50 protein-coding genes and 2 pseudogenes (1 of these 52 cut by a window edge) are annotated in these 57,512 nt (G+C 63.5%); 29 read left to right on the forward strand and 23 right to left on the reverse strand.

Features of this window, described 5'->3' with window-relative positions:
* Window positions 1-4: 4 nt before the first annotated feature.
* The 3 genes and pseudogenes from P9255_RS12325 to P9255_RS12335 form a co-directional block, all read right to left on the reverse strand.
* Window positions 5-373: pseudogene (locus P9255_RS12325) on the reverse strand (Crp/Fnr family transcriptional regulator); the annotation flags it as partial.
* 723 nt (window positions 374-1,096) lie between these two features.
* Window positions 1,097-2,743, reverse strand: a complete 1,647-nt coding sequence (locus tag P9255_RS12330; RefSeq protein WP_309789615.1) for an ABC transporter substrate-binding protein — start codon at window positions 2,741-2,743, stop codon at window positions 1,097-1,099.
* Window positions 2,744-2,913: 170 nt separating this feature from the next.
* A complete protein-coding gene (locus P9255_RS12335; RefSeq protein WP_309789616.1) occupies window positions 2,914-4,107 on the reverse strand; it encodes a porin in 1,194 nt (397 codons plus the stop codon).
* Between the two features lie 272 nt (window positions 4,108-4,379).
* Here P9255_RS12335 and P9255_RS12340 point away from each other — a divergent pair, with 272 nt between their 5' ends.
* Window positions 4,380-5,708, forward strand: a complete 1,329-nt coding sequence (locus tag P9255_RS12340) for an LLM class flavin-dependent oxidoreductase (RefSeq protein WP_309789617.1) — start codon at window positions 4,380-4,382, stop codon at window positions 5,706-5,708.
* Between the two features lie 30 nt (window positions 5,709-5,738).
* Window positions 5,739-6,680 carry an aliphatic sulfonate ABC transporter substrate-binding protein gene (locus P9255_RS12345; RefSeq protein WP_309789618.1) on the forward strand — a complete coding sequence of 314 codons (942 nt, stop codon included), beginning with the start codon at window positions 5,739-5,741 and terminating at the stop codon, window positions 6,678-6,680.
* A 28-nt stretch (window positions 6,681-6,708) separates the two neighbouring features.
* Here P9255_RS12345 and P9255_RS12350 read toward each other — a convergent pair whose 3' ends face one another.
* Complete coding sequence (locus P9255_RS12350) at window positions 6,709-7,548, reverse strand: TauD/TfdA family dioxygenase (protein ID WP_309789619.1); 840 nt, start codon at window positions 7,546-7,548, stop codon at window positions 6,709-6,711.
* 53 nt (window positions 7,549-7,601) lie between these two features.
* Here P9255_RS12350 and P9255_RS12355 point away from each other — a divergent pair, with 53 nt between their 5' ends.
* Window positions 7,602-7,817: a hypothetical protein gene (locus P9255_RS12355; protein ID WP_309789620.1), complete on the forward strand. Its 216-nt coding sequence runs from the start codon at window positions 7,602-7,604 to the stop codon at window positions 7,815-7,817.
* 215 nt (window positions 7,818-8,032) lie between these two features.
* On the opposite strand, the gene P9255_RS12360 is transcribed toward P9255_RS12355, so the two are convergent.
* On the reverse strand, window positions 8,033-9,268 hold the full coding sequence (locus P9255_RS12360) for an acyl-CoA dehydrogenase (RefSeq protein WP_309789621.1): 1,236 nt from the start codon (window positions 9,266-9,268) through the stop codon (window positions 8,033-8,035).
* Window positions 9,269-9,493: 225 nt separating this feature from the next.
* On the opposite strand from P9255_RS12360, the gene P9255_RS12365 reads away from it, so the two are divergent.
* Genes P9255_RS12365 through P9255_RS12375 form a run of 3 tightly spaced genes read left to right on the forward strand, consistent with a single transcriptional unit; the run spans window position 9,494 to window position 12,203 of the window.
* A complete protein-coding gene (locus P9255_RS12365; RefSeq protein WP_309766928.1) occupies window positions 9,494-10,432 on the forward strand; it encodes an ABC transporter permease in 939 nt (312 codons plus the stop codon).
* Entirely contained in the window at window positions 10,419-11,177 is a 759-nt protein-coding gene (locus tag P9255_RS12370) for an ABC transporter ATP-binding protein (protein WP_309766927.1), read from the forward strand. The genes P9255_RS12365 and P9255_RS12370 overlap by 14 nt, the downstream gene beginning before the upstream one ends.
* A gap of 27 nt (window positions 11,178-11,204) precedes the next feature.
* Entirely contained in the window at window positions 11,205-12,203 is a 999-nt protein-coding gene (locus P9255_RS12375; RefSeq protein ID WP_309789622.1) for an ABC transporter substrate-binding protein, read from the forward strand.
* A 27-nt stretch (window positions 12,204-12,230) separates the two neighbouring features.
* Here P9255_RS12375 and P9255_RS12380 read toward each other — a convergent pair whose 3' ends face one another.
* Entirely contained in the window at window positions 12,231-13,598 is a 1,368-nt protein-coding gene (locus P9255_RS12380; RefSeq protein WP_309789623.1) for an LLM class flavin-dependent oxidoreductase, read from the reverse strand.
* Window positions 13,599-13,857: 259 nt separating this feature from the next.
* Here P9255_RS12380 and P9255_RS12385 point away from each other — a divergent pair, with 259 nt between their 5' ends.
* Genes P9255_RS12385 through P9255_RS12420 form a run of 8 tightly spaced genes read left to right on the forward strand, consistent with a single transcriptional unit; the run spans window position 13,858 to window position 22,718 of the window.
* Window positions 13,858-14,724, forward strand: a complete 867-nt coding sequence (locus P9255_RS12385) for an ABC transporter permease (protein WP_309766925.1) — start codon at window positions 13,858-13,860, stop codon at window positions 14,722-14,724.
* Complete coding sequence (locus tag P9255_RS12390; RefSeq protein ID WP_309789624.1) at window positions 14,721-15,440, forward strand: ABC transporter ATP-binding protein; 720 nt, start codon at window positions 14,721-14,723, stop codon at window positions 15,438-15,440. Before P9255_RS12385 ends, P9255_RS12390 begins: the two co-directional genes overlap by 4 nt.
* 24 nt (window positions 15,441-15,464) lie before the next feature.
* Complete coding sequence (locus P9255_RS12395; RefSeq protein WP_309789625.1) at window positions 15,465-16,475, forward strand: ABC transporter substrate-binding protein; 1,011 nt, start codon at window positions 15,465-15,467, stop codon at window positions 16,473-16,475.
* A gap of 18 nt (window positions 16,476-16,493) precedes the next feature.
* On the forward strand, window positions 16,494-17,231 hold the full coding sequence (locus P9255_RS12400) for an SDR family oxidoreductase (RefSeq protein ID WP_309789626.1): 738 nt from the start codon (window positions 16,494-16,496) through the stop codon (window positions 17,229-17,231).
* A 38-nt stretch (window positions 17,232-17,269) separates the two neighbouring features.
* Window positions 17,270-18,943 (forward strand): rhodanese-like domain-containing protein, encoded by a 1,674-nt coding sequence (locus P9255_RS12405; RefSeq protein ID WP_309789628.1) that lies wholly within the window; start codon window positions 17,270-17,272, stop codon window positions 18,941-18,943.
* Window positions 18,940-20,145, forward strand: coding sequence for an LLM class flavin-dependent oxidoreductase (locus tag P9255_RS12410; protein WP_309789629.1), 1,206 nt, complete (start codon window positions 18,940-18,942; stop codon window positions 20,143-20,145). Before P9255_RS12405 ends, P9255_RS12410 begins: the two co-directional genes overlap by 4 nt.
* Window positions 20,142-21,473, forward strand: coding sequence for an LLM class flavin-dependent oxidoreductase (locus P9255_RS12415; protein WP_309789630.1), 1,332 nt, complete (start codon window positions 20,142-20,144; stop codon window positions 21,471-21,473). The genes P9255_RS12410 and P9255_RS12415 overlap by 4 nt, the downstream gene beginning before the upstream one ends.
* Window positions 21,474-21,506: 33 nt before the next feature.
* On the forward strand, window positions 21,507-22,718 hold the full coding sequence (locus tag P9255_RS12420) for an SfnB family sulfur acquisition oxidoreductase (protein ID WP_309789631.1): 1,212 nt from the start codon (window positions 21,507-21,509) through the stop codon (window positions 22,716-22,718).
* Between the two features lie 19 nt (window positions 22,719-22,737).
* On the opposite strand, the gene P9255_RS12425 is transcribed toward P9255_RS12420, so the two are convergent.
* Genes P9255_RS12425 through P9255_RS12445 form a run of 5 tightly spaced genes read right to left on the reverse strand, consistent with a single transcriptional unit; the run spans window position 22,738 to window position 27,061 of the window.
* Window positions 22,738-23,625: a hypothetical protein gene (locus tag P9255_RS12425; protein WP_309789632.1), complete on the reverse strand. Its 888-nt coding sequence runs from the start codon at window positions 23,623-23,625 to the stop codon at window positions 22,738-22,740.
* Window positions 23,531-24,385, reverse strand: coding sequence for a rhodanese-like domain-containing protein (locus P9255_RS12430; protein ID WP_309789633.1), 855 nt, complete (start codon window positions 24,383-24,385; stop codon window positions 23,531-23,533). Before P9255_RS12430 ends, P9255_RS12425 begins: the two co-directional genes overlap by 95 nt.
* Window positions 24,386-24,393: 8 nt before the next feature.
* The gene (gene metC, locus P9255_RS12435) at window positions 24,394-25,584 is read right to left on the reverse strand and encodes a cystathionine beta-lyase (RefSeq protein ID WP_309789634.1); all 1,191 of its coding nucleotides are present in this window, start codon (window positions 25,582-25,584) and stop codon (window positions 24,394-24,396) included.
* Complete coding sequence (locus tag P9255_RS12440) at window positions 25,584-26,144, reverse strand: cysteine dioxygenase (protein ID WP_309789787.1); 561 nt, start codon at window positions 26,142-26,144, stop codon at window positions 25,584-25,586. Before P9255_RS12440 ends, metC begins: the two co-directional genes overlap by 1 nt.
* A 50-nt stretch (window positions 26,145-26,194) precedes the next feature.
* Window positions 26,195-27,061: an amino acid ABC transporter ATP-binding protein gene (locus tag P9255_RS12445; protein ID WP_309789788.1), complete on the reverse strand. Its 867-nt coding sequence runs from the start codon at window positions 27,059-27,061 to the stop codon at window positions 26,195-26,197.
* A gap of 258 nt (window positions 27,062-27,319) precedes the next feature.
* Here P9255_RS12445 and P9255_RS12450 point away from each other — a divergent pair, with 258 nt between their 5' ends.
* The 11 genes from P9255_RS12450 (at window position 27,320) to P9255_RS12500 (ending at window position 41,407) form a co-directional block, all read left to right on the forward strand.
* Window positions 27,320-28,177 (forward strand): transporter substrate-binding domain-containing protein, encoded by an 858-nt coding sequence (locus tag P9255_RS12450; protein ID WP_309789635.1) that lies wholly within the window; start codon window positions 27,320-27,322, stop codon window positions 28,175-28,177.
* A complete protein-coding gene (locus tag P9255_RS12455; RefSeq protein ID WP_309766909.1) occupies window positions 28,174-28,914 on the forward strand; it encodes an ABC transporter permease subunit in 741 nt (246 codons plus the stop codon). Before P9255_RS12450 ends, P9255_RS12455 begins: the two co-directional genes overlap by 4 nt.
* On the forward strand, window positions 28,901-29,695 hold the full coding sequence (locus tag P9255_RS12460; protein WP_309789636.1) for an amino acid ABC transporter permease: 795 nt from the start codon (window positions 28,901-28,903) through the stop codon (window positions 29,693-29,695). Before P9255_RS12455 ends, P9255_RS12460 begins: the two co-directional genes overlap by 14 nt.
* 45 nt (window positions 29,696-29,740) lie before the next feature.
* Entirely contained in the window at window positions 29,741-31,393 is a 1,653-nt protein-coding gene (locus P9255_RS12465) for an ABC transporter substrate-binding protein (RefSeq protein WP_309789637.1), read from the forward strand.
* A 206-nt stretch (window positions 31,394-31,599) separates the two neighbouring features.
* Window positions 31,600-33,222 carry an ABC transporter substrate-binding protein gene (locus P9255_RS12470; protein ID WP_309789638.1) on the forward strand — a complete coding sequence of 541 codons (1,623 nt, stop codon included), beginning with the start codon at window positions 31,600-31,602 and terminating at the stop codon, window positions 33,220-33,222.
* 1 nt (window position 33,223) lies between these two features.
* The gene (locus tag P9255_RS12475) at window positions 33,224-34,162 is read left to right on the forward strand and encodes an ABC transporter permease (protein ID WP_309789639.1); all 939 of its coding nucleotides are present in this window, start codon (window positions 33,224-33,226) and stop codon (window positions 34,160-34,162) included.
* Complete coding sequence (locus tag P9255_RS12480; protein ID WP_309766899.1) at window positions 34,159-35,004, forward strand: ABC transporter permease; 846 nt, start codon at window positions 34,159-34,161, stop codon at window positions 35,002-35,004. Before P9255_RS12475 ends, P9255_RS12480 begins: the two co-directional genes overlap by 4 nt.
* Window positions 35,001-36,752: an ABC transporter ATP-binding protein gene (nikE, locus tag P9255_RS12485; RefSeq protein ID WP_309789640.1), complete on the forward strand. Its 1,752-nt coding sequence runs from the start codon at window positions 35,001-35,003 to the stop codon at window positions 36,750-36,752. Before P9255_RS12480 ends, nikE begins: the two co-directional genes overlap by 4 nt.
* Before the next feature lie 3,096 nt (window positions 36,753-39,848).
* Window positions 39,849-40,289: an antitoxin Xre/MbcA/ParS toxin-binding domain-containing protein gene (locus P9255_RS12490; protein WP_309789641.1), complete on the forward strand. Its 441-nt coding sequence runs from the start codon at window positions 39,849-39,851 to the stop codon at window positions 40,287-40,289.
* A complete protein-coding gene (locus P9255_RS12495; RefSeq protein ID WP_309766894.1) occupies window positions 40,286-40,765 on the forward strand; it encodes an RES family NAD+ phosphorylase in 480 nt (159 codons plus the stop codon). Before P9255_RS12490 ends, P9255_RS12495 begins: the two co-directional genes overlap by 4 nt.
* A gap of 270 nt (window positions 40,766-41,035) precedes the next feature.
* Entirely contained in the window at window positions 41,036-41,407 is a 372-nt protein-coding gene (locus P9255_RS12500; protein ID WP_309789642.1) for a ProQ/FinO family protein, read from the forward strand.
* Between the two features lie 247 nt (window positions 41,408-41,654).
* On the opposite strand, the gene P9255_RS12505 is transcribed toward P9255_RS12500, so the two are convergent.
* Complete coding sequence (locus P9255_RS12505) at window positions 41,655-41,924, reverse strand: type II toxin-antitoxin system RelE/ParE family toxin (RefSeq protein ID WP_309766891.1); 270 nt, start codon at window positions 41,922-41,924, stop codon at window positions 41,655-41,657.
* A complete protein-coding gene (locus tag P9255_RS12510) occupies window positions 41,914-42,108 on the reverse strand; it encodes an antitoxin (RefSeq protein WP_309789643.1) in 195 nt (64 codons plus the stop codon). Before P9255_RS12510 ends, P9255_RS12505 begins: the two co-directional genes overlap by 11 nt.
* Before the next feature lie 618 nt (window positions 42,109-42,726).
* On the opposite strand from P9255_RS12510, the gene P9255_RS12515 reads away from it, so the two are divergent.
* From P9255_RS12515 to P9255_RS12525, 3 genes and pseudogenes are all read left to right on the forward strand, one after another.
* Complete coding sequence (locus P9255_RS12515; RefSeq protein WP_309766887.1) at window positions 42,727-43,893, forward strand: porin; 1,167 nt, start codon at window positions 42,727-42,729, stop codon at window positions 43,891-43,893.
* 269 nt (window positions 43,894-44,162) lie between these two features.
* Window positions 44,163-44,816 carry a response regulator transcription factor gene (locus P9255_RS12520; RefSeq protein WP_309789644.1) on the forward strand — a complete coding sequence of 218 codons (654 nt, stop codon included), beginning with the start codon at window positions 44,163-44,165 and terminating at the stop codon, window positions 44,814-44,816.
* A gap of 455 nt (window positions 44,817-45,271) precedes the next feature.
* Window positions 45,272-45,523, forward strand: a pseudogene (locus P9255_RS12525) (TetR/AcrR family transcriptional regulator); the annotation flags it as partial.
* A gap of 613 nt (window positions 45,524-46,136) precedes the next feature.
* Here the strand turns inward: P9255_RS12525 and P9255_RS12530 are convergent.
* The 9 genes from P9255_RS12530 to P9255_RS12570 all read right to left on the reverse strand — a co-directional run bounded on the left by P9255_RS12530 (window position 46,137) and on the right by P9255_RS12570 (window position 55,079).
* Window positions 46,137-46,874 carry a hypothetical protein gene (locus tag P9255_RS12530; RefSeq protein WP_309789645.1) on the reverse strand — a complete coding sequence of 246 codons (738 nt, stop codon included), beginning with the start codon at window positions 46,872-46,874 and terminating at the stop codon, window positions 46,137-46,139.
* 225 nt (window positions 46,875-47,099) lie between these two features.
* Window positions 47,100-48,641, reverse strand: coding sequence for an IS3 family transposase (locus tag P9255_RS12535; protein ID WP_309789646.1), 1,542 nt, complete (start codon window positions 48,639-48,641; stop codon window positions 47,100-47,102).
* Window positions 48,532-49,272, reverse strand: a complete 741-nt coding sequence (locus P9255_RS12540; protein ID WP_309789647.1) for an SDR family oxidoreductase — start codon at window positions 49,270-49,272, stop codon at window positions 48,532-48,534. Before P9255_RS12540 ends, P9255_RS12535 begins: the two co-directional genes overlap by 110 nt.
* A complete protein-coding gene (locus P9255_RS12545) occupies window positions 49,269-50,426 on the reverse strand; it encodes an alkene reductase (RefSeq protein WP_309789648.1) in 1,158 nt (385 codons plus the stop codon). Before P9255_RS12545 ends, P9255_RS12540 begins: the two co-directional genes overlap by 4 nt.
* 93 nt (window positions 50,427-50,519) lie before the next feature.
* Window positions 50,520-51,209 carry a type 1 glutamine amidotransferase domain-containing protein gene (locus P9255_RS12550; protein ID WP_309789649.1) on the reverse strand — a complete coding sequence of 230 codons (690 nt, stop codon included), beginning with the start codon at window positions 51,207-51,209 and terminating at the stop codon, window positions 50,520-50,522.
* A gap of 92 nt (window positions 51,210-51,301) precedes the next feature.
* Complete coding sequence (locus P9255_RS12555) at window positions 51,302-51,907, reverse strand: TetR/AcrR family transcriptional regulator (protein ID WP_309789650.1); 606 nt, start codon at window positions 51,905-51,907, stop codon at window positions 51,302-51,304.
* 53 nt (window positions 51,908-51,960) lie between these two features.
* Window positions 51,961-52,731 (reverse strand): alpha/beta hydrolase, encoded by a 771-nt coding sequence (locus tag P9255_RS12560; RefSeq protein WP_309789651.1) that lies wholly within the window; start codon window positions 52,729-52,731, stop codon window positions 51,961-51,963.
* 41 nt (window positions 52,732-52,772) lie between these two features.
* The gene (locus P9255_RS12565) at window positions 52,773-54,176 is read right to left on the reverse strand and encodes an NAD-dependent succinate-semialdehyde dehydrogenase (RefSeq protein WP_309789652.1); all 1,404 of its coding nucleotides are present in this window, start codon (window positions 54,174-54,176) and stop codon (window positions 52,773-52,775) included.
* Between the two features lie 96 nt (window positions 54,177-54,272).
* A complete protein-coding gene (locus tag P9255_RS12570) occupies window positions 54,273-55,079 on the reverse strand; it encodes a helix-turn-helix transcriptional regulator (RefSeq protein WP_309789653.1) in 807 nt (268 codons plus the stop codon).
* Window positions 55,080-55,989: 910 nt separating this feature from the next.
* Between P9255_RS12570 and P9255_RS12575 the strand changes: the two genes are divergently transcribed.
* Complete coding sequence (locus P9255_RS12575) at window positions 55,990-56,346, forward strand: hypothetical protein (protein WP_309789654.1); 357 nt, start codon at window positions 55,990-55,992, stop codon at window positions 56,344-56,346.
* 580 nt (window positions 56,347-56,926) lie between these two features.
* On the opposite strand, the gene P9255_RS12580 is transcribed toward P9255_RS12575, so the two are convergent.
* Window positions 56,927-57,512, reverse strand: the 3' portion of a protein-coding gene (locus tag P9255_RS12580; RefSeq protein ID WP_309789655.1) for an amino acid permease. It continues 716 nt past the right edge of the window; the window shows 586 of its 1,302 coding nt (coding positions 717-1,302); the start codon falls outside the window, past its right edge; its stop codon occupies window positions 56,927-56,929.

Genomic DNA, 57,512 nt, shown 5'->3' on the forward strand with positions numbered 1-57,512 from the left:
TCCGTCACGCCAGCGCCTCCGCTTGGCGCATACTCGGCAGCATCCGATCAAACTCACGCTTGACGATGCCGTAGCACTCGCACGCGCTTGCCTCCAGGCCGACGCGATCTAGCACCTTGATGCGACCGTGGCTGTTGTGGATGAGTCCGGCGTCGTGCCATCTCCCCGCAGCCTCGGTAACCCCTTAACGGCGCACGCCGAGCATGTCAGCGATCATTTGCTGCGTTGCTCGCATGTCGTCCGACCGCGTGCAGTCTTGGATAAGCAGCCAACGGCAAAGCTGTTTTCTCAGCGTATGGTGACGGTTGCATGCCGCCGTCTGGGCTACTTGCATCAACAAGGTCTGCATGTAGCGCGGCGTAACGCGACGCAGAAGGGGTTAGATCAATCGTTCGGTAGAAGGCGATTACCCGATCTGACAAGTAACGGAGAATCCAGCGCCGATTGTGCCCTGCGGTGCCGGTCCCGCGGTGATACAAATACAACCGGAAGGTCTTCGCCCCACGAAGTCGGTGATAACGCAACACGGCCGATTTTGCCTAAAATAATTGCCGAATGGTAGGAGGACATCGTCGATGAGATCGACAAAAGTTCAGCTGACTCATTGCTGGAGGGACGCTGGGTGCTTCAACGCGTGCCCCGCTCGGGCACGAGCGTTTTACAGGCGCCTGCTATGGACGCAGCCCATCCGTCCGCTCCTTGCATGACACTCGAGCATTACAGTTGGCCCGGTCGGCTTCTCCCCGGCACACGAGAGCGATCATCGTCCGTCCGATGACCGCCCGGCTAACGATGATCTCATTGAGGTCGTCGCAATCGATGTATCGCACATGAACGGCCGAATCATGGTCCGGTTTCAACCAAACAGATTTACATTGAGTTCCGTGCACGGCGGGCTATCCTGGCAACAAAACAATACGTCAAGAGCGCCGCTGACGGACGCTGGCGCAGCCCCCCCAGAACAGCGCGACGCATCTTGCCCGTAGTAAGCCTCGCCTAGCGCGAAGCGTCGTCCAGCGCGCAGGCTCCTGCTCGTCAGCTACAAGCCGGACATTGCCGACGAGATACCACGACGACGGAAGCTTGCGCTTCCCAGTTATTCAAGCGTAATGCCGTCGAATCGATGTCCGCCCAGCGGACTGATTAAGTATCCGTGCACCCGCTTGGAAATGGGCTGAAACGTGTTCGCGTGGGCGATCGGCGTGTAAGGAACCTGGTCCTTGAAGACGACCTGCGCTTCTTCGTAAAGCTTGGTGCGCGCGTTCTGATCGGTGATAAGCCGGGCTTTCGCGAGCAGATCGTCGAACTGCTTGTTGCACCATTTTGCCATGTTGCTGCCGTGCACGGCGTCGCAGCCGAGCGTCGTGCCGAGCCAGTTGTCGGGATCGCCGTTGTCACCAAGCCAGCCGTACAGGATGGCGTCGTGCTCGCCATTAGTCTTTGCGCGCTTGTTGTACTCAGCCCATTCGTAACTCACGATGCTCGCCATCACGCCGATCTTCGCCCAGTCCGCTTGAATGAGCTGCGCCATTAGCCGCGCATTCGGGTTGTAGCCACGCTGTACGGGCATGGCCCAGAGCGTGATGGCGAAGCCATCGGGGAAGCCGGCCTCTTTCAGTAACGCTCGCGCGCGTGCCGGATCGTATGGGGCGTCCTTGAGCGCCTTGTTATACGACCATTGCGATGGCGGCATCGGATTAGTGGCGACCGTCGCCGCGCCTTCGTACACGGACTTGATGATCGCCTGCTTGTCGATAGCCATGTCGAGCGCGCGACGTACCTGCACGTTGTCGAGCGGCTTGTGCGTCGTGTTGTAACCGACGTAAGCGACATTGAAGCCCACGCCCGACAGCACCGCGAGATTCGGCTTCTTCTTCGCGCTCGCAATATCGGCCGGCCGCGCGAACGACGTGATCTGGCATTCGCCGCTCTCGAGCTTCTGTTCGCGCACGGCAGCGTCCGGCGTGATCGAGAACACGAGCTTGTCGATGTGCACGTCCCTGCGGTTCCAGAAGGTCGGATTCGCGTCGTAGCGAATCGTCGAGTCCTTCTGGTAATCGCGGAAAACAAACGCGCCCGTGCCCACGGGCTTCTGATTGAAGTCCTCGACCTTGCCGGCCTTGAGCAACTGCGCGGCATATTCCGCCGATACGATCGACGCGAACTCCATCGCCACATTGCGCACGAACACGACGTCCGGCGTCTTGAGCGTGAAGCGCACGGTGTAATCGTCCACCTTCTCGACCGACGCGATGTTCTTGTCGTAGCCGAGGTCGGTCAGATACGGAAAGCTGACCGGATGCGCTTTCTGAAAGGGCTCGTTCGGATCGATCATGCGTCTGAACGTGAACACGACATCGTCCGCATTGAAGTCGCGCGTCGGCTCGAAGTAGGACGTCGATTGAAACTTCACGCCATGACGCAGATGGAACGTGAACGTCTTCGCATCCGGTGACGCGTCCCAGGTCTCGGCGAGACCCGGCGTGAGATCCAGCGTGCCGCGCTTGAACTCGACCAGTGTGTCGAAGACGGCGTGCGCGCCGGCGTCGAAGTCCGTGCTAGTCGTGTATTGCGCGGAATCGAATCCGGCGGGGCTGCCTTCGGAGCAGAAGACGAGCGTCTTGCTTGCTGCTTGCGCGGATTGCGGCGCGGCGCTGAATGCAGCAAGGGCGGTAAGCGCGCAGAGGGCGACCGCGCGCATCGGCGCGGCCCATGAACTGCGTGTTGCGGCGATTGTCGGCATTGTCGCTTTGGCACGAGAAGGGTTGTCATCCCGCGTCAGGGCGGGTTCGATCGCGTACTTTACCAACAGAAGAAGTTACGCACATATTCCGTCGCTGCAAAAAAGGTCGATGCATGGCTCCCAATCGATCATCAACGCGGGCATCGATCCTCAACGCGATAACGACTCGCTTAGAACCTCACCCGCACGCCGCCGAACGCCGCCACTTGCCGGTTCGTCGACGACGCAGTTCCCGCGTCGGCGATAGCAGCGATCTTTCGATAGCCGGCGCCGACTCGTGTCGATGCGTCGCCGGCGGCGAGCTGATAGACGCCCGACAGATACAAGTCGGTACGCTTCGACAATGCGTAATCGACGCCCAGCGTGAACTGATGCCAGCGCGGCTTCAGCGTCGCGCCGTTCGTGCCGGGCAGACTGTAAGCGCGGCCGTCCGTGAACGTGTAGACGCCTACGAGCGTCGTCGCCGGAGCCAGGCTGTAACGCCCGTTGACGTCGTAGTTATTGAACTTGCGCGAGGAGCCGTCGTTGTAGTCGAGTTGCGTATGACTCCACGCGAAGCCGATGGTCGCCAGCGATCCGATCGCATAATTTCCGCCCGCCACGGTGATCTGCTGACGCGCGACGCCACCGTTGAGGCCATAGAAGAGCGCGCCGCTGTAGTCATCGCCCGTCGTCGTCGATGCACCGCCGATCGCCCCGCTCGTGTTCGTCGTCGCATTCGGATGATCGAGCCGCACATAGCCCGCGCCGAGCGACAACGGCCCGCGCCCGTAGCTTGCCGATACGCCCCACGCGCGGTTGTTGCCGAAGCCCGCGCCCGCGCCGTTACTCGGCTGATTGCTGAAGGCATATAGTGCATCGACGGTTACGCCCGCGATGGTATCGCTCTTGAACTTCACCGCGTTGTTGATGCGGAACGTCTGGTTCAGATTGTCGTTATCGCCGACATGCGTCGCGGGCGACCAGAACCCCGGCCCCGCGAAAAGCGCGACGAGATCGGTGTTCGGATCGTATTGACGCCCGAGCGTCAGCGTGCCGATGCCTTTCTTTCCCACGCCCGCATACGCTTGCCGGCCGAACTCGCGTCCGCCTTGCGCGAGCGTGCCGTCGTTGACGCGATAACCGTTTTCCAGCGTGAACAGCGCGGTATAGCCGCCGCCCAGGTCTTCGACGCCCTTGATGCCCCAGCGGCTGCCGTTGAGCTTGCCGCTGGTCGCCTGCACGTTCGATGCCCCGCGCTGATTGTTCGTGTAGGCGATGCCGGCATCGATCAACCCGTAGAGCGTAACTGAGCTTTGCGCCTGAGCAATCCCGGGAAGGACGACCATCAAGCCAGCGGCGCTGGCGAGTGCGACTCGTTTCATTTGCTTCCTTTTTGTACGTGTTAACCACGAGTTTTTAGAGGAAGGCGATCTTACGGTCGCGCATACCGATGCCGAACGAACGAATCCTGATTTGTAATGTGCCGGCGAGGCGATTTGCAATGCGAAGCATTTGTCGAAAGCAACCGATGTGCGCAAGCGAAAGCATCGGGTCGGCAATGCGCGTGTGATATCGATATGAAACCTCGTTGGTTAGCGCTTGAAAAACGCTGCACTAGAATGGTCCGCCCATCTTGCCGAACCAACGTCTGCTCATGGCCCGACATCTCCATTTGAATCTCTTCGTTCACGGACGCGGTCATCATGAAGCGGGCTGGCGTCATGCCGGCGCGACGCGTCGGGCGCTCACGGATATCGACTACTTCCGCCATCTCGCTGTAGAAGCCGAGCGAAGCCTCTTCGATTCCGTCTTCTTCGCCGATTCCCTCGCGCTGGGCGATGGCGCGCAGTTCGTCGCGTCCGGCGCGCTAGAACCGCTCACGACGCTCGCGGCGCTCTCACAGGCAACGACCCGCATCGGGCTGATCGCAACCGCATCGACCACGTACACGGAGCCGTTCAACCTCGCGCGGCAGTTCGCATCGCTGGACCACCTATCGCGCGGGCGCATCGGCTGGAACATCGTCACGTCGTGGGTCGGCGGCGCGGGGCCGAACTTCGGCTATGACGAGCAGATCGAGCATGCCGAGCGATACGAACGCGCGAATGAGTTCCTCGAAGTGGTCACGCGACTGTGGGATAGCTGGGCCGACGACGCCATCATCGATGACGTTGCGAGCGGCCGCTTCCTCGATTCGTCGCGCGTGCGGCGCATCGATTACAAGGGCAAATTTCATCGCGTGGCGGGTCCGCTGAATGTGCCGAGGCCGCCGCAAGGGCATCCGGTGCTCGTGCAGGCGGGTTCGTCGGCGACGGGCAAGGCGTTCGCCGCGCGCCATGCTGAAGCCGTGTTCACCGCGCATCTCACGAAGGAATCGGCGATCGACTTCTACGCGGAACTCAAGGCGGGCGCGACGGCGCTCGGGCGGAGAGAGCAGGACATCGTGATCCTGCCCGGCATCAGTGCGGCAATCGGCGCGACCGAAGCGCAAGCAAGCGCGTTGCTCGACGAGCTCGATTCGCTCACCGACGTGAGCGTTGGCCTGGGCCGCCTGTCGAACCGCTTCGGCGGATACGACTTCTCGAAGCTGCCGCTCGATCATCCGCTATCCGTCGATGACTTCCCCGATCCGTCCACCGTTCAGGCCGCGCAAAGCCGCGCGGCGGTCATCACGCAACTGGTCGCGCGCGAGCGCCCGACGTTGCGCGCCCTGTTGAGGCAACTCGCAGCAGCACGCGGACACTACACGCTGTCCGGCACGCCGGAGAAGATCGCCGATGTCATCGCCGACTGGTTCGAGAGCCGCGCCGCCGACGGCTTCAACGTGATGCCACCCGTGCTTCCCGCGCAATTCGACATCTTCACCGAACATGTCGTGCCGATCCTGCAAAAGCGCGGCTTGTTCCGGCGCGAATACGACGCAGCGACCTTGCGCGGCCATTATGGTCTCGCGCGTCCCGCGAACTCTTACTTCGGACATTGATCGATGCCGCTGCTTTCTTTCCGACACATCATGCGCACGCTGACCGTCGCGCTCGGCCTGTTCTCGGCCGCATGCGTCGCGCAAGCCGACGACTGTTATCCGGCGCGTATCCGCATCGGCATCCAGAAGGGCGACGGGCTCGTGGCGTTGCGCGCATCGGGCAAGCTTGAGCAGGCTTTCGCGTCGCATCATGTCGAAGTGACGTGGCACGAGTTCGTGTACGGCGCGCCGCTCGTCGAAGCGATCAACGCGGGCAACGTGGACCTCGGCACGGTCGGTTCGACGCCGCCGATCATGGCGCAGGCCGGCGCGGCGCCATCGGTCGTGTACGTCGCGTATGCGCCGCCGCTCGCCAGAAGCTATGCGATCGTCGTGCCGAAGGACTCGCCCGTGACGAACGTGCGGGATCTCAGTGGCAAGAAGATCGCCTTTGCGAAGGGCTCGCAGGGGCATCTCTTCGTGTTGAAGGCGATGCAGGACGCGCACATGGCCGCCGATTCCGTGCACTTCACGTATCTCTCCTACGGCGATGCGCGCGCGGCCTTCGAGCGCGGTTTCGTCGATGCCTGGGCCGTGCCCGATCCTCGTTACGCCGACACGGAACTGGCTACGGGCGCGCGCACCATTCTGACCATCGGCGAGCTGTCGGTGCCGCAGTACGGCTTCTATATCTCGACGCGCGACTTCGCGACGCGCTATCCGGCGGCGCTGCGATTGCTCTTCGATCAGCTCGCGCAGCAGACGGGCGAGAACCTCGCGCATCCGCAGGAAACCGCGCGCTTTCTGTCGGGCAATACCGGCGTGCCATTCGATGTCTGGAACAGAGCCATCGCGCGTCTGGAGTGGGGCGTGCGCTATCCGGTCACGGACGAAGTGATTCGCGCGCAGCAGGACGCGGCGAACCTTGCGTTCGAAACGAAGGTCATCCCGCGCCGCATCGACGTGCGGCAGGCGGTGCTCCAGATCAAGTGAACGCGTGACGGCCGCGCGACGGCTTTGTTCATCGATAAGGCTTATCTCCATTGATCGTCACGCGATAACCCGACCGCACGTCGGGATAGTAGTCCCACACCGCCAGATGCTGCACGGCGCGGTTGTCCCAGAACGCGACCGAGTGCGGCTCCCATTTGAAACGCACCTGAAATTCCGGCGACGCGAAACGCTCGAACAACAGCCGGAGGATCCCTTCGCTTTCGGCGGCGGGCACATCGTCGATATGGGTCGTGAAATTCGAGTTCACGAAAATGCCCTTGCGGCCCGATTCGGGATGCGTGCGCACCACCGGATGCGATGCCTTCGGAAACGTCTTGCCGGTATCGTCGATGCCGCGCAGACGGTTGCGTTGCCGATAGGTCGGCTCGCCGTCATGCGTCGCGGTCAGTTCTTCCAGATACCGCCGCAAGCCCGGCGATAGCGACTCATACACCGCATAAGCGCTCGAAAAGAGCGTGTCGCCGCCATGCGGCGGCAGCGTGTGAAGATGCAGGATGCTGCCCATCGGCGGGGCTTCGTCGCAGGAGACGTCCGAATGCCAGCGGTCGCCGGCGATGCGGCGCGTGGCGGCATCGCTATGGATCGGCAGGATTTCCGGATAGCCCTCCGGCCCCGGACTGTTCGGATGCACGTGCAGGGTGCCGAAGCGACGGCCGAGCGCGAGATGCTGATCGAGCGTGAGCGGCTGGTCCCGAAAGAAGACCACCTGATGGGCGAGCAGCGCGCGGCGCACGTCGGCCACCTGCTGCTGCGTGAGCGGGCGAGTCAGATCGATCCCGCCGATCAATGCGCCGATGTGACGCGTGAGCGGCTTGACCGCGATGGTTTCGTAGGCGGTATCCAGCATGAACGTTATCCTCTATCGACGGTAGCGGAACATCTTGACGCGCGCGTGTGCCGATGCAAAGCAACGAAAACAGATATCGATTGCGTGCGGATGCTGTTGTCGTTTCCTGCATTGATGCGCGCGGTATTGCGTCGGAATCCGAAGTATTGTCACGCGATGCGAAATCTCTCGCCCCTTCAATACGTGTGCAATCCGGCGGGCTTCGTCAGTTGACACACGAGGCTTACATGAGCGCCGATGCCGCGGCGGATTTCGACGACGCGCTGTAGGCATCGAGCGTTTATCGCGAATGGGACGTCGAATCGGCACAAAGAACGGCCACGCGCCTGTCGTATCGCGATGAATGGACAAGCACGCGCAGCTTCAAAAGAAGCAACGGCGTGCCGTGTTCACGCATCGAGTTTTATCGCGAGCGGATGTCGAATCGACAAACTGACGGGCCGCGCGCCTGCCTGTCGTGACAGAAGAACAGGCGCGCGCAGCTTCAAAAAAATGCCGCCGTAGGCAACGGCGTGCCGTGCAGCGCATGTTCGCCGAGCGCCCGCGCCTTATAGGACACCGGATTATGCGAGGCGATAGTGCGGATGTTGCGCCAGTGCCGGTCGAGCGCCGCGCTCTGCTTCCCCGCCGATGCGCCGCCGACATCGAACAGACGCGTCGCCGCATCGAGCGCGAGTTCGTCGATCAGCACCTTCGAGCGCGCCGAGTGCAGCGCCGCCTCGAGAAAGAGCGCGTGATCCGGCGTGCCCGTCAATGCGGAGTCGAAAGCTCGGCCGAGCACATCGGCGGCGCGCAGCACGCTCGATTCCGCCACATAGGCGGCGGCATCGAGCCGTCCGACGATCTCCTGCAGCAGCGGATCGTCGGCGGGACGGGCCGTCACCGCATGATAGTAGTTGCGCTCGCGCCGCTTCAGAAGCGCCACTGCGTCGCGCAACACCGCGCGCAGAATTCCCGCGACGATGGTCGTCAGCCAGAGTTGCGAGAACGTGGCTTGCCAGGGGACCTTGAATTCGTCGTCGTAGTAGAGCACGTCGTCGCGCTCGACGCTCACGTGGTCATACACCGTGGTGCCGCTCGCGGTCAGGCGCTGGCCGATGCCGTCCCAGTCGTCGCGCACATCCACGCCCGGCTGGCGCACCGCGACGCGGGCGGCCACGAAGCGCCCGTCGTCCGTCTTCGCATTGACGACGATGTAGTCCGCATAGAGATTGCCGGTGCTGTAGTACTTGACGCCGTCGAGCACGAAGCCGCCGTCGCGGGCTTTGAGCGAGGTCGCGCCATCGCCGTCGCCGATGTTCTGATTGCCCAGCTCACTCGCGCCGATTCCGTAAAGCGCGCCGCTGCGCGCCGAATCGAGCCAGCGCGAATAGGGCGATTGCGGCAATGCGCGCCGCGCCCGTTCGACGAACGCGAAATGATTGCGCAGGATGTGCGGAATGTTCGAGTCGGCTTGCGCGAGATCGAGCACGAGCTCGAAGAGTTGCGGCAGCGTCGCGCCGCCCCCGCCATCCTCCACCGGCAGGCGATAAAGACCGAGCCGCGCGGCCCGCACGAGCGCAATGGCGCGATGCGGGTCGGATTCGCCGTTGCCGCGCGCCTCGGCATCCTCGGCGATTGCCGCGATCAGTTCGCGCAACGCCGGTGAACCGGGCGTCACTGCTTCGACGCGAGCGCCATCGGCGGCGGCTGGCGAAACTTCCGCTTCGATCGTGGCCATGAGTGTCCGTCCGTTGAGAGAGTCCGTTGAATGAGTCAGCACACGTTAGGTCAGCACGCCGCATTCGCCAACGAAGCGAATCTGCTAAGCAAAACAAACGGCCGATTGCGCCCAAGCGGGAATCCAAATGAACCGGCGGACGCTTAGCATCGCGAAATCGGTTCGTTGGTCGCGGGCGGACGCGACCGTACCATCGGTGGTTCATCTTCTCTTCGACGAACCTTCATGGCCGTTCCTCGCTTTCCATCCGCTGCGCTCGGACTCGATCCGGGCACGCCGCTCGAACGCCCGGACGCGGGCATCGATGAGCGCCTTCCCGACCATCCTCGCGCCGACGCGGGCCGCGCGCTGATCGATCTTCCGACGCGCGCAGCGTCGCGCCGCAGCGCGCTGTGGTGGTCCGTGCTGCGTTCCCGATTTTTTCGCGTCGGCGTGCCGGTGGCGCTCATCGTGCTGTGGCAGCTCGCGTCCTCGCTGCGACTCGTGGCGCCGGAGACGCTCCCGCCGCCGACCGTCATTCTCGCCGCGCTCAGGGAACTGGTCGCGGATGGCGAACTGCAGGGCGCGATCGGCGTATCGCTCGTGCGGGCGGCGACGGGGCTGGCGATCGGCGGCGGCATCGGCCTGATCGCGGGGCTTTTTGCGGGCCTGTGGCGCGTGGGCGAAGAAATGGTCGATGCGCCGCTGCAAATGCTGCGCACCATTCCGTTCATCGCGCTGATTCCGCTTTTCATCACGTGGTTCGGCATCGGCGAAGGCGCGAAGATCGCCGTGATCCTCGCGGCCACCATTTTCCCGATGTACCTCAACACCTATGCCGGCGTGCGCGGCGTCGATCCGAAGCTGCTCGAAGCGGCGAGCGTGTTCGGCCTCTCGAGCCGCCAGGTCGCGCTGCGCATCATCCTGCCGACCGCGCTGCCGTCTATCCTCGTCGGCGTGCGCTATGCGTCGGCGGTGGCGCTGCTCGCGCTGGTCGTCGCCGAGCAGATCAACGCGCAGAACGGCATCGGCTACATCCTCGTCAACGCGAACCAGAACCAGCGCGCGGACATCATCATCGCGGGCATTCTCGTCTATGCGGCGCTCGGGATCGTCACCGACCTCATCATGCGCACGCTCGAACATCTCGCTCTTCCGTGGAGGCCGCGCTTTGAACTCGCCTGATCGCGCCGCGCCGCAGACCGCGCTCGAACTCGATTCCGTCAGCCGCGTTTTCGCGGGCCGCGCGGTGCTCAAGGACGTATCGCTTCGCATCGGGCGCGGCCAGTTCGTGTCGATGCTCGGCGCGTCGGGCGCGGGCAAGACGACGCTGCTGCGCATTCTCGCCGGACTCGATCAGGCCGACAGCGGCCGCGTGCGCGTAGCCGGCGCGCGCTCGGTCGTGTTTCAGGAGCCGCGGCTCGTGCCCGCCAAGCGCGTGTGGGAGAACGTGGTCATCGGTCATCAGCGGCTTCGCGCGGCGCGCTCGCCGGCTCTCGCCGCGCTCGATGAAGTCGGTCTCGCCCGTCACGCCGATGGCTGGCCGAAGACGCTGTCGGGCGGCGAGGCGCAGCGCGTCGCGCTGGCTCGCGCGCTGGTCCGCGAACCGAAGCTGCTGTTGCTCGACGAACCGTTCGCCGCGCTCGACGCGCTCACGCGCATCCGCATGTACGAGCTGGTCGCGAAGCTGTGGCGGGCGCACACGCCGGCGGTCGTTCTCGTCACGCATGACATCGACGAAGCGATCCTGCTGTCGGACCGCATCGTCGTGTTGTCGCAGGGCGAGATCAGCGCGGACGTGGACGTCGATTTCCCGCGGCCCCGCTCGCGCAGCGACGAAGCCGCGATCGCGCTCAGAACCCGGCTGCTCGCGGAGCTCGGCGTCACGCAGGCCGATGCATCGCAAGCCGCCGCCGCCCAAACCGCATGACCCGATCCAACCTCACATCGAACGACAATGCCCCTCGCAAAACGCCTCACCGCTCTCATCGTTGCAAGCCTGTTCGCGAGTTCTCCGGCGGCCTTCGCCGACGAGCCGGTCACCATCACCATCGGCACGCAGGATGCCGCGTGGCCGCTCATCGTCGAGCAGTCGCGGGTGCTCGAAGGCACGCCGTACAAGGTCAAGTGGGCCGTGCTCACCGGACCCGCCGCGCAGCTCTCGGCGCTTTACTCGAAAAGCCTCGATGTCGGGCTGATGGGCGATACGTCGCTCATCATCGAGCAGGGCAACGCGCGAACGCCGTGGACCGCGGACACCGCGCCGCTGCAGATCATCGCGGGCTGGCGCAATCCGGACAGCAGCTACCCGCCGATCGTCACGGTGGTGCGCAAGAACGCGGACGTCAAGACGCTCGCCGACCTGCGCGGCAAGACCTGGGGCTATAACTTCGGCGGCTTCAACTACCTGCAGTACGTGCTCTCTTACGTGAAGGCCGATCTCAAGCCGAAGGACTTCCAGGGCGTGAAGTTCGGCGACGGCAACGTGTCGGCGTCGGCGTTCAACGCGGGGCAGGTCGCCGTGTATTCGGGCGGCTACGGACCGGTAAAGGAAGCGGTGGACAAGGGCGATGCCCGCGTCATCATCCGAAGCGACGAGCTCGACATTCCCGCGCTCTCGGTGTTCGCCGCGCGCACCGAAGTGCTGCGCGATCCCGCAAAGAGCCAGGCCATCGGCGACTTTCTCGGGCGGCTGAAAAACTCGTGGACGTGGTGGGCGCAGAACGTTCCGGCTGTCGAAAAGATCTACCTCGAGAAGATGAAGCAGAGCCCGGCGCGCGCGAAGTTCTCCGCCGAGAACGGACGCTCGGTGTTCTATCCGCTCGACAAGAAGCTGGTCGCGCGCGAGCAGAAGATCGCGGACACGCTCTACAAGTCGGGCGACATCAAGAACAACGTCAAGGTCGATGTCGAGTTCAATCCCGTGTTCGATGCGCAGGCGGTGGCGGCGCGCTGAACATGGTTCGGCCCGGCGCTCGCCGGGTCAGGGCGTCCGGTAGCGCGCGCCCGGGTGCGTGCCGGCGAGATGCGGGCCGCGCCCGGCGAATAGCTTCTCGCGCAGCGTGCCGTCCGCATACGACGTGCGGTAGCGTCCCCGGTTCTGCAATTCCGGCACGACCAGATCGACGAACGCCTCGAGGCTTTCGGGCATCACGAGCCGGCGCAGGTTGAAGCCGTCCGCGCCGGTTTCGTCGATCCATGCGATGAGCTGATCGGCGACTTCGCGCGGATCGCCGACGATGAACGGTCCTCGCCCGCCAATCTGATCGAAGCGCGTCATGTCGCGCGGCGTGATCGGCCGGCCGGCGCGCCTCGTCAGGTTCTCGACGGTCGATTGCAGCGCGTTGCTCTGCACATAGCGGATCGGCTCGTCGAGGCCGAGCGCCGCCATGTCGATGCCGGTCCAGCCGGAAATCAGCGCGAGCTGACCGGCCGTATCGACGTACTGCGCATACTCGGCATGCAGTTCGCGCGCCTCCTTCGAAGTGCGCGCGACCACCACCGTCGCGCCGAGGTAAAGCAGGATGTCGTCGGGGGCGCGGCCCGCATCGACGGCGTGCTTGCGGATATCGCGCGCGGCGGCGGCGACGATCGCGGGCGTCTGGCCTTCGAGGAAGACGCATTCGGCGTGCTTGCCCGCGAAGGCCTTGCCTCGCCCCGATGCGCCCGCCTGATACAGCACCGGCGTGCGCTGCGGCGAAGGATCGGCGAGATTGAAGCCGTCGACACGGTAGAACGGGCCGTCGTGCGTGATGCGTCGAATGCGCGACGGGTCGGTATACGGCTGGCCGATGCGCCGGTCGCGCACGACCGCGCCTTCCGCCCAACTGCCTTCCCACAGCTTGTAGGCGGCGGCGAGAAAGTCCTCGCCCGCCGCGTAGCGTTGGTCGTGTTCGCACGCCCGGTCGAGCCCCATGCCGCGCGCCGCGCTCTCGAGATAGCCGGTGACGATGTTCCATCCCGCGCGGCCGCCGGTCAGATGATCGAGCGTCGAAAAGCGCCGCGCGAACGCGTACGGATGCTCGTACGTGAGATTCACCGTCACGCCGAAGCCGAGATGCGTCGTGACCAGGGCCATCGCCGGCACGGTCAGCATTGGATCGTGCGAGGGCGACTGGGCCGCGGCAAGAAGCGTGGCGTCGGCGTTGCCGCCGTAGGTTTCATAGATGCCGAAGACATCGGCGAGAAACACGCCGTCGAAGAGACCGCGTTCGGCAGTCGTGGCGAGATCGGTCCAGTAGCCGAGCGTCGCATGCTCGACCGAGCGATCCCGCGGATGCCGCCAGAAGCCGGCCCACGAATGCGCGGGCGCGTTCATGTGAAACGCGTTGAAGTGGATGTGCTGATTCATGGGCGATGGGCGCGGTCTCGATGTGGGGCGGATGCCGGCCAGACAGATTAGAAGACGCGCGAGCGCATCCCAACGAATTTCGCGGGATAAGCAATCCAGACGTTTCGCCGGAAGAGCGCAGGACGAAGCGCGTGACGATGCATCCCGCGCATGTAGCTATGCAAAGCAACGGCCGGTGCAAAAGCATCGCTGAAAAGATCGGTTTGGGATGCCCGCCTGCACGCCGAAGATAGCGCTTCCTCTCCCGCATGACCCGCCCATGTCAGCCCATCCCGTCATCGACGCTTCGCCTGTGCGTCAAGGCCGCGCGAGCTTGCGCGTATTCGCGCCGCGCCGCGCCGGCCGCCGGCCCGCCGTCTCGCGCAAGGAACTGACGCGCCTGATCTTTCCCGCGCTCGTGCTCGCCGCATGGCAGGCAGCTTCGTCGGCCGGATGGATCGATCCGCGCGTGCTCGAAGCGCCGCTCGATGTCGCCGCCGCGCTCGTCGATCTCGCGCGCAGCGGCGTGTTGCTGGACAGCCTGCTCGCGTCGCTGCAACGCGCGGTCATCGGCTTCGTGATCGGCGGCGGCATCGGGCTGCTGCTCGGACTGATCGCGGGGCTGTCGCGCGCGGGCGAGCGCACCTACGACGCGCTCCTGCAAATGTTGCGCATGGTGCCGTTTCTCGCGCTGATCCCGCTGTTCGTGATCTGGTTCGGCGTTGACGAGAAGCCGAAGATTCTGCTGATCGCCGTGGCGTGCATCTTTCCGGTGTATCTCAACACGTTCTCGGGCGTGCGCAACGTTGACGCGAAGCTCGTCGAGGCCGCGCAGGTTTTCGGCATGTCGCGCACGGCCATCGCGATGCGCATCGTGCTGCCGCTCGCGATGCCGTCGATTCTCGTCGGCGTCCGCTATGCAATGGGCACTGCGCTGCTCGCGCTCGTCGCGGCCGAGCAGGTCAACGCGACATCGGGCATCGGCTATCTCGCGCTGAATCCGCGCGCGGCGCTGCGCACCGACATCATTCTCGGCGTGGTGCTCGTGTACTCGCTGCTCGGCCTCACGATCGACGCGCTGCTGCGCGCCGCCGAACGTCTCGCGTTACCCTGGCATCGCACGTTGAATACGGAGCGCAGCCGATGAGCGACGACCTCGCCGTTTCCATCGCCCAAGGCACGAAGCGTTTCGGCGATCGCGTGATCTTCGGGAACCTCGACCTGCTAATCCGCCGCGGGGAGTTCGTCGCGCTGCTCGGCGCGTCCGGTTCCGGCAAGACGACGCTGCTGCGCACCTTGCTCGATCTCGATACGCTCGACAGCGGCGACGGCTTCGTTGCAACGCCGCGCGCCGCCGTGTTTCAGGAGCCGCGCCTCATTCCTTCCCAGCGCGTGTGGCAGAACGTGCTGATGGGCGTGCCGAGAACCGCGCGCGCCCGCGAACTCGCGCTGGCGACGCTGGCCGAAGTGGGCCTCACGCGTCATGCCGATGCGTGGCCGCAGACGCTGTCGGGCGGCGAGGCGCAGCGCGTCGCGCTCGCCCGCGCGCTGATCCGCGATCCGTCGCTGCTGCTGCTCGACGAACCGTTCGCCGCGCTCGATGCGCTCACGCGTCTGCGCATGCAGGACCTCGTACGCCAGCTCGTCGCGCGGCATGGTCCCGGCGTGCTGCTCGTCACGCATGACGTGGACGAAGCGTTGCGGCTCGCCGACCGCATCGTTGTGCTGCGCGAAGGACGCCTGACGCTCGATGTATCCGTGAACGGCGCCGCCGGTCATCGCGAAGCGGCGCACGTCGAAGGCGGCGCGCTGCGAGCGCGTCTCTATGCCGAACTCGGCGTGCCGCACGCCGTCGCCGCCTGATTTCCACTCATCTACTCGCCCGCCATGTCCATGATACGTCTTGGTTTCGCCGCCGCCTTGCTCGGCGCCACGCTCTTCGTTTCGCAGGCTTCGCATGCGGCGGAGACCGTGCTGCGCGTCGGCATCTTCCAAGATGTCACGCGCGAGGCCATCGAGGCCACCGATTTCCTGGAGGGCACCCCATACCGGATCGAATGGGCCCGTCTCAACGGCGCGGGGCCGACGGTGCAGGCGCTCGGCGGCAACGCCATCGACATTAGCTGGGGCCTGAGCGACACGGCCGCGCCCAAGGCGTCGTCCGAAGATCGCCGCAACTGGAGCGCGGGCAACGCGCCGATCAAGCTGATCGGGCTGCTCGCGCCGGTCGACAGCACGCACTATTCGCCGAGTCTCGTGATCGCGAGCAAAGCGTCGGGCGTGACGAAGCTCGCGGACTTGCGCGGCAAGACCTACGCGTTCAACGAAGGCGGCAATGCGAACGCGGTCGGCCTGCTCGCGCTCGACAAGGCGGGCATGAGCCTGAAGGACGTGAAGCTGCGCCTGCTCACCTACGATGCAACCGCGCCCGCTGTCGTCGCAGGCGCGGTCGATGCGGCCCCCGCCACGCGTTCGCGCGTCGCCGATGCGCTCGCGACCGGCGCCGTGCGCGAACTGGCAACCGAGAACGAAGTGGGCTTTACGGGCTTCGTGTCGGTGACGGCGCGCACGGCGGCGCTGAAGGATCCTCAACTGGATGCCGCCATCGGCGACTTCATGACCCGTCTCGCGCGCTATCTCAACTGGGCCGCTACGCACGACGCCGAGACAGCCGCCGCCTATGTCAAAACGCAGCAACTCACGCAGGAGCAGGCGCTTTTTGCCGCGAAGAGCGGGGCGTACCGGCTCGTGCCCGTCAACGCCGATGGCGCGCCCTTCAAGGCCGAAGTCGCGGCCACGCGCAAGCTCGGCGATATCGGGTTCTATCCGCGCCCGGTGGACTTTTCCACCGTCGTCGATGACCGGTACACCGCGCGGATCGAAGCGGGCAATCGCTGACAAGCCACGGAGCACATCATGAGCGCAGGATTCGACAATCGCGTGTTCTGGGTAACGGGCGCGTTTGGCGCGCTGGGCGCGGCCACGGTGACACGGCTCGCGGATGCGGGAGCGCGCGTCGTCGCCTCGTCGCGCCATGTCGATGCCGCGCGTTTCGCCGATTGGCCCCTCGTTACGCCGATCGCCGTCGATGTTGCCGACGAACGCAGCGTGCGCTCGGCTCTCGCGCAGATCGAATCGCGCTTCGAGCATATCGACGGCCTCGTGACGAGCACGAACGTCGCCGCGTTCGGCGACTTCCTCGAACTCACGGACGAGGACTGGCAGCGCGTGATCGACGCCAAGCTGCTCGGCACCGTGCGGCCGATCCGCGCCGTGCTGCCCCGCCTGATCGCGCAACGACGCGGCGCGGTCGTCGTGATATCGGGGCGCAGCGGCATTGCGCCGCCACCGAACCATTTTCCGGGCGCGAGCGTGAATGCCGCGCTCGACCTGCTCGTGCAGGGCCTCGGCCGCCAGTACGGGCCGCAGGGCGTGCGCTTCAATGCGGTCGCGCCGGGGCCGATCCGCTCGCCGCGTTTTGCCGCGATGGCGGCCGCTCAGGACGACGCCGAGCCCACGCGCCTTACCGCGCTCGACGGTCCCGGCACGCCGGACGACGTCGCGGCGGCGGTGGCCTATCTGCTGTCGGACGACGCGCGTTTCGTCACCGGCACGCGGCTCTATGTGGACGGCGGCGGACCGCCCTACGCGTGAGCCGTCTCTTTCATTCCAAATTCGAGGATCGATCGCCCATGTCCCGCTTCGTGTCTCCCGCGCAGTTGCGCACGCTGATTGCCCAACGCACCGAACTCGCCGTGCTCGATGTGCGCGAGGAGGGCGTCTCGGCGCGCCGCCGCCTGTTCTATTCGTCGGTCGCGCCGGTCGGACGGCTGGGCGTGCTGATCGGGCGGCTCGTGCCGCGTCGCGGTACGCCCGTCGTGCTCGTCGATACCCACGGCGAGCACGCGCCGCGCGCCGCCGCGCTGCTCGCGCGTTGGGGATACACGGTTGTCTCGATCCTCGCCGGCGGTATCGACGGATGGGCCGAAGCCGGCTTCGAAGTGTTCAGCGGCACCAACGTGCCGGGCAAGGCGTTCGGCGAACTGATCGAGCACCGGCTGCAAACGCCCAACATCGACGCGGAGACGCTTAAGGCGCGTCAGGATGCGGGCGACGATCTCGTCGTGCTCGACTCGCGGCCCTTCGGCGAATATCACACGATGAGCATTCCGGGCGGCGTCGATTGCGCGGGCGCCGAACTGGTGTATCGCGCGCTCACGGCGGCGCCGTCGCCGGATACGCTGATCGTCGTGAATTGCGCGGGCCGCACGCGCAGCATTCTCGGCGCGCAGTCGCTGATCAATGCGGGCGTGCCTAATCCGGTCGCCGCGCTGACGGGCGGATCGATGTCCTGGCTGCTCGCGGGCCTCGAACTCGACCACGGCGAATTGCGCACCGCGCCGCGTCCCGATGCCGCCGCGCTCGCCGCCGCGCGCGAACTCGCGGCGGCGGCGGCGCGCAAGGCGGACGTTTCCGTGATCGACGGCCAGACGCTCGCGGCGCTCGAGCGCGAAAGCGGCGAGCGCACGCTCTACCGGTTCGACGTGCGGGATCCGTTGGAATACGAGGCGGGGCATCCGGCGGGCTGGCGTTCGGCGCCCGGCGGCCAGCTCGTGCAGGCGACCGACGAATACATCGGCACGCTGCATGCCCGCGTCGTGCTGCGCGACGACGACGGCGTGCGTGCGCGCATGACGGCGTCGTGGCTAAGGCAACTCGGCTATCTGGATGTCCGCGTGCTCGACGATGCCGCGAGCGCCGCGCTCGTGCAGGACGCCTATGAAGCCGGTCCGGAGCCGCTGCGCGTGCGGCCGCACGGCGCGCGCACGGAATGGATCGAAGCCGACCGGCTCGCGAGCGCGCTCGAAGCAGGGCAGGCCGAGGTCGTCGATATCGACAGCAGTCTTGCATTCCGGCGCGCGCATATCGCAGGCGCGCGCTTCATCGCGGCAAGCGAGCTGCATGCAAAGCTCGCCGACCTCGCCGACCTCGCGCCGGACCGGCAACTCGTGCTCGCCTCCGCCGACGGCGTGCTCGCGGCGCTCGTCGCCGCCGAACTGTCCGGGCAACGCGCGCATGTCGCGGCGCTCGCGGGCGGCACGAATCGCTGGATCGAGCTAGGGCTGCCGCGCGATAGCGGCGATGCCGGCAACCTCACCGGCGACGACGACGCGTGGTACAGCCCGTACCACGCGCGCGCCGAACGCGTGGCCGAGCAGATGAACGCCTATCTCGCGTGGGAATTGCAGCTCGTCGAACAGGTGGAGCGCGACGGAATCGCGTCGATCGATGTCATCGATTTCGGCACGGCGACCGCGAAGCGCAGCCGCGCGCACCTCGCGAGCCTCGCGGAGCGCGCAGCATGAGCGCGATCGCTCCCGCGTTCGACGGCGCGACGAGTCCCGCCGACATTCCGGGCAGCCCGCTTGCGGCCGCCTTCGCGCAGCCGCTGATGCTCGGCCTCTTCCTGCCGATACAGAACGGCGGCTGGTCCATCTCGACGCTGCCGCGCGGGACCGACTGGCGCTTCGACTACAACGCCCGTCTCACGAAGCAGGCGGAGGCGCTCGGCTTCGACCTCGTGTTCGGCCTCGCGCAATGGCTCGGCAAGAACGGCCACGGCGGCGCGCTCAAGTATCGCGAGCAATCGCTCGATGCGTTCATCGCGACGAGCGCGCTCGCCGCCATCACTGAGCGCATCCTGCTCGTCTCGACGGTGCATGTGCTCTATGGGCCGTGGCATCCGCTGCATCTGGCGAAGTTCGGCGCAACGCTCGACCACATTTCGAACGGACGCTGGGGCATCAATCTCGTGACCGGACACGTTGCGAGCGAATGGGCGATGTTCGGCCAGCCGATGATCGAACACGACGAACGCTATGCGCGCGCCGCGGAGTTCGTCGGCGTGCTGGACACGCTGTGGCGCAGCGACGCGAACCTCGATATCCGCACGCCGCGCTGGCGGCTCGACAACGCGTTCGTCAGCCCGCGTCCGCGCTTTCATCGTCCCGTGCTGGTGAACGCGACGGGTTCCGACGCAGGCATCGACTACGCGGTGCGGCATTCCGACCTCGTCTTCATCACGAGCCCGGCCGGCGCGGATTTCGCCGATGCGATCGGCGCGCTCCCGGCGCACACCGCGAAGATTCGCGAGGGCGCGGCGCGCGTTCGGCGGCGCGTGCGCACGCTCATCAACCCGACCATTGTGTGCCGGCCGACCGAGCGCGAGGCGCGCGCCTATCACGACGCGATCGTCGCGCACGCCGACGAAGGCGCGCTCGACGGTTTCGTCGGCATGCACGGACGCAGCGATGCGAAAGCGTGGGCGAAACACAAGCGCGAGCAGCGCATCCTCGGCGGCAACCTGCATCTGATTGGCTCGCCGGAACAGATCGTCGATCAGTTGATCGCGCTCAAGCGCGCCGGATGCGACGGCGTGCAACTCACCTTCTTCGACTTCGAACCGGACCTGCGCTATTTCGGCGAAGCGGTCCTGCCGCTGCTCGTCGAAGCCGGCTTGCGCGTGCCCGCGGCACCGGTTCAACCTTCCTTGCAGACAAGCTCATGACCCCGCCGCGTCAACTCCATCTGAACACGAACATCACCGCGCTCGGCCGTCACCCGGCGGGATGGCGCACGCTCGACAATCCGCGCTCGATCATCGACCTGAACTTCTTCAGGGAGATCGCCGCGATTGCCGAGCGCGGCAAGCTCGACGCGGTGTTCCTCTCCGACCTGCTCGCGCTGCGCAATCCTGCCGAAGGGCCGTCGCAGGCGCTGGAGCCGACGGTGCTGCTCACCGCGCTCGCGGGCGCGACGACGCATGTCGGGCTGATCGGCACTGCATCGACGACCTTCAACGATCCCTTCAACCTCGCGCGCCGCTTCGCCTCGGTCGATCATCTGAGCGGCGGGCGCGTCGCGTTCAACGCGGTGACGACCTACGACGCATCGGCGGCGGCCAATTTCAGCCACGATGTGCCGCTCTCGACGGACGAGCGATACGCGCGCGCCCAGGAATTCGTGGAGGTCGTGACGAAGCTCTGGGATAGCTGGGAGGACGACGCGTTCATCGCCGATCAGGAAACCGGACGATATGCCGACCCGTCGCGCGTGCATGCAATCGACCATCGCGGCACGTACTTCTCCGTGCGCGGGCCGCTTACCGTGCCGCGCAGCCCGCAGGGCCGCCCGGTGCTCGTGCAGGCGGGATCGTCCGAAGGCGGGCGCGCGCTCGCTGCCCGTTTCGCCGATGCCGTGTTCACCGCGCAAACTACGCTGCCGACCGCGCAGGCGTTCTACGCGGAGATGAAGGAGCGCGTGCGGCGGCACGGCCGCAATCCCGATCACTTTCTGCTGCTGCCGGGGCTGTATCCGGTCATTGGCGGAACGGAAGCCGAAGCCCGCCGGCGCAAGGCCGAACTCGACGCGCTGCTCGATACCGATCGCGAAGTCGGGCGGCTTGCCGGCGCGCTCGGCCTCGCGCCGGACGACCTTCGCATCGATGCGCCGCTGCCTTATGAACTCATCGCGAAGACGGCGCGCTCCGACATTTCGCGCGGTTTCGTCGATTCGACCGTGGCGCTCGCGAAGAGCGAGAACCTCACGGTGCGCGACCTGCTGGATCGCAATCCGGGCGCGCACCGGATCATCGTCGGCACGCCTGAGCAAATTGCCGACGACATCGCGCAATGGTTCCACGAGCGCGGCGCGGACGGCTTCAATCTGAACGCGGACGTGTTTCCCTCGGGTCTCGCGGCGTTCGTCGATCATATCGTGCCGATCCTGCAACGCAAAGGCATCTTCCGGCGCGACTACGAAAGCGCGACGCTGCGCGGCCATTTCGGGCTGCCGCGTCCGGACAGCCAATACGCGCGCCATGCGCATGCCGCCTGAGGACATCGCGTGAATTATCCATCACCAGCAGCAGTGGCTTGGGTCATCCGGTCCGATACCGAAGCCGTCGAAGCGGCGCGGCGTCTTGCGCGCCTGTTCGAAGCGGATGCATCGCGGCGCGATCGCGAACGCCGGCTGCCCTACGCCGAAATCGACGCGTTCACCGCGTCCGGCCTGTGGGGAATCAGCGTGCCGCGCGCATTCGGCGGCGCGGACCTGCCGCTTCGCGCCATCGTGGATGTCTTCGACATCGTCTCGGCGGCGGACCCGTCGCTCGGGCAGATTCCGCAGAACCATTTCGCGACGCTCGAGCGCCTCCGGCACGACGGCACGCCGAGCCAGCAGGACTTTTTCTTTTCGCGCGCGCTCGCCGGCGAGCGGTTCGGCAACGCGACCGCCGAACCGGGCGACCGTCTTCCGTCCGAGCACGAGACGCGGGTTCGGCGCGCCGGCGGCAAGTTTCTGCTTTCGGGCCGCAAGGTCTATTCGACCGGCGCGTTGTTCGCTCACTGGATACCGGTAGCCGCGCGCGACGACGACGGCTTGCCGGTGACCGCATTCGTCGCCCGGCACGCACCCGGCGTCGAGGTGATCGACGACTGGTCGGGTTTCGGCCAGCGCACCACGGCGAGCGGTCAGGTTCGCCTCGACGACGTTGAACTGGACGGCTTGCAGATCGTGGAACGGGGGAGGCGCGAAGGGATCGATGCGGCCAACGCGGTTTCGCAATTGATTCACGCGGCGATCGATCTGGGCATCGGACGCGGCGCGCTCGACGACACGCAACGTTTGCTGCGCACGCTCGCGCACCCGGCTCGCGGCAGCGGCGTGCAGCAGGCGAGCGCCGATGCGTACACGTTGCGCGACATCGGCGCGCTGACCGTCGATCTTCACGCGGCACAGGCGCTGTCATGGCGTGCCGCCGACCTGATCGATGCCGCGCGCGCCGTCGATGCATCGCGCCCGGACGTCGCCGCCGCCATCGTCGCGACGGCCGAGGCGAAGATACTGACGACGCGCTTCGCGCTCGAAGCATCGAGCAAACTGTTCGAACTGGCGGGCACGCAATCGACGCTCGAAGCGCACAACCTGGATCGTCACTGGCGCAACGCGCGCACGCACACGCTGCACGACAGCGTGCGCTGGAAGTATCACGCGGTCGGGCAGTATGCGCTGAACGGGCTGTTGTGTGACCCGTTCACTTACGCGCATCCGTACACAAATCTAAGTTCGGATGACGAATGATATGGCGGTCGCGATGAACTCAAAGGTCCGAGACGGCCGCTTCGCCGATCCGGAACGCCGCGAGTTCATCCGCCGCGCATTGGCCGATGAGACCCGTCTCCCATTCGAGATACGCCCGCGCCGCGTCGAGATTGCCGTCGTGGCGGTCGTGCACGAAGAACAGGAAATCGATGCGATCGGGCGGCGGAAGCTGAACCGCCGCGCGATCGACCGCGAACCCGGCGCGCTCCCAATCATCGGTGAAAGGCGCGGCCAGCGTCACGCGCGCATGGCCGGCTTCACGCAAGTCGCGCGCGACGAGCCGCGCCTGGGCCAGCGTAGCGTCGTCGGCGATGAGGACGAGCGGCGTATCGCGATCGGCCCTGCGTGCGCGCAGCGTCTCGAAGACGCGCGCGCGCGTCGTCCAGACGGAACCGGCGGGGCGCGACATCTGATGCGCCTCGCTAGAACGCAGATCGAGCACCACGGCATGCGGATCGGGCGGCGCGTCGTCGCTGGTTTCGGTGATGAACGGGTCGTCCGGACGCTGCAACCCGCGCAAGCCCGACACGAACGCCGCGTTGACGGTCGCCGTCTCGTAGCCCGCTTGCACGAGCCAGTGCGCGACGACCGGCGCGCGGATGCCGTCGTGGTCCACGAGCAGAATGCGCGCGTGACGCACGGCCACGCGTTGGTCCGTCGCCTGGATGAGCTGGCCGCCCGGCGCGTGGCGCGCGAACGCGAAGCCGTCGCGGGCGTGCTCGTCGGCGGTGCGCACATCGAACAGGTAGGTGGTGCGCGACGGGTCGTCGAGCCACGCTTGCGCGCTGGCTTCATCGAGCGCCGCCACGCCGAATCGCTCGGCCAGCGCCTGTGCGCGCGAACGGGCCGTGTCGCGTTCGGGTGTAGTGAGCGGCGGAAGAGGCATAGCTGCGCGTGCTGCCGCGTTCCAGCGCGAAGCCTGCGAGCGCCCATCCCTGCGTGCCATTCTCGAGCGCGAAAACCTCGCGGCGGATGCCCAGATTGCGCAGCGTCTGCGCCCCGATGATGCTGCGCGTGCGTCCGGCGCAATGAACGACGATGGTGGTGTCGGGCAGTCCGGCGAACGCGTCGACGTAGGCCGGCAACTCGCCGTTCGGCACGCACACCGCGCCCGGAACGGCCATCTTGCGATGCTCCTCGCGGGTGCGGCCGTCGATCACGGTGAGCGGGCATCCGCCGGGTTCGGCGCGCCACCGGTTCAATCGCGATGCGCTCACGTGCGGCGTGTCGTAAGCCTGCTCGACCAGTTCGCCGAAGGTCTTCGACGGCACGTTGACGCCGCGAAAGAGCGTATAGCCCGCGCGTTGCCACGCGGGCGCGCCGCCATCGAGGATCGTGAGATCGTCGTAGCCGAGTTCGCGCAGACGCGCGGCCGCGCGCCACGCGACAGGCGCGTGATCGATGCCGTCGCCTGTGGGCTGCGTGCCGTCATCGAGCAGAACGATGCGCACGCTCTTTCGCGGCAGCAGTGGCGGCGCGTCGAGTTCGAGGCGGCTGAACGGCAGCGGGATCGCAAAGAACGGATGGCCCTCGCCGAACTGGCCGGCTTCCCTTACGTCGAGCAGGGCGAGTTCGCGGCCATCGTTAAGCCAGGCGCGCAGCGTGGGCGCGTCGATGGCGCGGAAGGAGTCGATGCGAAAGGGCATGGGTCGGGTCAGGTGCAAGTGAGACGAAACGCGCGGCGCAGGTCGTCGATGAGATCGGCGGCGTCTTCGAGGCCGACATGCAGGCGCACGACGGGCGCGTCGCCGGAAAAGTAGCTATGCGGGCGAAGGCGCGATGGGGGCGCCAGTAGAGCGAGACTTTCGTAGCCGCCCCACGATGCGCCGAGCGAAAACAGTTGCAGCGAATCGATGAACCGGCCCGCACGCGCGATATCGCCATCCGCGAAGGCGAACGACACGAGGCCGTTCGCGCCGGAGAAGTCGCGTCGCCAGAGCGCATGGCCGGGATCGTCCGGCAGCGCCGGATGAAACACGCGGGCGACCGCGCGCTCCTGTTGCAGGAACCGCGCGACCTCCAGTGCATTCTGCGCGTGGCGGGCGAGCCGCACGCCGAGCGTGCGGATGCCGCGCAGCGCGAGATACGCATCGTCCGCGCCGACGGCGAGGCCGAGCGCCTCGTGCGTATCGCGAAAACGCAGCGCGAGCCCGGGATCATTGGTGCTGATCGCGCCTTGCATGAGATCCGAGTGACCGCCGATGTACTTGGTCGATGCCTGCACGGACACGTGCGCGCCGTGCGCGAGCGGTTGATGCAGCCATCCGGCGCTCCAGGTGTTGTCGGCGGCGAGAATGAGTCCGTGTTGCTCGGCGAACGCGCCCAGCGCGGGCAGGTCGGCGATCTCATACAGGAACGAACCGGGTGATTCGACGTAGACGAGACGCGTGGCCGGACGCAGCGCATGCGCCGGCACGCCGTCTTTCGCGGCGAAGTAGGTCACGTTGACCCCGAGCCGCGCGAGCAGCGGTTCGAGCCGCTCGCGCACGGGGCCATAGACGCTGTCCTGAATCAGCGCATGGTCGCCGGGGGAGAGCAGCGACAGGAACGCGAGCGTGATCGCCGCCATGCCCGATGGCGCGAGCAGTGTATGATCCGCGCCTTCGAGTTCGCCGATCGCCGCTTCCAGCGCGCGATGCGTCGCGGTTCCGTGACGGCCGTAGGTCGCGACATTCTCGCCGTCGTGCCGCAGCCGATGCAGCCGTTCGTAGTCCGCGCCCGACGCGAAGCGCACCGTGCTCGTGCGCACGACCGGGACGTTGACCGGGGCGGCGCCGCTATCGTCGAATGCGCCGAGACCCGCGTGCAGCAAGCGCGTCGACAAGGCGTGAGCGCGCGCGGTCATCAGCCGACCGCCTGAGTCTGCCGATGCAGATGCGTCGCGTTGTAGCGCACGATGCGTCCGTCTTCGAAACCCAGCCGCCCTGAAAGCGTTTCGAGCGGGCGTCCGTACAGATGAAAGTGCAGCGTCGGCGCTTCGCCCGTCACGTGGATGCTGTGGATATCGTCGGGCAGGAAGGCGATCGGCGTGCCCGGCTGGACCAGCACCTCATGGTCGGGTTCGAGCGTCGCGCGATCGTCGTCGCTGCGGTCGTCGGTGCGGCGATACACGCGGTTCAACTCGCTGCCCTCGACCGCGACGATCACGGCCCAGGTGTCGTGGTTATGCGGAATCGTCGTCTTGCCCGGCAGAAGAGAATTCAGATACAACGCAATGCCGTCGGCGCCGGGATTGAGACGATAACGCGTGGACGTGTCCCCGCTCGCGGGGTCCGGCGGAGGAAAGTCCGCGCGCGAAAAAAGCGCGGGGCGGGCGGCGAGCGCCTGCAATGCATCGGCGATTTTGGCGAGCGCGTCGCGCGTGAGGCCATCGCGTTCGAGAATGGCCGCGCTGGAAGCGATCAATGCATCGACGTGTTGTGTTCGTTCGCGGGCGACGGAGTGGACAGGATCGGTCACGATGAAGTGGAGACGAGAGAAAGGGAAGACGCGTCGGATGAGCGCGAGCGCGTGCGTCGCACCCGGCCGGAGGCGCCGTCGAGAAAGCGCCGCGTGCGTTCGTCGCGCGGCGCATGAAAAAGTTGTTGGGGCGAGCCTTCCTCGACGACGACCCCGCCTTCGGTGAACACGACGCGGTCGCTGATGTCCTCCGCAAAGCGCATTTCGTGCGTGACGAGCACGCAGGTGAGGCCGTCGTCGACGAGCTGACCGATGACATTGAGCACTTCGCCGACGGTCTGAGGATCGAGCGCGGAGGTCACTTCGTCGAAGAGAATGAGTTCGGGCTGCATGGCGAGCGCCCGCGCAATGGCGACGCGCTGTTGCTGTCCGCCCGAAAGCTCGCCGGGATAGGCGTGCGCCTTGCCGGCGAGTTTCACCTTCGCGAGCAGCGCATGGGCCTCATGCTCGGCCTCGGCGCGGCTCATCCCGAGCACGCGCACCGGTGCGATGACGAGGTTCTGCAGCGCCGTCAGATGCGGAAACAGGTTGTATTGCTGAAACACGAAGCCGATGCGCTTGCGCAACGCGATGCGCTCTTCGTCCTTCGTGAGCGCCGTCACGTCGATGCCGTCGACACGAACTTCGCCGCGCTGAGGCGCGGTCAGCCCGTTGATGCAGCGCAGGATGGTGGACTTGCCCGACCCCGACGGCCCGATGATCGACACCGCCTGATTGCGGCGCACGTCCAGATCGATGCCGCGCAGCACGGCTGTCTCGCCATAGGACAAGTGGACATCGCGCAAGCGGACGGACACGTGAGGCGCGGGGTGCGCTTCGGCATCGGTATCGGCATCGGCTGCGCGGCCATCGATGAGCGTCATCATGCGATGCGCAAGGTCGCGGAGCAGGGAAAACGCGTCATGCCTTCGCCTCTCGATCGGAGCATTGGGAACGAGCCATTCTAGGAATGGAGCGGCGCATTTCGAACCAAGCATTCGTCACAACCATATATGCGCGGACGACGGCGCGCGGCGTGTTTTGCATCGCGCATGCTTTGCATAGCAAAACAGATTGGTTTTCAGCGGCACGGGGCTCGCCTACGCTAGCGTTCCTCCAAACACATGAATATCGAGGCGCCGATGCGATTCACGGTCAAGGCCTATACAGCGGTGCGGCGTGCGATGACGGCGAGCGCGCTGGTTGCCGCGGGCATCGGCGCGGCTCACGCAGATGCAACGCTCGACAAGATCAATGCGCGCCACGAACTCGTCGTCGGCGTGATGATCACGGGCGGGCCCTTCGGCTCCATCGATCCGGCCACGCAGAAGCTGCGCGGCGTCAACGTGGATATCGCGGAGGAACTGGCGAAGCGCCTGAACGTCGATGTGCAACTGGTGTCGGTTCAGCCATCGACGCGCGTGCAGTTCCTGCAGCAGGGCAAGGTGGATATTCTCGTGGCGAACATGGAGTACACCGAGCAGCGCAACGAGATCCTCGATCACGTGCCGACGCCTTACTACCAGGTCGGCGGCACGGCCATCACGTCATCGACGAGCGGCATCGCGCGATGGGAAGACTTGCGCGGCAAGCAGGTCTGCATCTCGCAGGGCAGCAGCTATATCAAGCCGGTCATCGAGCGTTTCGGCGCGGTTCCGCGCGCGTTTCCGAGCGCGGCGGAGTCGCTGCTCGCGTTGAAGGGCGGCAATTGCGTGGCGGCCGTTCATGACGCGGCGCCGCTGCTGTATCCGCTCGTCGCGCGCGATCCGGAATGGCGCGGCTATCGCACGCTGCAGCCGGAGCTGATTCCGTCGCCATCGGTCATCTGGGCGCGGCAGGGCGAGAAGGATACGGTCGCGAAGCTCGGTCCCATCGTGCGGGACTGGCATCGTACGGGCTGGCTCATCGGCGTGGAGGCCAAGAACGGCCTGACGCCGCCGTCGCCCGCGCTCGCCGAGTGGCACGCGAAATATGCGTCGAGCACGGTATCGTCGAAATGAGCGTGCATGAGCTGATCGAACGGGTCGCGCGCGCCGGCTTCGATTACCGTTTCCTGTTCGACCACTACGATCGCACTTCGTACATCGAAGGGATGGCGATGAGCGCGGGCATCGTCGCCTGCACGTTGGCAGGGAGCGCGCTGGCCGGCGTCGTCCTGCTCGGCGGACTGCGCTCGCGGTACGCGCTCGTCGCAGGCGCGACGCGCGGCGTGATCGAGCTCACGCGCAACACGCCCGCCATCGTTCAGCTTTACTGCGCGTTCCTCGTGCTCAACACGCTCATTACCCAGCAGCTTCAGGCGCATGGCGCGCGCAATCCGCTCGCGCCGTTCTTCTGGGTCGTGCTCGTGCTGTCGGTCAACAAGGGCGCGTTCCATGCGGAAGCCCTGCGCGCGGGCTTCGAAGCGGTGCCGCGCGAAACGCTCGACGGCGCGCAATCGCTCGGCTTCTCGCGTTCCGCGCGGTTCTGGAGCATCGAGTTGCCGCTGGCCTTCAGGACGGCGCTGCCGGCGCTCACCAATAACGCCGTGGAGCTCGTGAAGGCATCGGCGATTGCGTCGGCGATCGCGGTCGGCGACATCACCTATCAGTCGATCATGATCTGGACGCAGCGCGACAACGTGCTCGCGCTGATGCTCCTGATCCTCGCGTTCTTCTACGCGTTGACCGCGCTCGTGACCGTGACCAGCCGATGGATCGAACGGCGGCTCGCGGTGCCCGGTTATGGCCAGCATTAGCCCGGCGGCGTCCACTTCCCGGACCGGCAGCTATGCGGCGGCGACCATCGCCGTCGCGCTCGCCGTGCTGTGGCTTCTCGCGCCGCGCGACATCGAACCCGCGCATCTGCTCGCGCTGTTCGCGCAGTGGCTGCCCGCGCTGCTGCGCGGGTTCGCCGTGAATGTATCGATGAGCGCCGGAGCCCTTGCGCTCGGCACGATCATCGGCTTGCTGATCGGCGCATCGGTGTCGAGGCAGGGCGTGGCCGGGCGGCTGGCGCGGCTGTGGGTGCAGGCGTTCCGCAACGCGCCGTGGCTCGTGCTGATCTTCTTCACCACCTATGCGTTGCCGTTCGAATTCCGCATCGGCGGACACGGCGTGCCGTTTCCGGACTGGCTGAAGGTGATCGTCGCGCTCGCCTTGCCCGCGAGCGCCAACGTGGCCGAAGTGTTCCGGGGCGCCGTGCAGTCGATTCCGCGAACGCAGTGGGATGCCGCCGGATCGCTCGCGATGTCGCGCAGGCAGATTCTGTGGTGGATCGTGTTGCCGCAATGCGTGCGCCGGATGCTGCCGCCGTGGATGAACGTGTATTCGATCATCACGATGGGCACGGCGCTGTCTTCGCTCGTCGGCATTCACGACGTACTCGATACCGCGCGGATCGCGAGCACGACGGTCGCGCACTCGAGCTTCACCGTGCTCATGTACATCGCCGCGCTGGCGTTGTTCTTCCTCTATTGCTATCCGGTCGGCCTGCTGACGCGTGCGCTGGAGCGGCGCTGGTCCGGGCCGGCGCGCTGATGTTCTTCCGGCATCGCCGGCCCTATCTCATCTAACACTTCGCACATGACTTTCGATTCGCCCCGCATCACCCGACGTCAGATCCTGCAATTGCTCCTGGCCAGTTCGGGTGCCGGCGCGTTGTCTTCTGCCCGAGCGGCGCAGGCGCTGGCGGCGCTGCCCGGCTCCGTGATCCGCGGCGGCACGCTCGTCGCCAACGTCGCGCCGGAACCGGGCGGTCTCGTTGCAGGGATCAACATATCGAGCCCGGCGGTCGTGATCTCGGCCAGCATCTTCGATGGCCTCGTGACCTACGACAGCGAGTATCGCCCGCAGCCGCAGCTCGCGGAATCGTGGCAGACATCGCCCGACGGCAAGTCGATCACCTTCAACCTGCGCAAGAACGTCAGGTGGCACGACGGCACGCCGTTCACTTCGGCGGACGTGCAGTATTCCATTCTGAACGTCGTCAAGAAGACGCATCCGCGCGGCGCTTCGAACCTCGCCAAGGTAACCGGCGTCGATACACCCGATCCGCATACGGTCGTCTTCCGTCTCAGCGGCCCGTCGCCTGTGTTGTGGGCGGTGCTCTTCGGCACCGAGACGCAGATCGTGCCGAAGCACTTGTACGACGGCACCGATCCGTTGACGAATCCGTACAACGTCAAGCCGGTCGGCACGGGCGCATTCGTCTTCAAGGAATGGGTGCGCGGCAGTCATGTGACGCTTCAGCGCAACCCCGATTACTGGGACAAGGGACGCTCGGGAAAGGACGACAAGCCTTACCTCGACCAGATCGTCTTCAAGATGATCCCCGACAGCGCGGCCCGCGCCGCGGCGCTCGAGACCGGCGAGATCGCTTTTGCGGCGAACAATCCTGTGCCGGAGAGCGATGTCGCGCGCCTTCGCAAGGACCCGCGGCTCGCGCTCGACACGGTGGGCTGGCAGGCTCCCGCGCCGATGTTCTTCTTCGACTTCAACTACAAGCGCAAGACTTTCGACGACATCCGCGTGCGCAAGGCGTTCGCGCATGCAATCGACCGGGCCGCGATGGCGCGCATCGTGTGGTTCAGACTCGCGGATGTCGCGCAAAGCTGCGTGCCGAGCTACCAGAAGCAGTTCTTCAAGCCGGGACTGCCGCAATACGCGTTCGACCCGAAGGAGGCCGAACGCCTGCTCGACGAAGCGGGCCTGAAGCGCGGGCCGGACGGCGTGCGGCTGCGCATCGATCACGTCACCGAAGTCGCTTACGGACAGGTGTACTTGCGGGCCGCCGAGATGATGCGCCAGCAGCTCAGAAACGTCGGCGTGGAAATGACGCTCGTCAATCTCGATCTGCCGAGCGTCATTCGCAAGCTCTATACGGAGCGCGACTTCGATACCGCGTCGATGTGGTATTCGGCGTATCCGGATCCGCAGATCGGCGTGACGCGGCGTTTCTGGAGCAAGAACATCAAGCAGGGCGTGCCGTCTAGCAATGCGTCGAGTTATTCGAATCCGCAGATGGACAAGATTATCGAAGGCATTCAGGAGGAGGGCGATGTAGCGAAACGGAAGGTGCTCATCGACCAGTTGCAGCAATTCGTGCAAACGGAAGTGCCATCGATCAATCTGCTCGAGCTCAAGTTCTTCGGCTTTTATTCCAGCAAGATTGCAGGGCTGCGCAAAGGTCCGATGCTCTTCTATTCGACGCTCGCGGATGCGTGGCTGCAAGCTTAGGCGTCAAATAAGTTTATGAAGTTTGCTTCGTTGCCTCGCATGTCATGGCGACCGTAAGCTTGTCGCTCTCTCGCGATGCCGCCCGCCTGTCCGCACGCTGCGCCGGACACGGCTGAAAGCCGCGCGCATCGCGTCTTCTGTCTGCTCGGGAATTCCATTCGATGAACGTAAAACGACCGGCGCTCGCACGCGCTTTGGCCTTAGTCATGGCGATCGCCTCGAGCGCGGCGATCACCGCCTGCAGCAAATCGGAGTCCGCAACATCCACGCACGCGGCCGCGAAACAACCGGCGACGGGCGGCGATCTCACCTGGGGCGTGACGACCGAGCCCGCTTGCTTCGATCCGCATCGCTCGTCGCAACAAAACTCGTTCTGGGTCATCCGCAATTACATCGATTCGCTCGTCTCGAAGCGCACCGACGGCACCTACGCGCCGTGGCTCGCGAAGTCGTGGAGCATCGCCGACGACGGCAAGAGCTACACGTTCACGCTGCGCGACGACGTGAAGTTCACCGACGGCACGCCGTTCAATGCGGACGCGGTGAAGGCCAACTTCGACTACATCCTGAAGAACGTCAGCACGACATCGGCGTCGGCGTCGCTGCTCGTCGCGTTCGATCGCGTCGAAGTGGTGTCGCCTTACGTCGCGAAGCTCGTGATGAAGCAGGCCGATTCCACGACGCTCGAATCGCTCTCGAGCGTGAAGCTCGGCTTCATCTCGCCGAAGGCGCTCGCCGAGAACAAGGACCTGTGCGGCGGAGGACCGGGCATCGTCGGGACCGGGCCGTTCGTGTTCAAGTCGTATCAGCGCGGACAGCAGGCGACCTTCGAGCGCAATCCTAATTATGGATGGGCGCCCGACAACGCCGCGCATCGCGGACCGGCCTATCTCGATCGCGTCACGTATCGGTTCTTGCCGGAGGCGGCCGTGCGAACCGGCGCGCTGAGTTCGGGGCAGGTCGATCTGATCGAAGGCGTCCAGCCGACCGACATCGCCGTGTTCGACAAGGTCGATGGCTTCCAGTACGTACACGGTCCGTCCGCGACGACATCGTTCACGCTGAACATCAACTACACGGTGCCGCCCGCCAACGACGTTCGCGTGCGGCGCGCGCTGCGCGACGGCTTCGACCTCGACGCCATCGTGAAGAGCGTGTATCTCGGCACGGTGCGGCGCGCGTGGTCGAACATCGGTCCGGACAATCCGGACTACGCGAAACAGCTCGCGGGTTCGTGGGGCAACAAGATCGCCGACGCGAACCGTCTGCTCGACGAAGCCGGATGGACCGCGCGCGACAAGGGCGGCTTTCGCACCAAGGACGGAAAGCGACTAACGATCGAAGTCGGGTATCCCCAGCCTTATGTCCGTGATAGCCGCGACGTGTTGATTCGTGCCGTGCAGTCTGCCTTGCGGCAGAACATCGGGCTCGATCTGAACCTGCGCATCACGACCGCGGGCGACTTCGCCAATCAGAAGGCGACCGGCGTGTGGTTCATCTATCCGAACACGGACAACCCGTCCGATGTCGCGATGGAACTGTGGGACATGCTCGGCGACAAGGGCTTCCTGTATAGCGCCATTCCTGCCTCCGACAAGAAGATCACCGGCGACATCGACCGCGCGCGCCTGATGCCGATCGGCGATGAACGGCGCAAGCTGCTCGGCGAGATTCAGGCGCGCGCCGTCGATCAGGCGTTCATCGTGCCGCTGTTCGCGCCGGTGTATCACCTCGCGTCGAAGTCGAACGTGCATGGCATCGGGTTCGAGCCGCAACTCGACGGCCCGGCGAGCGCTTACGACATCTGGATCGACAAACAGGGAGCGTGAGATGCGCAGACAGATCGCGACGCGCCTGATGACGGGATTGCTCGTGCTGTGGCTCGCGGCGTCGGTGGCTTTCGTCGCGATACACGCGCTGCCGGGACGCATCGAAGACGTGCTCGCGGGCGATCTCGCGTATCCCGGCTTGCGCGAGGCCATCGCCGCGCAATGGGGCCTCGATCACAGTCTGCCGTGGCAATACGGGCAATTCCTGCTGCGGCTCGCGCATGGCGACCTGGGCACGTCGTTCGTGATGCAGCAGCCGGTGCTCGACGTGCTGCGCAGCCAGCTTTGGCCGACGATGCAGCTCGCATTGTCTGCCGGCGCGCTCGCGCTCGTGCTCGCCATTCTGGTCGCGACGGTGACGGCGGGCGGGGAGGGCACGCGCGGGGCGTGGGGCGCGCTCGGCGCGCGATGCGCGTCGCTGATCGAACTCACGTTCACGTCGACGCCGGTGTTCTGGCTCGGCATGTTGCTGCTGATCGCGTTCTCCTTCCAGTTGCGGCTCTTTCCCGTATCGGGGGCGAACGGCTGGCGCGCGCTCGTCCTGCCCGCCGTGACGCTGGCGTTGCCGACCGCCGGGATTCTTTCGCAAGTGATGCGTGAATCGACCGAAGCGGCACTGGCGAAACCGTTCGTCACGACGATACGCGCGCGCGGCGTGTCCGAACTCGTCCTGCGCGCGCGTCATGTGCTGCGCCATGCGTTGCTGCCGGTCGTGACGCTCGGCGGCTGGCTGATTGGCAGCCTGCTCGGCGGCGCGGTCATCACTGAAAAGATGTTCGGCAGGCCGGGCATCGGCAGCGTGACGCTCAACGCGGTGACATCGCAAGACGTGCCGGTGGTGCTGGCCGTCGTGCTGCTCGCGGCGTTCGTGCATGTCGTCATTTCGACGTTGCTCGACATCGCCTATCTCTTCATCGATCCGAGGTTGCGCAGACAATGAGCACCGTTATACGTACCGCATTCGCTTCGCGCGGGCGCGCGCCGTTGCCCGCGGGCGTGATGATCGCCGTCGCGTTTCTCGTCGCGCTAGGCATCGCGATGGCTTTTCCACGCATCGTGACGCCGTTCGATCCGCTCGTGAGCGACGTCGCCGCGACGCTGCAGCCGCCGGACGCGCAGCACTGGTTCGGCACCGATCGCATCGGGCGCGACGTGCTTTCGCGCGTGATCCACGGCGGGCGCTATTCGTTGCTGATCGGGCTCGCGAGCATGATTGTGAGCCTCGCGATCGGGCTCGTCGTCGGCCTCTTTGCGGGCTTGTCGAACCGTCTCGCCGATGAAGCCGGGTCGCGCGTGTTCGACGTGCTCTCCGCGTTTCCGCCAATTTTGTTGTCGCTCTTCGTCGTGACCTTCTTCGGACAAGGCATCGTCAATATCGCCATTGCCGTGGGTATCGCGGGCATTCCGAAGTTCGGGCGTGTGCTGCGTTCGCAGGCGCTCGTCGTGCGCCGCGCGGATTATGTCACGCACGCGGTGAGCTTCGGTCTGTCACGTACGCAGATCTTCTGTCGCCATGTGCTGCCGAACGTGCTCGTCGCAGTGCCGGTCATCGCGACGATCGATATCGGCAGCGCGATCATCGCCGTGTCGGGACTGAGCTTTCTCGGGCTGGGTCCGCAACCGCCGACGCCCGAGTGGGGCGTGATGCTCGCCGAAGGACGCGACGTGTTGCGCGTCGCCTGGTGGCCGAGCGTGTTTCCGGGCATGGCGATCACGTTGACCGTCTTGTCGTTCGCGGTCATCGGACGCTTCCTGCAACGCAAGTTCGAGGTGCGCGCATGAAGACGCAGGCATTGGGGATGGATCGGCCGCTGGTCGAAATTTGCGGGCTGTCCATCGGTTTCGCGAATGCGAACGGCGGCGCGCCGCTCGTGCAAGGCGTCGATCTGACGATCCGTCCCGGCGAATGCGTCGCGCTCGTTGGCGAGTCCGGCTCGGGCAAGAGTCTCACGGCGCGCAGTCTGATCGGTCTCGCGGGGCGCGGGGCGCGGATCGGCGCGGAACGCTTCGAGATCGCCGGACGCGATGCGCTCGCGTTCACCGAGCGCGACTGGCGTAGCTTGCGTGGTCCGTTCGCCGGACTGGTGATGCAGGACGCGCTCGTCTCGCTCGATCCGCTGCGCACGATCGGCGCGGAGATCGAAGAAGTGCTCGCGCATCATCGCGTGCTGCGCTCGCGCGCCGGTCGTCGCGCGCGGGTGCACGACTTGATGACGGACGTCGGCATTCCCGAACCGGCGATGCGTGCCCGGCAATACGCGCACGAACTCTCGGGCGGCCTGCGGCAGCGCGCGCTGATCGCGTCGGCGATCGCGGCCGGCCCGGCGCTCGTCATCGCGGACGAACCGACCACCGCGCTCGATGTGACCGTGCAGGCGCAAGTGGTCGCGGTACTTGGCGAGCGTCTCGCCCAGGGCGTCGGCGTGTTGCTCATTAGCCATGATCTCGCGGTGGTCGCGGGCATCGCGGATCGCGTGCTCGTGATGCACGGCGGCAAGGTCGTCGACAGCGGCGCGACGCGCGACGTGCTGCAGCATCCGTCGCACGACTACACGCGGCAGTTGATGGCCGCGCAGCCATCGCTGGAGTCGCGGGGGCATCGGCTGAGTTCGGCGCGCATGGCGGTCACGACGCGCGGAGCCATGCCGGCGATCGTGCGCGATCCGCTGCCGCCTCGGGCTGCTCCGTCGGATCGCGTCGTGCTCGATGTCGGGGGCATCGGCAAGACCTTTGGACGGCGCGGCGGGGGGCGCGACGAACGCTTCACCGCGCTCGACGATGTGTCGTTTCAAGTGCGCCAGGGCGAAGTGCTCGGCATCATCGGCGAATCTGGATCGGGCAAGAGTACCTGCGGGAATATCGTGCTGGGGCTGCTCGAACCGGATCACGGGGCTGTGCGTTTTCTTGGGCGTGAATGGAACGGCGCCGGTGTCCGCGAGACGGCGCGTCGGGCGCTGCGCTCGCGCATTCAATATATCCCGCAGGATCCGTTGAGTTCATTCGATCCGCGGCATGCCGTGCGCGAATTGCTTGCCGAAGGGTTGCATTCGCGAGGTCTTTCCAAGGCGGGGGTGCTCGATCGCAGCGTCGAATTACTGGAGCAGGTCGGGCTGAGCGCGGCGTATCTGGACCGGCGGCCGGTGTCGCTTTCCGGCGGGCAGCGGCAGCGCGTGGCGATCGCGCGGGCGCTTGCGCCGGAGCCGGCGCTGATCGTCTGCGACGAGCCCGTTTCCGCGCTCGATGTTTATGTGCAGGCGCAGGTGCTCGATCTGCTGGTGTCCTTGCAAGCCCGGCTTGCGACCGCGCTGCTCTTCATCTCGCATGACCTCGGTGTCGTTGCGCATCTGTGCGATCGAGTGCTCGTCTTCAAGTCTGGGCGCGTCGTAGAGGAAGGCGACGTGGAGGGGGTGCTTGCGCATCCGCGGCACGCCTATACGCGATTGCTGAAGGCATCCGCACCGACTTTGTGGCAAAAGCACGGAGAAAGACGGGATGAAGCGGCGCCCCTTGCGCGAGAACTGATGCTTTGACGCGGGGCGTCATTCGTGGCGCGTGTCAGCCTGCGCATTTGCTATGCGCGCAGTCTTGTGCTTTGGGACCGCCACTTGAAGCGCGGCTTCAAGTACTGGTAGCCCGTCCATGTCGCCGAGTTCGGCGAGACTGCCGGACACGTATCGTCTGCTGCGCGTGGCGGTCAGCGATCAAGTGCTGCTTGCCGAACTAGGCGAGAGTGTTTTGCCGGAGGATTAGAGAGAAGGCGCGTCATGGGCGCAATCTGCCGGCAACGAATCGTTAGGGGGCGGATCAACGGCGTTGCCGATAGTCCCTAGTGCGGTGATGCCTTTCGCCTGCAACTGTATTCTCAACCCCGCACATGCGGATGTCGTCAATGTCACGATTCGAATGGTGATCGATGTCCGACATGATCCGTGCCTCTTGCGCATACTAACGCGTCCATGAGGGGTGACAGACGATGCAAATATCGATTGAGCAAGCCAAGACCATCTATCGCGAAGCGATCGACCTAAGGTCGCACGACGGCGAATCAGCGAGTGGGTGCGAAGCGGTGACGGCGGAGATTGAGCGGGTTGCTCGTGCGAGGACCGAGCGTGATGCCGCAGCGGTCATCGCGTGGTGGCATCACGACTCGTCTTTAGTGTCAGACACGCCTGCTGCCGCAGTCAGACGCATTCGTCGCGCTACGCGGGCGGTGAGGGGACCAACCTAACGCCACCGCCTAGACCCTGCGACAAATGATGAACATCTTTTCGATCGATGTTGCCTTAACCGCGACCAGGTACTGCTATCCATGAATGCCGAAAACTTTAGGGGGGCGCAGTCAGCCCGGCCGCGAGGTCCCAGAGTGATGATGCGCGCCGTGCGTTCCATCGCGCGGCGTCACGTCACGGGGTCGCATCCTGAGTGGAGTTGCAATTCACGCTGAGGTGCTTACACCAGTGCCGGATTTGTTCCTTCGAGCGCAATTTAGGAAGGCTGTTTTACAGCATCCACGTTAGGGTAGACGGACAAGCCGTTGGTCGCTCGTTGAAAATGCCACTAATCTCCAACGTTCGATCTTCATTCGTACCATTGATCCATTGATTCCTGAAATCGAATCTCGGACGGACGTTCCACCGTGGCTACCCGTCCGATTGCCGCCGTGCATGGCGGCTGCGCAGCCGGCGGTATGCGCGTCGCGCGCAGCCGCTGCGACGCTCGCGGTGCCGCCCGTGACCGGCATTGACCAGGTGGATCGGCAGCCCTCCCCGGTCACCGGTTGCAGCCGCACGGTCTACGTCCCGACGTCGAGCCGTGTGGCACTCGCGCAGTTTCTCACAGGCCTTCGACGCGCAATATTGATAGCGCTGTCAGCGGTGCGGCAACGGTGGGCTTCTGTGCAAGTCAAACCCTCAGCCGCAATATTGTTCCGGTAGATCTTTGAGCCAAGATTACGTTGATCGTGTCTTTTCGAAGTGATGCCGCTCCGACGGCTGCGAGTATCGCTCGTTCGGAGCTCGGGGGAGTTTCAATGAACAACCGTTATTGACTGAAAAATGAACATCTCGGACTTTCGCATCGGCCTTGATTTCGCTTGCGCCCGTTCATGTGGCGCTGCACCGACATTGGCATGCGCACGTTGACTGCTATTCGGCTGGTTGAGGATGACCCCTTCTGGTACCAAGGACCGCCATATATGGTAGAGGAAGTCGTACTTGACGAAACGGACTTAGAGGATGCATATCCCAACCACGATGCTCAAATCCGCGCGACTGTCAATGATCTCGCCGACGGACACCCTGGCTATCCCAGCGAAATCCTTCCGAGGCTGATGCGCGAGAAGGTGAGCGGCGAACGCTATCCAAGACGGCGCCTACTTCGGTTCGATCGAATACGGACCGACGGTGAATTGTTGCACCCGTACGGAGCGCGTCGCCAAGCGGGCGAGGACAGTCCGTGGATCATTAGGCTCTACCTCCCGTTCACACAAGAATGGGCGGAAATGGAAGAGGGCCAGTTCAGAATACTGCCGCTATCTACGCCCATGGCCGTTCGTGCCCGAGCTAGCCGCGACCGCCCGCGCGACTAACGAGATATGCGGCGCCTCAAGGCGGCTTTCGCGGAGTTCGTACCGTACGAGCACCGAACTTCGCTTTGCGGAGTCGGCGGCCTCCGCATCGACGAAACTGCGAAAAGTTCACTGAGTGGCTGCGCGGCGACCGCATCGTGCCCGATCGCAACGAGAATTACTGGTCGCCGGGTGGGGCGTATCTTGACCGCATCACCTGGAAAATTGCGCCGGTGTGTCGGGCCGCGCAACCGCGCTCGAGACCAGCACGGCGCGCGCTCACGCGGCTGATCGGGGCGACGGCACGGCGCTCGGTTTCAGGTCGCTCGTCAAGGACTTATCGCTCGCGCTGAAGGCGGCAGATGACCAACCGACCATTGGCCTTAACAACGTCCGACCTAATCGGCATAAGTGTCTTGATCATTCGCATTCCGAATGTACAATTCGGATGCCGTCGAATTGGGTTGCTAGTGATCTTCCGAAAGATGGTTGAGCAAGTTGGAAAAGAAGGGGATGTCTTAAATTTTCCCCTCGCAACAGATAGTCGGTGAGACGACGGCCCGCGAAACGCGCGGCGTTTGCGGCTGCGGCTCATATGGGCGGGATATGCCGGCGAGGGTTGATGAGCAGAAAACGCATCTTTTCGGAGTTTGGCTACCGCAGACGAACTTCCGCGCTCGAAGTTGACGCAGCCGGTCACGATCGGTTGATGACTCAACTGCGTGGTGCGTAGGCCGTCCGGGTGCGTGGGGATATTCTAATCAGGGAGCTTGCGGACTGTGTCGAGGCGCGCGGCGAGCGCCGCGCAACCCCTTTGACTCAATCAGCCCGAGACCGTAACGATGCCCTGCACAGCCAGCGGATTTCCGCCGGTCACCGCTGCCATTGGCCTCCTGTGCTTTGGCTGTCGCCTCTGGTTGTGGTTCAGCGAGGCTGCCACGTAAGCGCCAAACCTACGAATCGCACGCGACTTCGGCCAACTCGTTCTGCCGGGCAAAGCGCGTCACCGCCGGACGCTGCCAATTTGGTGTAATATAAATGCCAAATGGCAGGAGGCGTTATGACCGTCATCGACAAAGTGTCGGCGGATTCGTTGTTGGGCGGACGCTCGGTCTTGCGCCGCGCACCTCGATCGGGCCTCGAGTGGGTGGATATCGTCCGTCACGGCATCTCCTCACAGGCGCTCGACTCAATGCTCAAATCCATTGCGATTTCGCAGTCAGAGCTGGCGCAGGCGCTGGATATTCCCGAACGGACCTTGGCGCGGCGCAAGCGCGAAGGCGTTTTCAGCCGCGAGGAGTCGGCCAAGTTACTACGACTCGCGCGTGTCGTGGCGCGCGCGGCGGAAGTATTCGAAGACCTCGATCTGGCGATCGGGTGGCTCAAGGCGCCGGCAGCGGCACTAGGCGACGCTACTCCGCTCAGTCTCCTCGATACGGACATTGGTGCCGATAGCGTGATGGATACGCTTGGGCGCATCGAGCATGGTGTTTTTGCATGACCTTGTCGGCTTGGCGGGTCGTGACAGAGCGGTATGCTGATAGCGCCTTCTCCGGCGAAGGTGCGCGCCTCTATGGCGGGCGGTGGAATCCGAAAGGCATCGCGCTCGTCTATACAGCACAGACACAATCGCTTGCGCTCCTCGAGATGCTCGTGCAGGACTCACCGCTGCGGGCCCGGTATGTACTGATCCCGGCGCGAATTCCTGAGACTCTGATCGAGCGCGTCGATGCTGCGAATTTGCCGCCCGACTGGAGAGAGCTCACTGCACGGACCGAACCGCAACAAATTGGGGCTGCGTGGGCGCAGAAGCGAACGAGCGCGGTGCTTGCGGTGCCGAGCGCGGTCGTCCCTGCCGAAACAAACTATCTGCTCAACCCCGGTCACCCAGACTTCGCGCAGATCGTGCTTGGAGCCCGCGATGAATGGGAAACCGACCCGCGGTTGTTGCGTCGCGCCGCTCGAAACGACGCATGATAACGTGTCGCCGGCGCGCAATCCGCATCTTGATTTTCGCAAACGGGCTTGAGCTGGGGCTTCGGCCGCGTTCGGCCGCCGCCAGGGAGGTCCGCAACGGGCGGTGAACGGGAATGTTTGAAGGCAACTGGTAAAATCACAAACTGATTCCAGGCAAGCTTCATGGGATTCGAACAGCTCGTTGCGCTTAAGGCGCAGTTGTGACGTCGAGCGTGGAGCCACCTTTTTGCTCTTCGCGCCCTGGTTCAGCCTGTCGACGTCGCACGGGAAATGCAGCCGGAGCCTCGGCGCACGTCTGCCGATGCAGCCGCGCGGGCGGTCACTACGCTGCAACGACATTTCCCACGGACGTTTCCGCGCAGTCCGGCACCAAAGGTCCCGCTAAAGGTCGGGATTCTTAAGGACGTGCTTGCGAGAGCGGCGTCGCTTGGACTCAGTGAACGAGACGCTCGGAACGGCGTGAAGCTCTGGTGTCGTGGCCAACGCTATTGGACGTGTCTCGTCGAAGGCGCTGGGCGCGTGGATCTTGCCGGTGCAGTCGCTGGCATCGTCACCGCCGCCGAAGCAGAGTTCGGGACGAGTCAGGAGAAGACTCGACTCGCACGCAGGCGGGAGCAGATTGCAAACAAGCGTCGCGCTTGATCCGTCGAGCGGTAAACATTCTCCCGTCACTTACACTCGACATAAGCCAATAGCGCATTGTCGTTAGAATTGCTAAACGAATATCGCCGGTCGCAGCTGGAGACTGGCAATAGACGTCGCATCGATTCGTCGCAGGCTTCGGCCTCTATTGCCCAGTCGTCGGACCCATACTCGCTAGAAGGTCAGTCTTGCAAGTGATGAATGCGCGTCACCAGACCTGCGCGCGAAGCACAAACCGGCAGCTGGATCAGGGATAGCATTGGCGCGCGTGGAGCACATTCACGATCAGTATGCGATCGCGCTTCACGCGATAAACAATGATGTAATTTGGCAGCTGACCATCTCGCGCGTTGGGCACGCGGCCTTCGCGGTAGGCGTACGGGTGGCTAGGTAATGTGGCGGCGGCCGCGACAATCGTGTCGAACACTGCGTCTGCCGCAAGGAAACGTCCTTCGCTAGTGTGGGCGTGTATCTTATCGAGTCGGCGTACCGCACGCGGGCGCCAGTCAACGATCATTCGTCACCTTGCGCCGCTCGGCAATACGTGCGCGCATCCACGCGACCGCTTCATCGTGAGGAATGTCCGCACCTTCTTCTTCGAGTGACATGCGCACCTCTTCGCGAAACCACACGTCGTAGGCTTCCGATTCCTCCTTGGTGTCGTGCCCGCTAATGGCAGGTTCGGTCCAAATATTTCCCATGCGTCACCTCGTTAGGCATGCCTTCCGTGATAGCGTGGGCCCGTACCGCTCACGGCGCAAACTCGGGCACCTTGCGGTCAGCCTAGCGCCAAAGCTCGACAGCACGGCGACCACCGCACCGCGCTCTGTTTAGCCGGCAGCGCTGTTCAGCCGGCGATGTTGGCCCTATTAGTTCCTATAACATTCCGCGCCCCTAGCCAGACCTGCCGTAAATTCATTATCGGACGATCGTTCGCTACAAGGCTCAGGGCGGGCCATGCAAGACCTGCTTAATGGCGCCAGTTCCAGCGCAAAGGCGGCAATTACCGGGAAAATGGACAGTCCGACGCACGCACGCAAGCGGCACCTTTCCGATTTTGCCTTTCCCCCGCGGCCTTACGGTGGCGGATCATCGGGAAAGGACACCGGCTCAGTTTGCAGTCCAAGCGATCCTGCTTGCCGCCATAGCGCGGCGCTCCGCGCGCCCAGATCGCACCTTGGAAACCCTCCCACTACTGCCTAGACTTGCCACGCTTGTAGCTTAATTGCAACAGATAATGAAAACCTCTTTTCACAATGTATCCTTCAGTCCGTCGTGTATAGCAATATTTCAAAGAATTCACGCGTGGAGCGATCGAGATGAAGAAAACCCGAGTAGCGGTGGTATCCCTGGCACTTCTTGGCGCAGCCGGTGCGGCTAACGCCCAATCCAGTGTGACGCTCTACGGCGTTCTGGACGCTGGCCTGACGTACGTGAGCCGTGTTGACAACGGCGACGGCACCGGTGGTCACCTGTTTGGCATGCAGAACGGCAACCTGTCCGGCAACCGCTGGGGCATGAAGGGTCAAGAGGACCTCGGCGGTGGCCTGAAGGCGATCTTCCAGTTGGAAAACGGCTTTGACCCGGGCACCGGCCGTCTGAACCAAGGTGGTCGCGAGTTTGGCCGTCAAGCATTCGTCGGCGTGACCAGCAACCAGTTCGGTACCGTTACTCTCGGTCGCCAATATGACCCGTCGGTCGATCTGGTCCAGGGCCTCACCGCTGACAACTATTGGGGTGCGGCGTTTGCAACGCCGGGCGACCTCGATAACTACGACAACAGCCTGCGCGTGAGCAACGCTGTGAAGTACGTCTCGCCCGTGTTCGGTGGCTTCCAGTTCGAAGGTATCTACGGCTTTAGCAACTTGGCTGGTGCAACGGGCCAAGGCAAGACGTGGGGCGGTGCGGTCGCCTATAACAATGGCCCGCTCGGCCTGGCGGCGAGCTACTTGTACACGGATAACCCGTCGGCAGGCCGCAACGCGACGACGTGGAATAGCCCGTCGTCCGACTCGCTCACGTACACTGTCATCAACAACGGCTACGCATCGGCTCACTCGATCGGCATCGCACGAGGCGCAGGTCAATATGTGTTCGGTCCGTTCACGGTCGGCGCATCGTACAGCTTCGCTCAGTACAAGCCGGACGCGTTCTCGTCGTTTGGGTCACAAGAGAAGTTCCATGTTGCCAATGGCTTCGTGAACTTCCAACTCACGCCGGCTGCGCTGCTCGGCCTCGGCTACACGTACACGCACGGCCAGGGCGACACCAATGCGACTTACCACCAAGTGAGCATCGGCGCGGACTACGCAATTTCCAAGCGTACGGACGTCTACGCTCAAGGCGCGTATCAGCACGCAAGCGGCCAACAGCGCCAGACCGACGGCACCTCCGCTGCGGCTCAAGCTTCGGTCGCCGACTTTGGCTATGCGGCTGGTCGCAACCACCAAGAAATCGCCATCATCGGCGTGCGTCACAAGTTCTAAGAACCACGGAACCACCTTCGAAAGCCCGAACGCCATCGGCGTTCGGGCTTTTTTCATTTAGGTCGCGGACGTGCCCAGTTCTTCGACGGTTTCCGCGTCCCGGAAGTGGCGTCACAGAAGCCATAGTCGTTAGAACATCGTTCGCTGGCGCGTCTACTGCAGGCATTTGCCAACGCGTCGGCGCGTGCAAGAATAACGACTCCTCTAACAAACATCGTTCGAAGTCACAGGCGACGTTCGCGCCTGCTGTTTTCGTTGGCCTCTCTCCTATGCGCTTGATCTTGATTGAACGAAACGGCATAGAAGCCGAGGCGGTAGTTGAATCGATGCGACGGGCGGGGTACACGGTAGATTGGAGACGTGATAGGGGTTCGGCCGAGCAAGCACTCAGGAACGAGTCGTATGATGTCGTGCTCTTAGCACTGGACCTCCCGAATTCCGAAAGCATCGAGTTGCTCATCACATATCGGAAAGCGGGCGGCGCAGCCTCTACGCTCGTGCTCACCGACCACCAACAAGCTCACGAGCGTATCCACGCTCTGTACGCCGGCGCCGATGACCATATGACCCGGCCTTTGAATCTCGAGGAACTGTCCGTGCGGATCCACATGCTGCTGCGGCGACGTAAAGGTCACAAGCAAAAAGTCCTCCGCCACCGCAACCTCATGCTGGACCCGACCGCACAAGAATTTAAATCTGCCGGTAAACAGCTGTACCTTACGCCCCGAGAGTTTGCGGTGATGCATGCTCTTATGGAGGAGCCAGCGCGCGTTTTGAGCAGGGCTGAGATCGAGCAAAGAATCTACGGCGATGCAAACGAGGACCGTACCAACGCGATACAGGTCTACGTCAACACACTGCGCCGAAAAATCGGAGAGGATGAAATCTTGACAGTTCGAGGTGTCGGCTATCGATTGGCTTAAGCTACGGACGCTAGCGGCGGCCGGAGAACAGACAGCCTTTTAGCCGATAGGCTGTGTAGCCGCCTTCATTCGGGATAACGTTGTGATGCGCTATTCGATGAGTAAATCCGTCGTGTCACATAGGACCGGCATGTTCAAGGGCGCGCGGATGCGGTCTTCTCGCAGTGACGCTCAGTGGGAGCTGATCTTGCCAGCAGCGATGGCCTTTGCAAGTTCGTTGGCGAGCGCCGATTGCACGGACGCGTGCTTTTCCCGCACGGCCTCGGCGTCCTTCATAAGTTCGGGAAGATCATGGACGAGAGATGCGATCTCTGCGTCCCGAGCAGCGGCCAACTCCACCAAATTCTCTGGCCGCAATGCGCGTTCAAGGACTCCCGCGTCAATGCCGAAATGCTTGCCGATAGCGTCGCAAGCATGTACGAGCGCGAACGAGACTTGCTTTTCCTCGTCTAAGCCTTTGCGCTTCGCCGGTGGTCCAACTCATCAGCACGATTCTCGAGCGTGGCGTGTCAACCGGGCACTTTCGACGAGACGTTGATCCGCTCGACTTCTATGTGACGCTTGTCGGGATGGGCTATTACATCGCATCCAACCGCTACACGATCAGCGTCTTCGCTGGCCGCGATTATGCGGAATATCCGGAGCGAGAGAAGATGTCCGAGATGCATCTTGCCATGCTGGAAGCTTACCTGCGCTCGACGCCGTGAGAGCGGTGAAATGGGAGGACGGTGGGCGTGGTCGAAGAGGGGGCCGGCCACGGTCGGCCGAAGACGACCCCATTACGGTCAGACGAGCACCTACAAAGCGGACCGTCAGTCAAACCAAGGGTGTCCGAACTGGAGCCCCTCAAAGCGGCCGTTGGCGAACTTACGCAATCGGCCAGTTGCACACCCTCTGCCCTACCGACCGGACGTCAACAACACATCCATTACCGGCTACCAGGAAACAAATTTGCAATGACCGGGCAGGGCCGTGACGGGCTCAGTCCTGGGGGGTCTAGATTGTCTCTCCTGTACTCAGGCTCGCTCGTAGGGGGCCCAGCTGCGAGATCAACCTGATTCCCGGCGGCGCGGAGATGACGTCCGGGATGCGGTTGACCATGCATGCTGCCGAGCTATGTACCCCGTCGGCACGGTCAACGCGGATCTTCGACGGCGGTCTCCCATCCACCGTCCACATCATGTTCTAGAATTCGCCGTCTGTTAGCAGGCGCAACTCGATGAGGGCGTTTGCCGTCGGCCCCTCGGCGGTCTCGACCGAAGCCGTGATCCGCATGCCGAGCGAGATGCCCGGCTCCAGGAACCGGTTCAGCGTGCGGCATCATACAGGGCAATCGGAAAGCACCGGTTCGCGCCGCTCATTCACCTTCGTGATGGTAAAGCCAAGCCCATGCATGACGAGAGCTGGAATGCCTTTATAAAGTTCTCCGAGCTCACCAGGCGTAGCAGTGACCCGCTCCGCAAATTCAGCTTGGGTCATATCAACGCCGTACGCGCGCATCATGCGCTCGTTCGCCACCTCGGCGTTGGTCAAGCTGCGATGCGTAAGCGAGTGAAGGTCGGTACACGGGCCCGCGATCAAAATGCCCGGCCAGATACGGGAAAAATCCCAGATACCCGTCCCGGTGTACGTGGCGCCCGTCCGCTTAGCCAATTCATCGATCTCGTCAGCCAGTTCGTGGTCGGCCACTTGCGGAAAATAAGATTCGGAGCCGTGGCAGATGACATTAATGCCAGCACCCAGAAGACGCCGATAGGCGGACAAATTGGAACTCAGTCTCTCGGTTTGCACGACTAAGGCGATATCTGCCCCCAAGGCTGCATAGTCGGCAGTCTCACAGTCTTGCACGATGACGCCCAAGTCTTCTTCAAGCCCTGCCACTTGTCCCAGATCCTTACCGATCTTAGGACCCGCCCGGTTAACCGCTGCGACGATTGGCCATCCTCTTCTTACGAGAATGCGCACGGCTTCCGTAGCGTAGTAACCGACGCCGTAGATCATGACCTTTGGCTTTGACCGGATACTGTCTATGCCGTTGATATCCCTGACAACGCTCATGAACGGGCCTTCATCAATGAATGTAGATACGACATTAGCACGGCTTCAACCAACGACCGCACGCCCCGGACAGGTACGCCACAGAGATGTGCCGACCCGTTGATGTGGCCGAGATTCTGGCGGTCCGAACGACAGTTTCGCCTCTGGAAGGAGTCGTTGCAGGCGAGTTGTTAGCGCCGATGTAAAATGACTCTGGGGGGGGTGCGGCTAAATTCTTCGACTGATTTATGCCGCGATTCCAAGACTCTGCCGGTATTCGATGGGACTGAGGGAGCCGAGCGAGACCTTGATCCGTTTTGCGTTGTACCAGCGGATGTACGAATCAACGATCTCGATGAATTGATCGATGGTCGTCGCTCGCCAATCACGAGGATAGAACAATTCCGTCTTGAGTCGCCCGAAGAAACCTTCGCAGGCTGCATTGTCCGGCGAACATCCTTTGCGCGACATCGAGCGAGTCAGTTTGGCCGCCTGCATACGCGAGAGCCATCCCGGCCAGCGGTAGTGCGCACCACGATCCGAGTGGACTACAGGCCGCTCCTTGCAGCCGGCTACTGATTCGATTGCCGAATCCAGCATGGTGTTGACGAGTTCGGCGTCAGGCCGCGTACCGATTGACCAGCTCACAACGAGACCATCGAAGCAGTCGATAACCGGCGACAGATACACTTTGCCGGCCGGGATCTGGAATTCCGTAAGGTCCGTGAGCCATTTCTGATTAGGGGCAGCGGCGGAGAAGTCTCGATTGATTATGTTCTCCGGCGCAGGACTAATTTCTCCACGATAGGGGCCGTAGCGACGTCGCTTTGTCGTAGTGGTGGCCAGACCTTCCTGCCGCATCAAGCGGCGCACTACCTTCTCCGAAATGAAGACCTCTTGCCTGATCAACGCCGCGCGAATCCGACGATAACCGTAGCAACGGTGATTGAGTTCGAAGATGTCCGCAATGACGCGCCGTGCGTCAGCATGCCTATCAGCAACCAACAGCCGTGCACGATGATAGAAGTAGGAACTGCGGGCAAGACCCAAAGCGGCTAGCAGCTCCGGCAACGCATAGGTCTGTTTCAGGGCATCAACCAGCATTGTCTTCTCCCGGTTGCTCAGGAGTTGCGGGTTGATGCCCATCCCATTTTTTATCAGTTCGTTCGCCTTCTTCAGAATATCGTGCTCAAGCTGCAGCTGCCGGATGTCGCGTCGAAGCGATTCGACCTGTTGCTCCAGTTCCGCACGCTCATGGTCCGATGCTGGCTTCCTCTTGCGTTTCATAGATGCTGGAACCTCTCGACCGAGTAGCTGATTCTTCCAGTTATACAGCGTTGGCCGGCTGACACCGGCTTTCTCGGCAACCACGCGAGCGCTTTGCTCTCTGGTGCACAGTTCAATGACTGCCGCCTGCTTCACCTTTTGTGATTTTGGAACGCTTCCAACGGCTCGGCCAACGATACGTTTGCTGATTTCCGGACACAATTCTTCGATCCAGGTCGCAAGCGTCTCGCGACTCGGATAACCCAAAGCCCTCAAAGTTGCGGCCGCACAGCGGCCATGACTCAAATAGTGATCGACGGCAATCGTCTTCTGCTCATCAGAATACCTCCGCCTCGAACGGACATAGCCCGCCCGCAGATCGTGGCACTGCTCGTACTCCCGATGCCAGGCTTTAAGAGAGTTCTTGGTCGGATAGCCCAACTGCCGAATGGTAGCTCCGATGCGCTTGTCCAGCTTCAAGTAAAGTCGAACCGCTCGAATGCGATCTTCGTATGAGAACATGAACTACCTCCAGGTAGTCCAAGTTTTTGTCCGCACCCCCGGTTGTGAACTTGAGATCGCTCTCTACGGCGCCCGGTTCGATAGACGTGACGCGCATTTTGTCGCCTACCTCCTGACGCAGTCCTTCGGAAATAGCCCGCACGGCGAACTTTGTACCGGAATATACCGTCCCCCCCGGAGCGAAGACCTTGACGCCCGCTACCGAACTCAGGTTGATGATGTGCCCGCTGCCCTGGGCGTTGAATCGGGGGAGGACCGCCGCGATGCCGTAAAGCGTGCCCTTGAGGTTAACGTCGATCATCGCATCCCATTCGTCGGTATTGACTTCCGACATCGGGCGGATCGGCATCAGCCCTGCATTGTTCACGAGCACGTCGAGCCTGCCGAAGTCAGAGATAACGGCGGCGACCACGGCTTGCACCTGCCGCTTATCGGTTACATCGAGCGTGTAGGCGAGGGCAGTACCGCCTTGCGACGCAATGTCGGCGACCACTTGATCGAGCTTCTCCTTGCGACGCGCGGCCAGCGCGACCTTCGCGCCACGCGCGGCAAGATGCCGGGCAAGTTCTGCACCGATGCCCGTGCTGGCGCCAGTAATCGAAACGACCTTGTCTTCGATACCTTGCGTCATGACATCACCTCGTCTGTGACAAGCGATACTGCTTGGGAATACGTTGGATAGTCGGTCAAGCCGCGTTCATCGCCGCCGTAAAGGGTGGCTGCTTTCAGTTCGTTCAGCGGCCACCCGTTAGCGATGCGCTCAGGCAAATCAGGATTGGCGATAAAGGGTCGACCGAAGGCGACGAGATCGGCAAGGTCGGCCTCGACAAGGCGTGCTGCACGTTCGGCCGTGTAGCGACCGGCATAGATAACGCGGCCGCTGAAGGCCTTGCGCACGTCACGGCGAAAGGCTTCGGGCAGTTCCGGCGCATTATCCCAGTCGGCTTCCGCGATGGAGACGTAAGCTGCGCCTGCGCGCTCCAGCACGCGTATCGCTTCGATGTACGTCTCATGAGGATTTCCTTCGACGAGGCCGATATACACGCGGTCCTGATCGGTGCTGCTAAAGAGCGGAGTGAACCGCACCCCGAGCCGTTCGGGGCCGACCACCGCGACAACCGCCTCGATGACTTCGCGCAGAAAGCGCAGCCGGTTTTGCAGCGAACCGCCGTACTCGTCTCTGCGGTGATTCGAATGCGACGAGATGAACTGGTTGACGAGATAGCCGTTGGCCGCATGGATTTCTACGCCGTCGAAACCGGCGCGAAGGGCATTTCTCGCCGCTTGCGCATACAGAGCAACCAGTTCCTTAATCTCGCCGACCGTGAGTTCGCGTGGCATCGACGGATCGACAAGCTTGCCGGCACCGGGTCCGGTTTCAATGAAGGCCTTCACTTTCACCGCCTGAATAGCCGACGGCGCGACAGGCGCATCACCGTTGGGCTGCAGCGCGCAGTGCGAGACGCGACCGACATGCCACAGCTGGGCGAAGATCACGCCGCCTTGCGCGTGTACCGCTTCGGTGACCTTCTTCCATCCGTCGATCTGCGCATCGCTATAGATGCCCGGCGTCCATGCGTAACCCTGACCACGCGGTTCGATCTGCGTGCCTTCGCTGATCATGAATCCGGCGCTGGCTCTTTGTGCGTAATAGCGCGCGTTAAGATCGGTGGCGATATCGCCGGGTTGCGCGCTGCGCTGGCGCGTCAGCGGCGGGAAAACGATGCGGTTGCGCAGCGTATGCTGCCCCAACTGCACGGGCTTGAAAAGCGCGGGATGCTTCATTCTTGGACGCTCCTTTTTGTTGTTCGTGTCGCGGCCGATCCGTTGGCGCGATTCGCGAGGTTGAACCGCGCCATCGAAATGGCGCGGCCCGTATCACTGCGCGGCCAATGCCGGATGCTTGAGCAGCAGCGCCGCCGCCGGCGATGACGACGCGGGGTTCTGCCCGGTGATCAGCAACCCGTCGGTGACGACGTAGGGCGCCCAGTCGTCGGTCTTCGAGTAGATGCCACCCTTCGCCTTCAGTTCGTCTTCCACGAGGAACGGCACGATGTCCGTCAGTCCAACGGCCGCCTCTTCGGAGTCGGCGAAGCCGGTGACTTTCTTGCCCTCGACCAACGGCGTGCCGGCGGCGGTGCGGACATGGCGCAGCGCGCCAGGGGCATGACAGACCAGCGCGACCGGCTTGCCAGCGGCCACGAAAGATTCGATCAGCGCGATGGAGTGCTTGTCTTCAGCGAGGTCCCACAACGGACCGTGACCGCCCGGATAGAAAACGGTGTCGAAGTCCGCCTGTGAGACGCTGTCGAGCCGCACCGTCGCGGCCAGTTGCGCGTTGGCCTCCGGATCGCGCTCGAAGCGGCGCGTCATCTCCGTCTGATTCGCCGGCTCATTGCTTTTCGGGTCCAGCGGCGGCTGACCGCCGAGAGGCGAGGCCAAGACGATGTTCGCACCGGCATCCTTGAACGTGTAGTAAGGGGCAGCCAGTTCTTCAAGCCAGAAACCCGTCTTGCGGCCCGTCGTGCCCAATTGGTCGTGCGAGGTCAGAACCATCAGTACTTTCATTTTGCGCTCCTAGAGATAATTAAGTAGACCAGTCGTCTATAAAGTTCGTCTGAAAAAGCACTTCCGAAGAAGTGCGTCTTGGCTCGCTGTCTTTAAGCGAGGTGAAGCATCCGCCGCGTCGTCGCCATGGCTGTCTTGAATGGTTCGACGTTCCGAACGATCTTGACCATTACACTCGCGCCCAGCCAGAGCTGATAGAGACTCTGCGCGATGGCGTGAGCATCGCCGCCATCTATCCCGATCGACTGCTCCTTCACCCCGATCTCGATAGCGCGCGTCAGCCGACTGACGATTCCCGCGGTGCCCCGCTTCAGCGTTGCCCGCATGGCCTCGGACATGTCTGCTACTTCCGCCCCTAGCTTGACGGCGAGACACTTGCCCTGGCAATCCGAGAAGGACTGCGTCTCCTGCCACATTTGCCAGTAATTCATCAGGCGTTGCGCCATGTTCAGGCCGGGTTCAGCGAGCGTCCTGTCGAGTTCTTCCAGATACTCCTCGAAGTAGCTCTCCAGCAAAGCCACGCCGAAGGCATCCTTCGAACCGAAGTAGTGATAGAAAGAGCCCTTCGGTACACCGGCCTCGGCCAAAACCTCGTTCAAACCCACAGCAGAGAAGCCTTTGGCGCCAATCAGCCGTTGCCCGACACCAATGATGTTGTCGCGGACATCCGAGGTTCGATGGGTGTTTGCTTTAGCCATGGGCCTACTGTACCACGAAGTAGACCAGTCGTCTACGAATCGCAGAAAAAGTCTCAGTGATCAGCCGATGCTGTGGCCGCCCGCTCGATCACACGTGCCACTTCCGCCGGATGCGACAGATAAGCGGCATGGCTCGACGGCACGTTAACGATCGCGCTGTTCGCACGCTTCGCCATCCAGCGCTCGAGGTCCGGGTTGACCGTGCGATCGTCACTGGCCACGATTGCCCAACTCGGCTTCGTCTTCCACGCGGGCTGCGTGACTGGCGCGGTGAACGCTTCGACCGCCGGCATGACTTGTGAGCGCGACATGAAAGCCGTGTCGCCAGCGGGCACATCGGCGGCGAAATCGGCCCTGAAGTGCGCGGGGTCGAGATACAGGTGACCATCGTTCGTCGACTTGATCGCTTTGCTTTGCCCCGGCATCTTCGATGTCAGCGTGTGAAGGCTTTCACCAACGTCCGGTTCGAAGGCGGCGACATAGACCAGACCTGCGACACGCGCGTCATTCCCGGCCTCGGTGATAACGGCACCGCCGTAGCTATGGCCCACGAGTATGGCCGGGCCATCCTGTGCATCGACGACTCGCTGGGTCGCCGATACGTCATCCTTGAATGATGTCTCCGGCTCTTGCACCACGGACACGTTGTAGCCGTCGCGAGTGAGGATGTTTGAGACGGCTTGCCAGCCCGAGCCGTCCGCGAAAAATCCGTGGACCAGTACGATGTTCTTTACAGGCGCGGCCATTGCCGGCTGCGCGATGGTTCCCGCTGTGACCAGGGCGAGGGCGGCAGCAATGCGGGTGAGATTCTTGGTGAGTTTCATTGCAGACTCCATATATGAAAGAAGAAAACCGCTAAGGCAATTCAGCCGACCGTCCTGGCCCACACAGCCTGCGCGTTGGTGAACTCGCGAAGACCGAAATGCGAGAGTTCTCGTCCGTAGCCGCTCTTCTTGACGCCGCCAACAGGAATACGCGGATTCGAAGCGGAGAAGCCGTTGATGAACACGCCGCCCGTCTCAAGGCGACGCGCAATGCGCCGGGCGTGAGCCACATCTCTGGTCCAGAGACTTCCGCCCAGGCCGTAGTCGCTCGTGTTCGCAAGTTCGATCGCGTGCTCCGCGTTCTCGGCGACCGTGATGGCGGCTACCGGACCGAAGGTTTCTTCATCGAACGCGGCCATGCCGGGGAGCACATCGGCGATGACGGTCGGTTCGTAGTAGTTGCCCGCGCCTTCGACTTGTCTGCCGCCCAAGAGCAGCGTCGCGCCTGCTTCGATCGTGCGTTCGACCTGGCGATGCAGTTCGTCGCGCAGATCGGCGCGCGCCATCGGCCCGATGGTGCTTGCGGGATCGCGCGGATCGCCTGCTATCACTTGCCGCGCCGCCTCGACGAACTTGCGCGTGAACTCTTCGGCGACAGGCCGCTCGACGATAAAGCGCTTCGCCGCAAGACAGACTTGCCCCGCATTCTGAAATCGAGCCTCGATGGCCGCCTTCACGGCAAGATCGATATTGGCGTCGGCAAGCACGATGAAGGCATCGGCGCCGCCGAGTTCGAGCAGCGTCTTCTTGAGCGCGCGGCCAGCGGTGGCAGCGACGGCCGACCCTGCGCGCATGCTGCCGGTGAGCGTCACTGCCGCGACGCGGGGGTCTTCGATTACACGGGCGATGGTCTCGTTATCGGCGTTGAGATTGGCAAAGAGACCGGCCGGAAAGCCCGCGGCTTCATAGGCCTCCTGCAAGGCGTAGGCGGAGCCCATCACGTTGGGCGCATGCTTGAGAATAAAGCCGTTACCCGACAACATGATTGGCGCGGACGCGCGAATCACCTGCCACAGCGGGAAGTTCCACGGCATGACGGCGAGGATTGAACCGATCGGCAAGTAGGAAACGTGGACCTTGTCGTCACCGTCGACCGGTGCGGGCTCATCGGCGAGAAAGGCGGGGCCGTGTTCCGCGATCCAGTCGATGGCGGCAGCGCACTTCTCGACTTCGGCGCGTGCAGCGGCAAGCGTCTTGCCCATCTCCGAGGTAATCAAAGATGCGAGCGCTTCGGAGCGTTCACGCAACGTGGCGGACAAACGCCGGTAAGTCGCGACGCGCATGGCCATCGGCGTGGCGCGCCACAGGCGATAAGCGGCCGCGCTGTCATTCAGAACGCGCTCGACTTCGTCTGCACACTGGAACGCATAGTGAGCGATGAATTCGCCCGTTGCAGGATTGCGGGAAGTCGCGCCGATGGAAAAGGGCGTGCTCAAGTTCGACATGTTGGCCTCTCTGGAGTGACGTTGGGGCAGCAAGAAATCGCTGCAGTGGTGTCACTTTAGGCAAGTCGAACCGGGCGAAGAAGGCGTCTTGTGATCCTATGAGTGGGAGTCCCTGGCAGCGTGCCGGGGGATGTAGGTCACGAGCGAAAGGTCGGGGCGCCCCGTGGGCGTGAGCGCGACATAGGTGAATTCGATGTGGCCGCCATCGGGATGGCGCAGCCGCTTGTCGCCCTCATCGAAGCCCTTGACGTCGATGTCTTGCCACCATTCACGGAACTCGGGACTCAGTGCCGTCAGTTCGTCAATGAGGCTGTCGAACGGCGCCTTGTCCTGCGCCTGAGCGCGCGCGGCGCGAAAGGCGGAGATCATGCCTCGCGTCATCTGTTCCCAGTCGAGGATCAACGTGCGATACGGCTGATAGAGAAACAGCAGACGCAGCGTGTTGCGCTCGTGCGGCTGCAGCGACCCATAGTCGACGAACAGATCGGCAATCGCAGCATTCCACGCGAGGATGTCGAGCCGGTTGTTACGAACATACGCAGGCACGTTGATGGATCGCACGAGCAGTTCGAGTCCATCGCTCACGCCATCGCCGGTCGGCGCCTGCGCGTGTTCTCGCGATGACAATGCGAAAAGATGCGCTGATTCGACGGCGTCCAGTTTCAGCACATTGGATATGCGTCGCAGCGCGTCGGCGGACGGATTGATTTCCCGTCCTTGTTCCAGCCACGTGTACCAGCTCACGCTCACGCCTGCCAACACCGCGACTTCTTCGCGTCGCAAGCCGGCCGTGCGACGCGGGCCATCGGGCAACCCGAAATCGGCGGGTTGCAGTCTGGCTCGGCGATTTGAAAGGAACGCGCCGAGTTCGCGCCGCTGTTGGGTATCGGGTCGCTTCAACATGATCGAGAGAAGTCACTCGCTAGGGGTAGTGGTCGAAAACCGGCTAACGGATTGCTCATCTGTGAGCAATGACTCACCGACCAGCGGTGCAATCCTACTTGCTAACGTGCGCCGACGCAGGGATGGGGACGCACGCGATCATCGAAGCTTCATGTGCCTGATGACCGTCTCTTGTGGCTGCTGTGAAACCAGGAGCCCCCAAACCGCCGCAACCCCGTGAGGAGCCGAAATAGCCGGCCGAGTGCCGAGTTTCCGGACGATGCCGGATATCTGCTCTATTGACAAGCCGTTGCCAGTTTCGCCGCGTAGCCGGGCCGAGAAAAAGCTCGTAGATTCCTTGCTGCACATGCAAGCGCGTCGGCGCAATGCAGACACTCGTGGAGTGTCGCGCACAAATTCCGTAACGCCGGACAGTGCTGTGCTGTCCAACGCTGCCTCGCTGAACGACCGCGAAGCGACGTGCAGCCGCCGCACATTGTTTAAACGGCGTACATCCGTAAAGGCCGAGGTCCGTGCGTGAGCCATCCATCAGGGCTCGGCCAGAAGCCGCCGGTCGAGGTCGACGTCCAGTTTGATCAACCAAGCTTTCGTTTGTCGTCGCTGGATGGCCGCTTTTTGGGCGAGCAAATTGCCGAGGGCACAGCCTCAATTTGGCCGCAACCCGCCGATTACAGGCGTCGCCGGTCGGACGTCGAAGCGTCGGACGCGCGCCGTAAGCGAACGCTCCTCCGACCATACGTGGCAGCCAGGTCCTGTGGCGTCGGTACTTGTTTGACCAGAGTCGCGAGAGCTCCTTACAGGCTTGAGGATCGCGCACGGAACCGTGCCCGGAGGGTTGCGGACGCGACGGGTCGAGTATGCTTCAATGCCCGCATAATAGTGCTACGCGGCGATGAGATAGGAGCGAAGAATGCGCAGTGTGGAACTCGACCTAGACTGGAAAGGAAACCTAAAAGGATACAAGGTTCGTGAAGACGAATTCCCGACCAAATGGGTACCAAACGATGCAAGCAATTCAGATTGCATCCGAATTCGTGAGGAGATCGAATCGGATAAGTTGTCCACCCTACCGCCTCAATTCGCCTACGCAAAACGAACATATTCGGAGGCCGGCTTGCATACGGGGTATGACACGAACGTCGGCTTTGTTCCATTGGAATCAGGAAATGCACTGTACGTATATCTGATGAACTCGCTCAATTCTGGCGAATGCACTAAGGTTGCGAAGACGTTTTATCCCGTGTTAAAGCCCTTGGACATCGTCTGAGATTGCAACTACTGGAGGATCTGGCCAAACACGACAGATCGCAGCACCTAGCGGGCTCATACGACGCATTTATTGTCGCAGCGCTCGGCATCTATAACTGCCGGAATGCATACGTCCATGAGCTGGTTATGCCCGACAAAAAGCGGTTATTAGATTACCGTGAGCAGCGAAGAGTCATCGAATCGATGAGTCCGTTTTCGGAAGTATTTCGACAGGATCAATGGTTTCACTGGCTGCATACCGTGTCGTGTGGTGGCAACGATGTACGTCATGCAATAGCCGATTTCTGCCGCAAACATCCCATGACGACCAGGGATACAGAACCGCCCATGCACGCGTGACTGCGTGAACGCCGGTTCCGCACCTAAAAGCTGACGTCGAGGTAGCACTCGTGCGAGCGGCCGTTGTGGGTCGGGTTGTGTCGGACCGCTCTGCAAATTCATCGCCAGAAAGCGGCCATCGGAATTCCGCTCCCGGAAGCGGCCAGTCCGCAGTGCGTACTCCCGACGCTGAGCAGCCATTAGATGCTGGCATGTGGATGGCGCTTATGGGCGAGCTAGCGGACATACACTCCGCGCCGCTAGTGCACGGTTTCACGACTAGCGGGGCCCCTGCGAAGCCACATCACTGCGATGCCGGTGACGAGCCAGACTACCCCGCCGGCAATGCCCTTGGTTCCGCTTGCGGCGAGCAGGAGGAGCGTCATAGCAAAAGCCAATGGCAGCAGGATTTTCGGCATCGGTGTCTTGAATGCGGGCGAAGCGCTTTTCACGCGACGCAGTTGCAGAAGCACAAGCAAAGGCGGTATGAAATGCAGGACGTACAGAAACCCACCGATCGCCGTTGCACTTGCAGGCGAACCGAGAACGGCCATCATGACCAACAGGATTCCGCTCAACAGCACTGCGCAAAGTGGTGTCCCGGTTTTGGGTTGAACTCTTGCGAGCCGGGAAGGCAAAAGGCCGTCTCGTGCCATTGCAAAACTGATCCTCGATGTGACGACTAGCACGGCGTTAGCGGTCGCAGCGGTAGTCACCACTGCTATCACAGCGACAAAGCGGCCCCCGAGGTCACCAAGGAAGCGTTGCGCGGCCTCGCTGAGAGGCGCAGAGGAAGCGCCCAGCGTGCGCCAGTCAACCGTTCCTAATGCGGTAAATGCGACCAGC

This window comes from Caballeronia sp. LZ019 (assembly GCF_031450825.1).
Lineage (GTDB): Bacteria > Pseudomonadota > Gammaproteobacteria > Burkholderiales > Burkholderiaceae > Caballeronia.

Coding starts and splice junctions, on each gene's coding strand:
- P9255_RS12510 (WP_309789643.1), bottom strand. CDS start 42,108: ATGGGAAATATTTGGACCGAACCTGCCATTAGCGGGCACGACACCAAG.
- metC (WP_309789634.1), bottom strand. CDS start 25,584: ATGACCGCGCGCGCTCACGCCTTGTCGACGCGCTTGCTGCACGCGGGT.
- P9255_RS12505 (WP_309766891.1), bottom strand. CDS start 41,924: ATGATCGTTGACTGGCGCCCGCGTGCGGTACGCCGACTCGATAAGATA.
- P9255_RS12390 (WP_309789624.1), top strand. CDS start 14,721: ATGAGCGACGACCTCGCCGTTTCCATCGCCCAAGGCACGAAGCGTTTC.
- P9255_RS12490 (WP_309789641.1), top strand. CDS start 39,849: ATGACCGTCATCGACAAAGTGTCGGCGGATTCGTTGTTGGGCGGACGC.
- P9255_RS12530 (WP_309789645.1), bottom strand. CDS start 46,874: ATGAGCGTTGTCAGGGATATCAACGGCATAGACAGTATCCGGTCAAAG.
- nikE (WP_309789640.1), top strand. CDS start 35,001: ATGAAGACGCAGGCATTGGGGATGGATCGGCCGCTGGTCGAAATTTGC.
- P9255_RS12465 (WP_309789637.1), top strand. CDS start 29,741: ATGACTTTCGATTCGCCCCGCATCACCCGACGTCAGATCCTGCAATTG.
- P9255_RS12450 (WP_309789635.1), top strand. CDS start 27,320: ATGCGATTCACGGTCAAGGCCTATACAGCGGTGCGGCGTGCGATGACG.
- P9255_RS12495 (WP_309766894.1), top strand. CDS start 40,286: ATGACCTTGTCGGCTTGGCGGGTCGTGACAGAGCGGTATGCTGATAGC.
- P9255_RS12480 (WP_309766899.1), top strand. CDS start 34,159: ATGAGCACCGTTATACGTACCGCATTCGCTTCGCGCGGGCGCGCGCCG.
- P9255_RS12375 (WP_309789622.1), top strand. CDS start 11,205: ATGCCCCTCGCAAAACGCCTCACCGCTCTCATCGTTGCAAGCCTGTTC.
- P9255_RS12575 (WP_309789654.1), top strand. CDS start 55,990: ATGCGCAGTGTGGAACTCGACCTAGACTGGAAAGGAAACCTAAAAGGA.
- P9255_RS12555 (WP_309789650.1), bottom strand. CDS start 51,907: ATGGCTAAAGCAAACACCCATCGAACCTCGGATGTCCGCGACAACATC.
- P9255_RS12410 (WP_309789629.1), top strand. CDS start 18,940: ATGAGCGCGATCGCTCCCGCGTTCGACGGCGCGACGAGTCCCGCCGAC.
- P9255_RS12385 (WP_309766925.1), top strand. CDS start 13,858: ATGTCAGCCCATCCCGTCATCGACGCTTCGCCTGTGCGTCAAGGCCGC.
- P9255_RS12350 (WP_309789619.1), bottom strand. CDS start 7,548: ATGCTGGATACCGCCTACGAAACCATCGCGGTCAAGCCGCTCACGCGT.
- P9255_RS12405 (WP_309789628.1), top strand. CDS start 17,270: ATGTCCCGCTTCGTGTCTCCCGCGCAGTTGCGCACGCTGATTGCCCAA.
- P9255_RS12570 (WP_309789653.1), bottom strand. CDS start 55,079: ATGTTGAAGCGACCCGATACCCAACAGCGGCGCGAACTCGGCGCGTTC.
- P9255_RS12560 (WP_309789651.1), bottom strand. CDS start 52,731: ATGAAACTCACCAAGAATCTCACCCGCATTGCTGCCGCCCTCGCCCTG.
- P9255_RS12400 (WP_309789626.1), top strand. CDS start 16,494: ATGAGCGCAGGATTCGACAATCGCGTGTTCTGGGTAACGGGCGCGTTT.
- P9255_RS12460 (WP_309789636.1), top strand. CDS start 28,901: ATGGCCAGCATTAGCCCGGCGGCGTCCACTTCCCGGACCGGCAGCTAT.
- P9255_RS12355 (WP_309789620.1), top strand. CDS start 7,602: ATGCAAAGCAACGAAAACAGATATCGATTGCGTGCGGATGCTGTTGTC.
- P9255_RS12470 (WP_309789638.1), top strand. CDS start 31,600: ATGGCGATCGCCTCGAGCGCGGCGATCACCGCCTGCAGCAAATCGGAG.
- P9255_RS12520 (WP_309789644.1), top strand. CDS start 44,163: ATGCGCTTGATCTTGATTGAACGAAACGGCATAGAAGCCGAGGCGGTA.
- P9255_RS12445 (WP_309789788.1), bottom strand. CDS start 27,061: ATGACGCTCATCGATGGCCGCGCAGCCGATGCCGATACCGATGCCGAA.
- P9255_RS12475 (WP_309789639.1), top strand. CDS start 33,224: ATGCGCAGACAGATCGCGACGCGCCTGATGACGGGATTGCTCGTGCTG.
- P9255_RS12565 (WP_309789652.1), bottom strand. CDS start 54,176: ATGTCGAACTTGAGCACGCCCTTTTCCATCGGCGCGACTTCCCGCAAT.
- P9255_RS12380 (WP_309789623.1), bottom strand. CDS start 13,598: ATGAATCAGCACATCCACTTCAACGCGTTTCACATGAACGCGCCCGCG.
- P9255_RS12535 (WP_309789646.1), bottom strand. CDS start 48,641: ATGTTCTCATACGAAGATCGCATTCGAGCGGTTCGACTTTACTTGAAG.
- P9255_RS12545 (WP_309789648.1), bottom strand. CDS start 50,426: ATGAAGCATCCCGCGCTTTTCAAGCCCGTGCAGTTGGGGCAGCATACG.
- P9255_RS12515 (WP_309766887.1), top strand. CDS start 42,727: ATGAAGAAAACCCGAGTAGCGGTGGTATCCCTGGCACTTCTTGGCGCA.
- P9255_RS12345 (WP_309789618.1), top strand. CDS start 5,739: ATGCGCACGCTGACCGTCGCGCTCGGCCTGTTCTCGGCCGCATGCGTC.
- P9255_RS12455 (WP_309766909.1), top strand. CDS start 28,174: ATGAGCGTGCATGAGCTGATCGAACGGGTCGCGCGCGCCGGCTTCGAT.
- P9255_RS12330 (WP_309789615.1), bottom strand. CDS start 2,743: ATGCCGACAATCGCCGCAACACGCAGTTCATGGGCCGCGCCGATGCGC.
- P9255_RS12395 (WP_309789625.1), top strand. CDS start 15,465: ATGTCCATGATACGTCTTGGTTTCGCCGCCGCCTTGCTCGGCGCCACG.
- P9255_RS12335 (WP_309789616.1), bottom strand. CDS start 4,107: ATGAAACGAGTCGCACTCGCCAGCGCCGCTGGCTTGATGGTCGTCCTT.
- P9255_RS12540 (WP_309789647.1), bottom strand. CDS start 49,272: ATGACGCAAGGTATCGAAGACAAGGTCGTTTCGATTACTGGCGCCAGC.
- P9255_RS12415 (WP_309789630.1), top strand. CDS start 20,142: ATGACCCCGCCGCGTCAACTCCATCTGAACACGAACATCACCGCGCTC.
- P9255_RS12340 (WP_309789617.1), top strand. CDS start 4,380: ATGGCCCGACATCTCCATTTGAATCTCTTCGTTCACGGACGCGGTCAT.
- P9255_RS12360 (WP_309789621.1), bottom strand. CDS start 9,268: ATGGCCACGATCGAAGCGGAAGTTTCGCCAGCCGCCGCCGATGGCGCT.
- P9255_RS12500 (WP_309789642.1), top strand. CDS start 41,036: ATGCAGCCGGAGCCTCGGCGCACGTCTGCCGATGCAGCCGCGCGGGCG.
- P9255_RS12425 (WP_309789632.1), bottom strand. CDS start 23,625: ATGCCTCTTCCGCCGCTCACTACACCCGAACGCGACACGGCCCGTTCG.
- P9255_RS12365 (WP_309766928.1), top strand. CDS start 9,494: ATGGCCGTTCCTCGCTTTCCATCCGCTGCGCTCGGACTCGATCCGGGC.
- P9255_RS12550 (WP_309789649.1), bottom strand. CDS start 51,209: ATGAAAGTACTGATGGTTCTGACCTCGCACGACCAATTGGGCACGACG.
- P9255_RS12430 (WP_309789633.1), bottom strand. CDS start 24,385: ATGCCCTTTCGCATCGACTCCTTCCGCGCCATCGACGCGCCCACGCTG.